Raw genomic sequence first — 57671 nt, 5'->3', positions numbered from 1 at the left:
GCGAGGCCTTCGCCGAGCCCGGCGGCGAGGCGCTTAAAGCTTGGATCGACAATTGCCCGAACGCGCTCTACGCGGCTCTGTGCTTCCAGGGCGGCGCCGCCTTCCGCAAGCATCTGCACGACGAGATCGGCGACCAGGGCCCGATCACCAAGCTGATCGACAGGCGCAGCGACGAGGAGCTGCTGGCGCTGATGTCGAACCTCGGCGGCCACGACATGGCGAGCATGCTGGAGGCGTTCGAGTCGATCGATCACGATCGCCCGGTCTGCTTCATCGCCTACACCATCAAGGGCGTCGGCCTGCCGTTCCAGGGCCACAAGGACAACCACGCCGGCCTGATGACGGTCACGCAGATGGAGAAATATCGCGAGAGCCAGAACATTCGTGCGGGCCATGAATGGGACAAGTACGAGGGCCTCGCGCAGGACGCCGCCGAGCTCGACGCCTTCCTCGCGCGCGTGCCGTTCAACCAGGACGGCCGCCGGCTGACCGCGCCCGTGGTCGGGGTGCCCCAGCAACTCGCGTTCAAGCCGTCGCCGCAGATGTCGACCCAGCAGGGCTTTGGCCTCGTGCTGAACGAGATCGCGCGCGACGACAGCGAGCTGGCGAGGCGCATCGTCACGACCTCGCCCGACGTCACGGTCTCGACCAATCTCGGTCCGTGGGTGAACCGGCGCGGCCTGTTCGCGCGCGGCGAGAAGGCGGATTTATTCCGCAGCGAGAAAATTCCCTCCACGTTCAATTGGGACTTCTCGCCCAAGGGGCAGCATCTCGAGCTCGGCATCGCCGAGATGAACCTGTTCATCATGCTCTCGGCGCTCGGTCTGTCGCACCAGATCAACGGCGAGCGGCTTTTGCCGGTCGGCACGCTCTACGATCCCTTCATCGAGCGCGGCCTCGATGCATTGAACTACGCCTGCTACCAGGATGCGCGCTTCATGGTGGCCGCGACGCCCTCGGGCATCACGCTGGCGCCTGAAGGCGGTGCGCACCAGTCGATCGCGACGCCGTTGATCGGCATGGCGCAGGACGGGCTCGCCTCGTTCGAGCCGGCTTTCGTCGACGAGCTCGCCGTGATCATGGCGTGGGGCTTCAATCACATGCAGCGCGATCCGGGCGAGGGCGGCTCGGTCTATTTGCGGCTCTCGACGCGCAGCATCGAGCAGGCGCAGCGGATCATGACGCCGGAGCTTGCGCAGGGCATCACCGACGGCGCCTATTGGCTGCGCAAGCCGGGGCCCAATGCCGAACTCGTGATCGCCTATACCGGCGCGGTCGCGCCCGAAGCGATCGAGGCGACCGGCTTCATCGGCGAGAGCCGCCGTGACATCGGTCTGCTCGCGATCACCTCGGCGGATCGCCTGCATGCGGGTTGGACCGCTGCGCGGAAATTGCGGCGCGATCGGCGGGGTGTGCAGCATCTCAGCCACATCGAAAAGCTGCTCGCGCCGCTGCCGCGCGACTGCGGCATCGTGACCGTGATCGACGGCCATCCCTCCGCGCTCGGCTGGCTCGGCAGCGTCCGCGGTCATCGCGTCGAGGCACTCGGCGTCGAGCAGTTCGGCCAGACCGGCACCATCGCGGACCTCTACCGCCATTACGGCATCGATGCGAACGCCATCATCGATGCGGCCGAAAGCCTCACCACCGGCGCACCGGTGCTGCACCGGAAGATGGCGGTGTAGTTGAGGTAACTGCCCTGTCATTCCGGGGCGACGCGTAGCGTCGAGCCCGGAATCCATACTCCCGATCGTGGTTATGGATTCCGGGCCCGCGCCAAGTAGCGCGTCCCGGAATGACACCTGAGGGAGCCTTGCCTCGTTCCCGCCATCGGCTCATATATCCTCCGTCCGCAGCAACGCTGGCCCCGCATATGGCGGGTTCAATTGCCGGCGCTTTCGTGCAAGGATGCCTGCCGAAACGCCCCCTCCAAGCCCCCAAGAAGAGGTTAACGATGGTCAATCGCATGCAATTCTACATCGACGGCGCCTGGGTCGATCCCGCCGTCAAGAAGTCCACCGCCGTGGTCAATCCCGCGACGGAAGAGGCGATGTACGAGGTTGCGCTGGGCTCCAAGGCTGACGTCGACAAGGCCGTCACTGCTGCCAAGCGCGCCTTTGCAACCTTCTCCCAGACCAGCCGCGAGGAGCGCGTCGCGCTGCTCACGAAAGTCATCGAGATCTACAAGGGCCGCCTCAAGGAGATCGGCGCCGCCGTCTCCGACGAGATGGGCGCGCCGCTGCCGATGGCGGAGAAGCTCCAGGCCGGCGCCGGCCTCGGCCACCTCATGACCACGCTCGACGTGCTCAAGAACTATCATTTCGAGGAACCGGTCGGCACCGCCATGGTGCTGCGCGAGCCGGTCGGCGTGGTCGGCATGATCACGCCCTGGAACTGGCCGCTGAACCAGATCGCCTGCAAGGTTGCGCCTGCGCTCGCCGCCGGCTGYACTATGATCCTGAAGCCGTCGGAGTTCACCCCAACCTCGGCGTTGATCTTCGCGGAAATCCTCCATGAAGCCGGCGTGCCGAAGGGCGTGTTCAACCTCGTCAACGGCCTCGGCCCCGAGGTCGGCGCCGCTATGAGCGAGCATCCTGACATCGACATGATCTCGTTCACCGGCTCGACCCGCGCCGGCATCGATGTGGCCAAGCGCGCCGCGCCGACCGTGAAGCGCGTCAGCCAGGAGCTCGGCGGCAAGTCGCCGAACGTCATCCTCGAAGGCGCCGACCTGACCAAGGCGGTGACCGGCGGCGTGATGCACATGTTCAACAACTCCGGCCAGTCCTGCAACGCACCCTCGCGCATGATCGTGCCGCTGTCGAAGATGAAGGAAGTCGCCGCGATCGCGAAGGCTGTCGCCGATAAGACCAAGGCCGGTGATCCCCGCGCTGAAGGCACTACCATTGGTCCGGTCGTCAACCGCGGCCAGTGGGACAAGATCCAGGGTCTGATCAAGAAGGGCATCGACGAGGGCGCAACGCTCGTTGCCGGCGGCCCGGGCCTGCCCGAAGGCGTCAACAAGGGCTTCTACGTCCGTCCAACCATCTTCGCCGACGTCACCCCCGACATGACGATCGCCCGTGAAGAGATCTTCGGACCGGTGCTCACCATCATCGGCGCCAAGGACGAAGCCGAGGCCGTGCACATCGCCAACGACACGCCCTATGGTCTCGCGGGTTACGTCTCGGGCGCTTCGGTTGAGGACGCCAAGCGCGTGGGTCGCCAGATCCGCGCCGGCAACGTCAATCTCCAGGGCGTGCCCAACGACCGCACCGCGCCGTTCGGCGGCTACAAGCAGTCGGGCAACGGCCGCGAGTGGGGCAAGTACGGCCTCGAGGACTTCCTCGAAGTGAAGGCCGTTGCGGGCTTCAACGCGGCGTAAGTTTTTTCGCCTGAACAAGCATGACGCCGGAGCGGGAAACCGCTCCGGCGTTTTTCGTTTTGCTCCGTCGTCATTGCGAGGAGCGCAGCGACGAAGCAATCCAGGCTGTCTCCGCGAAAACAGTCTGGATTGCTTCGCTTCGCTCGCAATGACGGAGGAGGGACCTCGTTGGGTGGGCAAAGGAGCGTAGCGACGTGCCCACCATTCCGCGACGAACAAGAAGCGGTGGGCACGCTTTCGCTTTGCCCACCCTACGAGACCGTCTCTGCGGAACGCCTATCCCCCGACCGCGCCTTGCGTGTTCACATACAGCGCGTAGATCGACTGGCTTGCCGCCATGAACAGGCGGTTGCGCTTGACGCCGCCGAAGCAGAGATTGGCGCAGCGCTCGGGCAGCGCGATGCGGCCGATCATGACGCCGTCGGGCGCGAATACGACGACGCCGTCGAGCTCGGGATCGCCCATACCCCAGCCGCACCAGAGATTGCCGTCGATGTCGCAGCGCATGCCGTCGGGCGTGCCCGGGCCGGCATCGATGTGGACGCGCTTGTTGGAGATCGTGGTGCCGTCGGGCGAGACGTCATAGGCGAGGATTTTTCGGTTCGGCACGCCGCGCGATTCCACGACATACAGAATCTTCTCGTCGGGCGAGAAGCACAGCCCGTTCGGACCGAGCACRCCTTCGGCGACGATGGTCGCCTTGCCCGTTGCAGGATCGAGCCGATAGACGTTCGGCTCGATCTCGGGCTCCGCCTTGTAGCCCTCGTAATTGCCAAGCAGGCCGAAGGTCGGATCGGTGAACCAGATCGAGCCGTCGGACTTCACCACCACGTCGTTCGGCGAGTTCAGCCGCTTGCCGCCGAACGAATCCATCAGCACGGTGATGCTGCCGTCATATTCGGTGCGCACCACGCGGCGGCCGCCATGCTCGCAGGTGACGAGCCGGCCCTGACGATCCCTGGTGTTGCCGTTGGCGAAATTCGAGGGCTTTCGGAAGACCGAAACGGTTCCGGTCTCCTCCTCCCATTTGATGATGCGCTGGTTCGGGATGTCGCTGCACAGGAGATAGCGTCCGTCGCCGAACCACACCGGACCCTCGGCCCAGCGCAGGCCGGTCGCCAGCCGCTCCACTGCCGACAGCTTTAGCCAGTATTTTTCGAAGCGGGGGTCCAGTGCTTTTATCGCCGGATCGGGGTAATAGGTCGCCGGCCGCCAGCCTTGAGTGTGGGGCGATGCATCGTTCATGTGCAGGTCTCTTTGTTGCGTTCCCTCTGTCCAAGTCTGCTAGCATCAGTTATCTACGGCCGCAAATCGGTCACCACAGGCGAGGGAAGACATGCCGCGTATTTTGATGACGGGAGCTTCGGGCGGAATCGGCACGAGCCTGCGAAAGCTGCTGCCGCCGATCTATCCGGATCTCCTGCTCTCCGACATCAAGCCGCCCGCCGATCTCGGCGCGAACGAACAATTCAAAGCGGCGGATCTCGCCGATCTCGCGCAGTGCGAGGCGATCTGCGATGGCGTCGACGGCATCATCCATTTCGGCGGCTATTCGGTCGAAGGCACCTGGGACCAAATCCTCCAGGCCAACATCATCGGCGGCTACAATTTGTTCGAGGCCGCGTACCGCAAGGGCGTCAAGCGCGTGGTGTTCGCCTCGTCCAACCACGCGGTCGGCTTCTACCCCCGCCATCACAAGATCGGGACCGACGTCACCCCGCGCCCCGACGGGCGTTATGGCGTCAGCAAGGTGTTCGGCGAGGCCGTCGGTGCGCTCTACGCCGACAAGCACGGCCTGAAGGTGACCTGCCTGCGCATCGGCAATTTCGGCGACATGCCGCTCGACCAGCGCCGGCTCTCGATCTGGCTGAAACCCGACGACCTCGTGCAGCTCTGCCGCATCGGGCTCGAACATCCCGACATCCATTTCGAGGTCTTCTACGGCGCCTCCCTCAACGAGCGCGCCTGGTGGGACAACCACCGCGCCTACGAATTCGGCTATCGCCCGACGGGGCGCGCCGAGGATTTCCGCGAGCACGCGATGGCCGAGCAGACCAAGCTGAAGCCGGATCCGGTCGGCGACCACTACCAGGGCGGCGCGTTCTGCAGCAACGAGTTCGACGGCGACACGAGCCGGATCATTGATTGGAATAAGCGCTGAAATGCCATACCCCCTCTCCACAGTTATGAGGTGAGGGGGCCTCTCCGCGGCACTCGTGCCGGCATGCAGCCTAGTCCATGCCTTCATCGGGAATGTTCAAGACGGTGCCACACGCTTTGCAATGCACCGCGTCGACATCGTGGCGCTGCAGGGCGCAAACCGGACAGGGGAAGCGTACCTTGGAGGGCGCGAGCAGTGCCTTGGCGAGATTCAGGAAAAGGGTCACGCCAAAGATCATGATGACGACGGTGATCAGGCGGCCGACGGTCCCTGGCAAGGTGATGTCGCCGAAGCCGGTCGTGGTCAGTGCGGTGACCGTGAAGTAGAGCGCGTCGGCATAGTTGGCGATCTGATGATTGTGAGACTTCTGCGTCTCGTAGACGATCCCGGTCATCACGAAAATGAACACGCCGAGGTTCACGACGGCAAAGACGACTTCCTCGTTTCGCCGGAAGAAGGGGCTGTCGACCCGGAGCCGCGCCACCATCTGGTAGTCGCGCAGCAGCCGCAATGTTCGAAATGCGCGCAGGAAGCCGCCGGCCTCTCCGGCGAGCGGCGCAAGGAACGAGATGATGACGACGATGTCAGTCCAGGTCGAAAGTCGCGCCAGGTCATGCAGCGGTTGACGGCTGATGATCATCCGTGCGGCGAAATCCGCAAGGATCAGCACGCCGAACACGACATCGAGCGACTCGATGGCCCTGTTGCGAGGCAGGAACGAGGTCGCGATGATGAACAGAACCGTGACGATGTCCAGCGCGAGCAGGGCGTATCGGAATTTTATGCAGCCGAACGTGTCGCCTTCGTAAAGTTGCCGGATCCTGCCCTTCAGGGCCTCGAATGGGACGGCGACGGCGTCGAGCGGCCCATGTCCCTTCGTACTGTTGCGATAAAATGCCATGGTCAGCGACCGCCGCGCATCTCGGTAGCCTATGCTTCCGAAGGATCGAGCATTTCGCCGATCTTGTTGACGGCGACATTGATCGACATGCCCAGGTAATCGCCGGGTTCGCCGAACCACGAGCCAGTCAGCGGCACGGCCTGGCCCGGATGCCGCGCAATGGCCACCGGAATGAGGTCGAAGCCAGCGCTCAAACTGTTGGTTGGATCGTAATCCAGCCAGCCGGCGCCGGGCAGGAATACCTGCACCCATGCGTGGGTCGCGCCGGAGCCGGTCATGCCCACGGCGCCGCCATCGAGCGCCGCATCATAGAGATAACCGCTGACGAAGCGCGCGGCAAAGCCGAGCCGGCGCAACGTCTCGATCATCAGCCAGGCGAAGTCCCGGCAGGTGCCCGATTTCGTGCGCAGCGTTTCGCCGGGTGACTGTGTGCCTTCGGCATCTCTGCCGCAATAGCTGAAGTCGCTGCGAAACTTGCCGAGCATTCGGCGCAGCACGTCGGCGGTCCGATCCTGATCGCCGGCAACGAAGCTCTTGGTCCACGCCGCATGGCTGCCGTCTGCATCGTCGGCATGCGGGCGCAGGTAACCGGCAAGGTCGGTCCATTCGTCCGGGGTGTACTGCACGGGGACCTCCTCGGCCCGGAGGTCCAGCGGAAATGTCTCCAGACCCTTGATGCCAAAATAGACGCCACGAACCCTGAACGTGAATGTCAGCTCGCTGCCGGGTTCGCTGAAGTCCATCACCGTGACGGCATTGGAGCGGGAGTCGGTTACCCAATGCACCTTTGATGGCAGGCTGGTAGCAGCGGACCAGCGAAGCAGCCGGGTCGAGGCGCCGCGCCGCGGCAGGAACATCGCCCGGTGCGTGCCGAACCTCACCGGCTTTGCATAGCGGTAGGTCGTGGTGTGCGTGATCTCGCCTATGATCGCCATGCATCGATCCGCTTCGCATTGCGGGGCTCGTTGAGCACCTTCCGCACAAGAAAGAGCAGGGACCAGCTTTCGGCTCGGCCGCTGCTGCCCATTGATCTAGATCAACGTCGTTCCCGGGATCGTCTGGCCCATCAAGCGATCACGCATTCCTTCAGACGTTGATGTGCAAACCGACCGAATGGAGCGATGGACATGGGTATCCTTTGGACGATCATCATTGGATTTATCGTCGGCGTGGTCGCGAAATTCATCATGCCCGGCGACAAATCCGAGCCCACGGGGTTCATCCTGACGACGGTTTTGGGGATCGTCGGTGCGTTCGTCGCGACGTGGCTCGGTCAGGCCGTGGGATGGTATAAGTTCGGGGAGGGCGCCGGCTTCATCGGCAGCGTGGTCGGCGCCATCATTCTCCTCTTCCCGTACGGGCTTGTTATGGGTCGTCAGGGCCGCGCCTGATCGACCCGAATGATCTTGCTGCGCATGAAAATCAAATTGTCAGTCGTCGCGATGCTCGCGACGATCGTACCGGGAGTCATGTCAGGATCGGCGCGAGCCGCAGCCCTCAGCGATGCCGAGGCGACGTTCCTTGACCAGCTCGTCACCGCATCGGTGGTGCTGGAGCAGCGATGCGACGGTTACGAGGTCGACGGCGCCGGCGGCGTTCAACTCGGCRCCCGGCTTCTCGGCAGCCCTGAGGCGGCGATGGCCATGATCGACGCCTATGCTGCAGCCATCAAGGCCCGCGACGGCGAGACCTACGATCCCGGTAAATTCCGCCCCGAGGTGCGTGAGGCGGCCGGCAAAACGTTCAGGCGCGTCCGGACGGACTTGATCAAGAACCCGACAAGGGGCTGCGCTGACTACGGCGATGCCAGCGTGGACCGCGGTTTGCTGAGGCGGTACTGAACGCGAACAAGCTCTGATTGAGAAGGACCTGTCACTCGCGTCATGCTATCGTCTGTTCCGGGACGTGCATTGCCGTCCCAGGCAACAAGAACAGGGAGGATGGCTATGAAGACGTTAGCGATGTCAGCGTTGATCCTTGCTACCTTGTCGATCGCGCCGGTGAGCGCCGCACCGATCGGTCCCGCGGCTCACCTGAACCCAAACCAAGGTCCGGGATGCTCGCTCTCCGGCGGCGCGGTTGCGAATTGCAAGAACGTCCTCAACTTCAAGTCCTACTACGAGTGCCGCAGTAACCGCATGGAGCGAGGCTGGACGGGCGTTGAGAGCGGCTACTACTGCCGGGCTCTCGACCTCAAATAAGAGCGCGGGTCAGTTCAGAATTTTGGGAGGCCGCCTGCGTTGGCGGCCTCTTCTATCGCGATGAGTGTCAGGCACGCATCCCGATCGCCGGACGAAATGGCGGGCCGTCCCAGGGCTGCGGTGCGGCGGCATAGCGGTCGAAGCGCATTGTGTGGCTGGCGAGCCCCTGGCTCAACACGCGCAGGCTGTTCGCATAGCCGAACATCGCTATGAGCGGTACCGTCGCATCGATCGCGACCGTGTCATCGTCGACGACCCTGGAGTGGGCGGTCCCACGCCGTGATGTCAGGTCGTCAACGATCGATTGTGCGAACGGCGTCGGTGTCACCACTTCGACCTTCATGATCGGCTCAAGCAAGACCGATTCTGCCGTTTGCAGCGCCCTGCGGAACGCGGCATTAGCCGCGATCTCGAAGGCGAGCGGTGAAGAATCGACGTCGTGATACTTGCCGTCGATCAGCTGGACCCTGACGTTCACCACCGGAAAGCCCGCAATCACGCCGCAGGCCAGTACGCTTTCGAGCCCTTTCTCGATCCCGGGCATATATTTGTTCGGTAGCGCATCCACACCAGTCTTGCGTTCAAGCTGGTATCCCGTGCCAGGCTCATTCGGCTCGATGGCAAGCTTGACGGCGGCAAACTCCCCCTTGGGCCCGTAGATCTTTTTGTGAGTGTATTCCGCCTCCGCACGTTTGGTCGGATGCTCGAGAAATGCCACCTGCAGGGCACCAATATTGACGGCTATTCCAGAGGTCCGGTTGAGGGCGTCGATCGCGCTCTCGATGCGGGTTTCGCTCGTTCCCTTCAGGATGATCTGAGCAGAGTCTTGATCGACCGACACGGCGAGCGCTCCGTCCTTGGCGGTGAGCTTCAAGAGCGCAGCAACGAGCTTCTCATGATCGGCCCTGGACTTCGCTTCGATGGCGACGTCAACAAGCAGGGGTGGCGTGCTCACATCATGCGGCATTGTAAGACCTGTAGCGTTGCCTTGGTCTAGCGTCAGCTCTCCTCACCCGCAATCCTCGTCAGATAATCCGACTTGCTGAACTGCATGTGATCCACACACAGCTGCGCCAACGCCCAGCTGTCGCGGCCCTTCAACAGCTCGATCATCAGCTCGTGTTGGCGCCGCGATTGCGCAAGTCCCTCGCGGTCGGCGAGGTTCTTGGCGCGCATCGGCAGCGTCAGGCTCATGTAGTCCTGGAGCGACCGCACCAGATAGGGATTGCCGCAGGCCGAGAACAGCGCGAGGTGAAAGGCGTCGTTGGCCTCGTGGATGCCGCGCAGATCCTGCACATCGGCCTTCGCGCAATATTGCCGTTGCAGTGCGGTCAGCTCGTCGATCAGGCCTTGCGGTGCGGGCAGGGGGATCATCAGCGCGGCCTGCCGGGTCAGCATCTCGCGGACCTCGTAGATCTGCCGGACTTCCTCGGCCGAGTAGAACCGCACGGTGGCGCCGACGTTCTTCTCGCGGCGGACGATGCCGCGGCGCTCGGCATCGACCAAGGCCTGCCGCACGAAGTGCCGGGAGGTGCCGTAGCGCGACATCAGCGCGTCTTCGGTGAGGCGCGCGCCCGGCGGCAGGCGGCCGAAGATGATGTCCTCTTCCAGCCGCGCGACGACATCGTCCGGATCGTCGCGCCGGACCGGCATGGCGTCTGCGGTGCGGATGTCGGACATGCCCTCAGCCTCCGGCTCATGCCGGTCCGCCTTGTGGAGCAGGGAGAACCCGGATTGTCAATAATTTGTGTCGGAAGGCGGTGTCTGGGGCAGAAAGCGCGACGATCTGGCCCAATCTTATTGACAATCAGGGGGCAGGCTGTAGCACAATGGCAAGCGAGAAGGAGCGGTATGATGACGAGTGGTTTGCGCAAGGGTCTGACGAGCTATGGCGATGCCGGCTTCTCGCTGTTCCTGCGCAAGGCGTTCATCAAGGCCATGGGCTATTCCGACGACGCGCTGGAGCGCCCGATCGTCGGCATCACCAACACCTATAGCGACTACAATCCCTGCCACGGCAACGTCCCCCAGATCATCGAGGCCGCCAAGCGCGGCGTGATGCTGTCGGGCGCGATGCCGTTCGTGTTTCCGACCATTTCGATCGCCGAGAGCTTTGCGCATCCGACCTCGATGTATCTGCGCAATCTGATGGCGATGGACACCGAGGAGATGATCCGGGCCCAGCCGATGGATTCGGTGATCGTGATCGGCGGCTGCGACAAGACCCTTCCTGCGCAGGTTATGGCCGCGATCAGTGCTGATTTGCCGACCGTCGTCATTCCCGTCGGTCCCATGGTGGTCGGCCATCACAAGGGCGAGGTGCTCGGTGCCTGCACCGATTGCCGCCGTCTCTGGGGCAAGTATCGCGCCGGCGAAATGGATGATGCCGAGATCGAGGAGGTCAATGGCCGCCTCGCGCCGTCGGTCGGCACCTGCATGGTGATGGGCACGGCCTCGACCATGGCCTGCATGATCGAAGCCATGGGTCTGTCGCTGCCGATGAGCGCGACGATTCCCGCGCCGCATGCCGAACGCTTTCGCCTTGCCGAAGCGAGCGGCAGGGTTGCCGCCGAGATGGCCAAGACCAAGGGGCCGAAGCCGAGCGAATTGCTGACGCCGGCGTCTTTCAAGAATGCGCAGGTCGTGCTCCAGGCGATCGGCGGCTCGACCAACGGCCTGATCCATTTGACGGCGATGGCGCACCGCTCGCCCCACCGCCTCGATCTCGAGGTGTTCGACCGGATTGGCCGCGAAGTGCCGGTGCTGGTCGACCTCAAGCCGTCGGGCGAACACTACATGGAGCATTTCCACCACGCCGGTGGCGTGCCGAAATTGCTGGCGCAGCTCGGCGATCTCGTCGATCTCGACGCGAAGACCATCAGCGGCCAGACGCTGCGCGATGTCGTCGCGAATGCGGAGGACGTGCCTGGCCAGGATGCGATCCGTCCGCGCGACAATCCAATCAAGAAGGAAGGGGGCCTTGCCGTCCTGCACGGCAATCTCGCCCCGCGCGGTGCCGTCATCAAGCAGTCGGCCGCGAGCCCCAAGCTGTTGCAGCACACCGGGCGCGCGGTGGTGTTCGAATCCGTCGAGGACATGACCTTGCGGGTCGACCATCCCGATCTCGACGTGAACTCCGACGACGTGCTGGTGCTGCGCAATGCCGGCCCCAAGGGCGCGCCGGGCATGCCGGAGGCGGGTTATCTGCCGATCCCGAAGAAGCTCGCGCGCGGCGGCACCAAGGATATGGTGCGCATTTCGGATGCGCGCATGAGCGGCACCGCGTTCGGCACCATCGTGCTTCACATCACGCCGGAATCCGCCGTCGGCGGACCGCTCGCGCTGGTGAAGAACGGCGACATGATCCGGCTGGATGTTGCCAAGCGCAGCATCGAGCTGCTGGTCGATGCCGCCGAGCTGGAGCGTCGGCGCACCGCATTGAAGCCGGCGGCAGCACCCGATGAGGCGCGGCGCGGCTACGCCTGGCTGTTCAACGAGACCATCATGCAGGCCGACGAGGGCTGCGACTTCGATTTCATGCAGAGGACTGGGAAGCAGACTGAGAAGGGGTGACGAACCACCCGAACGAGCGCTCAGACCGCACAAGCGGCGGGCGATAAAACAGGGGGAAACGATGATTGCACGATCCATGCGTGGGTTGGTGGCCATGGCCGCCGTACTTTTCGTCACCGGGGCCGGGGCACAGGAGGTGAAGCATTATCGCTTTGCCTACGATCAGCCGCGCAACACCGGCTATTCCATCGCGGGCGACCTCTTTGCCGACAAGCTCAAGGAATTGAGCAAGGGCACCATGATCATCGACCAGTATCCGGGCGCGCAGCTCGGGCAGGAGCCGCAGGTGCTCCAGCTCGTGAAGGCCGGCGACATCGAATTCGCCATCATCTCCTCGGCCAACACCGCGACGATTTCGCCGCAGGCCGGCGTGATGTCGCTGCACTTCCTGTTCCGCGACGAGAACCACGTGGTCAAGGGGCTGGCCGATCCCCGCGTGTTCGAAGCGCTCAAGACCATGATCGACGAGACCACGCAGGGCCTGCACGTGATTGCGACCGGTTCGCAAGGTGTGCGCCACATGTACTCCAAGAAGGAGATCCACAATGTCGGCGACATCAAGGGGCTGAAGATCCGCGTCCAGGCGACCGCGACCGAGGACATGATGTTCCCGGCCTACGGCGCCCAGACCGTGCACATGCCGTTCGGCAGCGTCTACACCAGCTTGCAAACCGGCGTCGTCGACGTCGCCGAGAACAGCATCAATGTCTACCTCGTCAACAAGCACTACGAGGTCGCCCCGGTCCTCAACATCACCGAGCACGAGGCCAACAACGCGCTGGTGTTCGTCTCCGACAAGCTCTGGCAGAGCCTATCGGCGGAGCAGAAGGGGTGGGTGCAGGCGGCGGCCAACGAGGTCAGCACGAAAGAGCCGCAGAAGGCGTTCGACCTCGAGCGCACCGCGGCCGACAAGCTGAAGAAGATGGGCGTGAAGATCGTCGACAACGTCGACAAGAAGAGCTTCACGGTGATCGCCGACCCCTATCTCGACAAGCTCGCCAAGGAGCTCGGCCCGCATGCCGAGAAGATCAAGAATTTGATCCGGTCGGTGAACTAGTTACAGCAAAGTCGTCATGCCCGGGCAGAAGCGCGAAGCGCGCCTTCGCGCCAAATGTCCCGGGCATCCACGTTCTTCCTTCGAGCCCGCACCAAGTGCGTGGATGACCGGGACAAGCCCGGCCATGACGGAAAGCTGCAGCCGGGAGCAACAATGTCCATCGCCGACAAACTGCTGGTGCAACGGCAACGCCACCTGAAATGGCGCTGGCTCGACTGGCTCGAGCTTGCGCTGATGGTCCTCTGCGGCGTGCTCTGCTTCGGCTTCTCGCTGTCGGTCACCGCCGACATCGTCACACGCACCATCGGCCACCCCTGGCTGTGGCTCCAGGAAGTCACCTCGACGCTGTTCATCTATGCGATCTTCGTCGGGACCGCGGTCGCGACCCGGCGCAACGATCACCTCTATCTCACCGCGATCTCCGAAGCGATGCACGGCACGGCGCGGCTGATCGTCGAAGTGATCATTCGTCTCGTCGTGCTCGGCGTCGCCTTCTGCCTGATCTGGTACGGCTATCAGAACTATCTTCGCGGCTTCGGCAGCTTTCGCTTGCCGTCGGGCACTCCGATCGCCTCGCTCTATGCGATCATCCCGCTGTCCGGCGTGCTGATCGGCCTGTTCACCATCGAGCAGCTCGTCAACGGCTTGCGCAACGGCTTTGACCATCACGAGCCGCCCGAAGAGGACGGAGCGCCCGTCATCACGGACGTGCAGATGAGGGCGCAGCCGTGAGCGCACCCGTTGTCCTGGCGTTGATGTCGATCTGCTTCCTGTCGTTCGGCTATCTCGGCGTGCCCGTGCCGTTCTCGCTGATGGCCGGCGTGTTCATTGGTGCGCTCCTCTCCGATGTCTCGCTGGCCGCGATCATCCAGAAGATATTTGACGGCGTGGACTCCGAGGCGTTGCTGGCAATCCCGTTCTTCCTGCTGGTCGGCGAGCTCATGAGCTCGGCCAACGTGGTGGTACGAATAGCCAACCTGTCAGTATCGCTGGTCGGACACATCAGGGGCGGGCTGTCGCAGGTCGTCGTTGTCTTCAGCATGTTCTTCTCGGAAATGTCGGGCTCGACCACTGCCGACGTCGCCGTGATGAGCCGTGCGCTGGGCGGCCCGATGAAACGCGAGGGCTACGAGCCCGCCTTCATTGCGGCGATCATCGCGTCCGCTTCGACCATCGCTGCACTGGTGCCGCCGAGCATTACGGCGGTGGTCTATGGCGCGGTCGGCAACGTCTCGATCGCCGGCCTGTTCATGGCGGGGGTGGTGCCCGGGCTGATGATCGGCTTCGGGTTGATGATCTATTGCTACTTCTTCGGCCCTTCCGGCCTGCGCAAGCCGCGCGCGCCGCTGCGGCAGGTGGTGTTCGCCGCGGGTGACGCCGCCCTGCCGCTGATGATCCCTGTCATTTTGCTCGGCGGCATCCTCACCGGCTGGTTCACGCCGACGGAAGCCGGCGTCGTTGCGGTGGTCTGGATTGTCGTCGTCGTGATCCCCGCGCTGAACCGCGGGCATATCAAAAAGATCCCATATGATTTCTGCCTTGCAGGCTTGATCTTCTCGCTGCCGCTGATCACGATCGGCGCTGCCAATGCCTTCGGCTGGATGCTCGCTTACTTACGCGGTGCGAGTTACATCGCCGACATGATCACCTCGATTGCCGGCAACGATCCGCATCTGATCATGCTGCTGATGGTGGCTACATCTGTCCTAAGTGACGAGCTACTCGACGCGCCATTGCCCGCCTTCACGGAGGTAGCGAAACGGCGTGCCGTGGCTGTTCTTGAAATAGCTGCCGCACAGTGACTTCGCAATTCCCTGCATCACCGCGTCGTGGCAGACGAACAGGAAATCGTCGTCAGGATGACGGTCGAGCCATGCGGAGACGCAAGCCAGCGACCGTTCCGTCATGGCGTCCCAGTTTTCGCCGTCGGCGGGGAGGATCGAGACGAGGCCCGTCGCCGAGTTGACGCCGTGCTTGATCATGAGGTCGCGGACGGGGAGGCCCTCAAAGCTTCCGAAATCGAACTCGATGATGCCGTCATCGATCGAGAGCGGCACCGAGATGGCGTCTGCGATGATCTCGGCCGTTCGTGCCGCGCGCACCAGCGGGCTCGCGACGATTCGGCTGATGCCGATCCCGCGCAACATGTCCGCGGCCTCGTGCGCCTGCGCAAGGCCGTCCGCGTTCAGCGGGTTGTCGGTTCGTCCCTGAAACAGCCCCTGCCTATTCCAGTCGGTCGCGCCGTGGCGCAGGCCGCAGAACGAGCGCGCCGGTGCCGGCACGCTCACTTGCCCTTGCTCGTGAATTTCTTCACGGCGGCGCGGAAATCCTCCGTATTCATCGCCATGATGATCTTGTGCTCCTCGGCATCGAGCTGCTGCTTCACCGGCGTGGTCGCGGCCTGGTAGACCAGCGACTTGGTGCCGGCGATCGCCGCCGGCGGATTCTGCGCCAGGCGCTCGGCGAGTTTTCGCGTGGCCGCCTTCAACTCCGCGGCGGGGACGACCTTCGCAACCAGGCCCCATTCATAGGCCTGCTGCGCGGTAAAATTGTCCTCCGACAGGAAGATCTGGAGCGCACGTCTCGATCCGACCGTACCGACGATCCCGACCGTCGAGCCGCCGTCCGGCGATACCCCGATCTTGGCATAGGCCGGCGTGAACTTGGCATCCTCCGCGGCGATGCAGAGATCGGTGACGAAGGCGAGGCCCATGCCGGCGCCGGCCGCCGAGCCGTGCACGCTGGACAGCGAGATCTTTGGCATGCGCCGGATGATCTCGATGAAGGCGTGATAATGCTTCAGCAGCTCGCCAACGACCGGCGTGACCGTGCCGGTTTCGGCCGCAGCGCCGATCGTCTGCAGATCGCCGCCGGCCGAGAAGGCGCGGCCTTCTCCTTCGAGCACGACGACCCTGATGTCGTCGGCGCCTTCGAGATAGGCCGCGAGCTGTTCGAGCTTCTGCGCGATTGCAAGGTTGACCGAGTTGAACGCGGCGGGGCGGTTGAGCGTGATGGTTGCGATCGGGCCGTCGATCCGCAGCAGGGCGGGATCGTCGGGTTTGGAGACGGGAGCTGGCATCTGGAATATCCCCGGCATGAGGTCGTTGCTGCAACTAAATCGCAGAAGGTCGGGGGTGACAATCCCCGCATGCCGCTCTTGCGCAGGACGGAATGATGGGCTCAAATGGGCCGCCTTCGTTTAGGAACGGACACGAGCGCCGGCTCCTCCTGGGCAAGCCAAGCCAATATCAGCGAGAGAGGAGACGACATGGGTGACGCTCGTGTCTCCGGAAATGGGCTGTTCCAATGACGGGTGGTCCGGTGATCATTGTCGGAGCCGGCCATGGCGGCTACCAGGTCGCGGCATCCCTGCGCCAGGCGGGCTTTTCCGACCGCGTCTGCCTGATCAACGACGAGGCGCATCTGCCCTATCAGCGGCCGCCGCTGTCCAAGGCCTATATCAAGGGCTCGGCCGGGCCGGAGAGCCTGATGTTCCGGCCGGAGAAATTCTACCAGGATCAGAAGATCGAGCTGATCGCAGGCCGCGCAGTGTCGATCGATCGCGCCGGCCACAAGGTGCATCTCGCATCCGGCGAGACGCTGCCTTACGGCCACCTCGTGCTGGCCACGGGCGCGCGCAACCGGCTGCTTGATTTGCCGAATGCGAATTTGCCCGACGTGAAATACTTACGCATCCTCGACGACAGCGAGGCGCTGCGGAAGATCATGCCGTCGAAGAAGCGCGCGGTGATCATCGGCGCCGGCTTCATCGGCCTGGAATTCGCGGCCACCGCGCGGATCAAGGGGCTCGAGGTCGACGTGCTCGAACTCGCCCCGCGCGTGATGGCGCGCGCGGTGACGGCGGAGGTCTCGGAGTATTTTCAGGCGCGGCATCGCGAGGCCGGCATCCGCATTCACCTCGGTGTGCAGGCAACCTCGATCGAGGCTGAGGGCGGCAAGGTCACCGGCGTTTCCTTGAGCGATGGAAGGCATCTGCCGGCCGACCTCGTCGTGGTCGGTGTCGGCGTGCTGCCGAACATCGAGCTTGCGGCGGAGGCGGGGCTTGCCGTCGCCGCCGGCATCATCGTCGACGAATATCTCTCGACGTCCGATCCTGGCATCTCCGCGATCGGCGACTGCGCGCTGTTCGCCAGTCCGCGCTTCGGCGGATCGCAGCGGCTGGAATCGGTGCAGAACGCCACCGATCACGCCCGCTGCCTCGCGGCGCGGCTGACCGGCGACCGCAAGGCCTACGACAGTCATCCCTGGTTCTGGAGCGACCAGGGCGACGACAAGCTCCAGATGGCGGGGCTGACCACCGGCTACGACCGCGTCGTGCTGCGTGGCGATCCCGAGAAGAAAGCGTTCTCGGCGTTCTGCTACAAGGGCGACAGACTGCTCGGCATCGAGTCGGTCAACCGTGCCGGCGACCACATGTTCGGCCGACGCCTGTTCGGACTGGAGCGCTCGATCACGCCGGAGCAGGCCGCGGACGAAGGCTTCGACCTGAAGAGCGCGCTGGCCTGATCAGCTGGCCTTGACGACCGCGGCGACTTCCGCGGCCGTCGGCATCGACGGCCCGGCGCCCATCCGCTGCACGCTGATCGAGGCGGCCGCGTTGGCGAAGGCGAGCGCGGCACGCAAGGACACGCCCTTCGCCAGCTGCGCCGCGAGCGCGCCGACGAAGCAATCGCCGGCGCCGGTGGTGTCGACCGCTTTCACCACGCGGCCGGGCACCGCGAATTCCTCGCGGCCGGCGAGCGCGAGCACGCCCCGCTTGCCGAGCGTCACGCAGATGATCTGGTCCTCGCGTGCCTGAAGTTGTCGCGCGACGTCGATGATTGTTGCGGCCTCGTCGCCGTCGGAGAGCTCCACGCCCGCGAGGAAGCCGAGCTCGGTCTCGTTCAGCACGAGGATGTCGACGAGCGCCAGCAGCTCGGCGGACATCTTTTGCGCCGGTGCCGGGTTGAGCAGCGTCGTGGCGCCGGCGCTACGGGCGCGCTGGAAGAAGGCGGCAATCGTCGGCAGCGGAATCTCGAACTGGCTGACGGCCACATCGCCCTTCGCCAGCGGAACGTTCGCGACATCGTCGGCGCTGACCAGCGCATTACTGCCGGGGATGACGACGATGGTGTTGTCGGAGGCCGCCACCGTGATGATCGCGGTGCCGCTATGCGTGTCGGCGTCCCGAACAGAGCCGAGCTCGATGCCCTGCGCACCGAGGAACATCCGCAACTCAGCGCCAAATGAATCCTTGCCAAGCCGGCCGATCAGCGTGGTCTTCACGCCGAGTCGCGACGCCGCGACGGCCTGGTTTGCACCTTTGCCGCCAGGAAAATACAGCACCTGCCGGCCGGCGACGGTCTCGCCGACTTTGGGGTGGCGATCGGCGGTCGCCACCACATCCATGTTGATGCTGCCGGCGATAAAGACGCGCCCCATGATATGCCCTTACAAAACCCTAGACCCTGACTTCGAACTCGTGCCTGACTTTGGCGATGTCCACAAGGGTCGGCAGCCCGGCCTCGTTGCCGAGGCGCTGGATCTTGAAGGTCGAGGCGGCGCGGGCAAAATCAAAATGCTCGCGCCAGCTTTTGCCGGGATGGGCGAGGTAGGAATAGACATAGGCGCCGTGGAAGACGTCGCCGGCGCCGTTGGTGTCGATCACGCGCTCGCGCGGGATCGGCATCGCCGGCATGACCTCGACCGCACCCGTTTCATTGTACCAGAGCAGACCCTTCTCACCCATGGTGACGCCGCCGATCTTGCAGCCGCGGCTCTTGAGGTAGTCGAGCATCTTCTCGGGCGTCAGGTCCATCTGCTCGCATAGGCGTTCGGCGACGATGGCGACGTCGATGAATGCGAGCAGCTCATGCGTGTTGGTGCGCAGGCCGCCGCCGTCGAGCGAGGTCAGGATGCCGGCCTCGCGGCAGACTTTTGCATAGTGGATCGCGGCATCGGGCTGATGGCCGTCGATGTGCAGGGCGCGGCAGCCGCCGAGATTGAGCATGGGGAACGGATGGATGTGCTCGTCGTCGCGGCAGCGGACGATGGCGCGCTTGCCGTCCTTGGGCATGATGAAGGACAGCGAGGACTGGTTCACCTTCCGCCCGTGCAGCGAGATCGCGTATTTCGCGCACATGTCCTGGAACATCCGCCCCAGCCAGTCATTGGCCGCCGTGGCGATGAGATCGGGCACGATGCCGAGCTTGGCGCAGCAGAACGCCGCCGTGACCGCGTTGCCGCCGAAGGAGACCGCGTAGTCGGTTGCCACGTGCTTTTCGTCGCCGGTCGGCATGTGGTCGGTGATGAAGACGACGTCGATATAGGTCTGACCGATAAAGAGAGCCTGCATTGGTTGTCCGTGATGCGCTGGGTGGTCCCGGCCGGCGGGCTTACTCTAACACCGGTTCCGCTCTGGGGACGCTGAAATTATTCGCAAATCTGCCGCCCGAGCGCTTGAGGTCGGCATGGGGCCGGAATACGACCATCACCGGTCCATGCCAAGCCCGGACAAACGCCGTCCTTCGGAATATGGTTCCAGGTCGATCAAAGGGGGGAATGATGATCACCGGCCTCGATCACATCGTTGCCCTGGTGAGCGATATCGGTGCGGCCAAGGCGGCGTATCAGACGCTGCTCGGGCGCGCGCCGGCCTGGCAGAATTCCGGCGAGGGCGCCGATCGCGTGCTGTTCACGCTTGCGAACGTGACGATCGAGCTGATGGCGCCGAGCGGCTTTAACGTTGCGGCGGACCGGATCCGCGCGCTGCTCGACGACCGCGAGGGCGTGCTCGCCAGCCTGTGCTTTCGTGTCGCAGACATGGGCAAGATGCACCGGCGGCTGGAGCGGGTGGCCTTGAGGCCTGATCCGGTCGCCGAGGTCGAAAGCAGCGACGTCGCGAGCGGCGCAGTCCTGCACTGGAAACGCACGCGTGCCGCGACCGAATTGACGCGCGGCGTGCGCATGTTCTTCCTCGAGCTCGCCGAGGAGCGGCCGCTGTCGACTGCGACCGACATCGCGCCGATCGATGGGCTCGACCACGTCGTGGTCACCACCGAGGATTCCGACCGCGCCGCTGCGCTCTATGGCGCGCGGCTCGGCCTTGATCTCGCACTGGACCGCTCGCACCAGGATTGGGGCCAGCTGATGTTCTTCCGCTGCGGCGACCTCATCGTCGAAGTGGTGCGCCGCCCCGTGGCGGGCGGGGATTCCGTGCATGACCGTCTCTGGGGCCTGAGCTGGCGGGTCGCCGACATCGACGCCACGCGCGCCCGCCTGCTCGCCGCCGGCCTCGACGTCACCGAGGTGCGCAACGGCCGCAAGCCGGGCACGCGGATCATGACGGTGCGGAATGGGACCTGCGGGATCCAGACGGTGCTGCTGGAGCGCTCGCCGAAGCCGGCGGATTGAGGGGGCGGCCTCCCGTTCGTCATTGCGAGGAGCTCTTGCGACGAAGCAATCCAGGCTGTCTTCGCGGTGGCAGTCTGGATTGCTTCGCTGCGCTCGCAATGACGAAACTATGCGGCGGGCCTCGCGCATGATAAATGCGATCTGGACGATCACCCAGCGGGCACCCGGTTTGGCGAAAGCAACGGCAAAGCGAACTCTGAAATGGCAGCGCGACCCCGAGGGGATGCGGCTGCGCATTCTCGAGGCTGCCAAGCAGGAATTCTCCACCCACGGGCTCGCGGGCGCGCGTGTCGACCGCATCGCGGCGAAGGCCGGCGCCAACAAGCGCATGCTCTACTATCACGTCGGCAACAAGGACGAGCTCTATCTCGCGGTGCTCGAAGGCGCCTATGACAAGATCCGCAGCGAGGAGCGGGGGCTGGATCTCGAGCATCTCGATCCGCCCGAAGCGATCCGGCGCCTGATCGAGTTCACCTGGAACTACTTCCTGCGCAACCCGGAATTCCTGTCGCTGCTCCAGACCGAGAACCTCGCGCGCGCAAAGCACCTCAAGCGCTCGACCAAGGTCAAGTCGATGCACTCGCCCTTCGTCGAGATGATCCGCACCGTGGTGCTGCGCGGCGTCGACAGCGGCGACTTCCAGGTCGCGGTCGATCCGGTGCAGCTCTACATCTCGATCGCGGGGCTCTGCTTCTTCTATCTCTCCAATTCGGCCACGTTGAGCGTGATCTTCGGCCGCGACCTGCTGGACAAGAAAGCCAAGGACGAACGGCTTTCGCACATGGTCGGCCTCGTGCTGGCCGCGCTGACGGGCCGATCGACCGCGCTGTTCGAGATCGCCAAGGCGCCGAAGTCGCGCAGCGCGGTCGCGCAGACGGTTTAGCGGCCTAGTCCGCGCGTTGGCGGACCAATCGTCCGTCGTTTCCTCAATCTCCGCCGTCATTGCCCGCGAAGGCGGGCAATCCAGTATTCCAGAGACGGTTGAGATTGAACCGAGAAGCCGCGGCGTACTGGATTCCCCGCCTTCGCGGGGAATGACACCGAGGGTGAGGCGGTCTCGTGCCCCGGACGTAGCGCAGCAGCACGTCCGGGACACGAGAGGAGGCCAGGAACCGGCACAAAACGTCACAGGGAAAGCTCTGGACAGTATTTATCCAACGAGTTAATTTCTCCCCCGAACGAAGAAGAATGCCGGGAGTGAGACGTGGCTGAGTTGAAGCCGCAAGGTGCGGTATCCAAGATGCTGAATGCGGCCTGGGTCCGGCCGTTTTTGTTCCTGGTTTTCATCGTCGTCGCCTGGGACCTCGCAATCCGGCTGTTCAAAATTCCCGCCTATCAGATCCCGGCGCCGGCCGACGTCGTCGCGGTGCTGCGCACCGAATGGCCGGAACTGCTGCGCCAGTCCTGGCCGACCACCTATGCCACCGTCTGCGGCTTCCTGCTGTCGGCGCTGTTCGGCATTCCCGTCGCGATGCTGATCGCGGGCTCGAAGACGGTGGAGAGCTATGTCTATCCGCTGCTGGTGTTCTCGCAATCCGTGCCGAAGATCGCGATCGCGCCGCTGTTCGTGGTCTGGTTTGGCTTCGGCATCATTCCCAAAGTGATTTCAGCCTTCCTGCTCGGTTTCTTCCCGGTGGTGGTCTCCGCCGTGCAGGGCTTCAAATCGGTCGATCCTGATATGGTCGATCTCGCCCGCGCCATGCAGGGCAGCCGGTTCCGGGTTTTCCTCGCGGTGAACCTGCCGCATGCGCTGCCGGCGATCTTCTCAGGCCTCAAAGTGTCGGTGACGCTTGCCGTGGTCGGCGCCGTCGTCGGCGAGTTCGTCGGCTCCAATTCCGGCATCGGCTACGTGATGCAGCGCTCGATCGGCACGTTCGATCTGCCGACGATGTTCGCGGCGCTGGTGATCCTGGCGCTGCTCGGCGTGATCCTGTTCTGGATCGTGGACCGGATCGAGAAGCTGGTCATTCCCTGGCATGTCAGCCAGCGTGAAGACGTGATTTTCGCCTCGTAACAAAAACTAAGGCAACGAACGGCCATCAACGGCCGACGCAACAAGGGCAAGGGAGAGAAACGATGAAGCGGTGGATAGGAGCTGTCTCGGCTGCGCTGATGGTGTTTGCGGCGATGCCCGCGCAGGCCGCCGACAAGGTCGTGCTGATGCTGAACTGGTACGTCTATGGCGAGCACGCGCCGTTCTATTACGGCAAAGCCAAGGGCATTTACGCGGCCGAMGGCATCGACCTCGAAATCCAGGAAGGCCGCGGCTCGGCTGCGACCACGCAGGCCGTGGCCGCCAAGACCGCCGATTTCGGCTATGTCGACGTCCCCACCATGATGCGCGCCGCGATCAAGGGCGCACCTGTCGTCGCGACCGGCGTGCTGCTCCAGACCAGCCCGATGTCCGCCATGGGCTTTGCCGACAAGAACATCAAGAAGCCGGAGGACATCAAGGGCAAGACGGTGGCGATCACGCCGGCCGATTCCATGACCCAGATCTGGCCGCTGTTCCTGAAGAAGACCGGCCTGAAGGAAAGCGACTTCCAGACCGTTGCCGGCGACGGCCAGACCAAGCTCAACGCCGTCATCAACGGCCAGGCCGATCTGTTGCTCGGCTACGTCATGGACCAGTCGATGAAGATCAAGGACGCCACCGGCAAGGACGTCTATCCGATCAAGTTCGCTGACTACGGCATCAACATGGTCTCCTCGGGCATCATCGCCAACGCCGACTATGTGAAGGCCAATGCCGATCTCGTCCGCCGTTTCATGTCGGCGACGACCAAGGCGGTCGAAGCCGCCGAGAAGGAGCCGAAAGCGGCTGCGCAATCGATCCTCGATGCCAACCCCAAGGGCGGCAAGATCGACACCCTGACGCAGGGCTTTGAGCTGACCATTCCGCTCTACCGGACCGCGGAGACCAAGAGCAAGCGGCCGTTCCAGGTCACCGACCAGAACATGACGGACTCCGTCAATCTGATGGTCGAATATGGCGGACTGGATGCCAAGGCCAAGGAGAACCCGAAGGCCTTCTACACCAACGATTATCTGCCGAAGAGCGGATCGTGAAGCAAGCCGCAGTCGTGAGCGAAATCGTGCAGCACGCCGCGCATCTGARACTGGTGAGCGACCGGGCTGCCGGCGATGCGTCGGGCATCAAACTGTCCGGCGTGTCGAAAACCTACCGGACGCGCGACGGCGACGTGCCGTCGCTGCGTCCGCTCGACTTCCACATCAATGACGGCGAGTTCTTCGTCGTGGTCGGCCCAAGCGGCTGCGGCAAGTCCACGCTACTCAAGCTGATCTCGGGGTTGCTGCCGCCGACATCAGGCGAGGTCCTGGTCGAGGGTGAGAAGGTGACGAAGCCGCACGGCAATGTCGGCATCGTCTTCCAGAACGCGCTGCTGCTGCCCTGGCGCAACATCCTCGCGAACGTGATGCTGCCGATCGACATGAAGCGGCTGCCGCGACAACACTATCTCGATCGCGCCAAGGCGCTGTTGAAGCTGGTCGGCCTCGAAGGTTTCGAGAAGAAGCTGCCCTGGCAGCTCTCGGGCGGCATGCAGCAGCGCGCCTCGATCTGTCGCGCGTTGGTGCACGATCCCAAGATCATGCTGATGGACGAGCCGTTCGGCGCACTCGACGCGTTGACGCGCGAGCGCATGAATGTCGAGCTGATGCGGATCCAGCGCGAGACTAGGAAGACGGTGCTCCTGATCACGCATTCGATTCCCGAGGCCGTGTTCCTCGCCGACCGCGTGCTGGTCATGACCGAGCGGCCCGGCGCGATCGCGGCGATCTACGACGTGCCGCTGCCGCGCCCGCGCTCGCTCGATGTAATGGCCGATCCTGTCTTCACCGAGCTCGTGCAACGCATCCGCAGGCATTTTTTCTCGCAAGGTTCGCTGGATTAAAGTCATGGCGCCGCGCCTGAAGCTGCGAGACATCGCGTTCTTTGAACGTCCCGTGCATTTTGCGCGGCCGTTCCGCTTTGGCGCGATCACCATCAATGCAACGCCGCAGCTGTTCGTGCGGGTCGAGATCGAGGTCGAGGGCAGCGGGAATGCGGTCGGCGCCAGTGCCGAGCTGCTGGTGCCAAAATGGTTCGACAAGCGGCCGGAGCTGTCGCCGGCGCAGACGGTCGACGGCCTGCGGCGTTCGCTGGAAATTGCGCGGGGCCTTTATCTTGCGCGGACTGGATTCTTGACGGCGTTCGATCTGCATGCCTCGTGCATCGGTGCCCAGGTCGCGACTTGTGCAAAGAAGAATATTCCAGCGCTTGCGGCGGCTTATGGCCCGGCGGAGATCGACAAGGCGATCCTCGACGCACTGCTCCGCGCAGGCGAGACCAACTTTTTCGACGGGATGGCCGGCAACATTGCCGGCATCGATGCACGGCTTTCGCCGGACCTCAAGGAAGCGGACCTCACGGCGTTTCTCGCCGGCCGGAAGCCGCTGCCGCGCGTTGCCATCAGGCACACCGTGGGCCTCGACGATACCGTCGAAGGTGAGGGCGGTGTTGCCGATGCACGCGAGAACGCCGGTGCGTATTACTTCAAGCTGAAACTGTCGGGCGATCCCGCTGCCGATGCAGGACGGCTGGCGCGGATCGGCAAGGAACTCGACACGCTCGGGCGCGACTACAAGGTGACGCTCGACGCGAACGAGCAGTACGCCGATCTTGCCGCACTACAGGCACTGATGGATCGGCTTGATCGTGATTCCGCGCTGCGCCCGATCGCCTCGCGCTTGCTCTATGTCGAACAGCCGATGCCGCGAGACATCACCCGGCAATGCCCGCTCGGCTCGCTCGCCGCGCACGGCTTCATCATCGACGAGGCCGACGATTCCTACGATGCCTTCCCGGCGGCGCGTGCGCGCGGCTATTGCGGCATTTCCTCGAAGTCCTGCAAGGGCCTCTACAAATCCATCGTCAACGCGACGCGCGCGTCGAAATGGAGCGCGGGCGGCGCGCGGTTCTTCGTGACGGGCGAGGACCTGACCTGCCAGGCCGGCCTTGCCGTGCAGCAGGATCTCGCGCTCGGCGCCTTCATCGGCGTCACCCATGCGGAGCGCAACGGCCATCACTATGTCGACGGATTTGGCGAGACGCCGACCGCTGAAGCGCAGGCTTTCGCGCTCGCCCATCCCGATCTCTACGCCGATGCCGGGCAGGGCATCCGCCTCTCCATTCAAAACGGCGATCTCCTGACGGGATCGCTCCATGCAACGGGCTTTGCGACGTCGGTCCATCCGGACTGGTCGGCGCTCCGCCCGCTCGAACAGCCAAAATCACCTTGGGAGTAATTGGCATGACCACCCAACGCCTCGGCCTCATCATGAACGGCGTTACCGGCCGCATGGGTCTCAACCAGCATCTGATCCGCTCGATCGTCGCGATTCGCGAGCAGGGCGGCGTCCGGCTGAAGAACGGCGACCGCGTGATGCCCGATCCGATCCTGGTCGGCCGCAGCGCCGACAAGGTCGAAGCCCTCGCCAAGCGCTACAACATCACGCGCTGGACCACCGATCTCGATGCTGCGCTCGCGGACAAGAACGACACCATGTTCTTCGACGCCGCGACCACGCAGGCGCGGCCCGGTCTGCTGACCCAGGCCATCAACGCCGGCAAGCACGTCTATTGCGAGAAGCCGATCGCGACGAATTTCGAGGAGGCGCTCGAGGTCGTCAAGCTCGCCAACGCAAAGGGCGTCAAGCATGGCACGGTGCAGGACAAGCTGTTCCTGCCGGGCCTGAAGAAGATCGCCTTCCTGCGCGACTCCGGCTTCTTCGGCCGCATCCTCTCGGTGCGCGGCGAATTCGGCTATTGGGTGTTCGAAGGCGGCTGGCAGGAGGCGCAGCGGCCGTCCTGGAACTACCGCGACGAGGACGGCGGCGGCATCATCCTCGACATGGTCTGCCACTGGCGCTACGTGCTCGACAACCTGTTCGGCAACGTCCAGAGCGTGGTCTGCATCGGCAACACCGACATCCCCGAGCGTTTTGACGAGCAGGGCAAGAAGTACAAGGCGACCGCGGATGATTCCGCCTACGCGACCTTCCAGCTCGAGGGCGGCGTCATCGCGCACATCAACATGTCCTGGGTGACGCGCGTCTATCGCGACGACCTCGTCACCTTCCAGGTCGACGGCACACACGGCTCGGCGGTCGCGGGCCTGTCGGATTGCATGATCCAGGCGCGGCAGGCAACGCCCCGGCCGGTGTGGAATCCCGACGAGAAGCGGCTGCACGACTTCTACGGCGACTGGCAGAAGCTGCCTGACAACGTCACCTACGACAACGGCTTCAAGGAGCAGTGGGAGATGTTCATCCGCCACGTCTACGAGGACGCGCCCTACAAGTTCACGCTGCTCGAAGGCGTCAAGGGCGTGCAACTCGCCGAATGCGCGCTGAAGAGCTGGAAGGAGCGGCGCTGGATCGACGTCGCCCCGATCGAGGCCTGAGGTCAGTTGGATAAGCCGCGATGTTTACCAAGCCGTCATTGCGAGCGAAGCGAAGCAATCCAGAGTCCCTCCGCGGCGACGGTCTGGATTGCTTCGTCGCTTCGCTCCTCGCAATGACGGGGAGAGGTCTGAAATCATGAACAAACCCGTCCAACCAATGTCGTCATTGTCGCTCAAGCTCCCGAAAGCGGATCGTTCGATCGAGACCTACCGGCTCGCGGCGTCGCGAACGTTCCCCGCGAAGCTCGAAGGACCTTTGAACCGCATCGCGTTCTCGGCCGTGCACACGGTTGTCGATCCCTTTGCGGACAACGATCCCTGGCTCTCGGCTGCCATCGACTGGGACAAGACCATCGCCTTCCGCGAGCATGTCTGGGACCTCGGCCTCGGCGTCGCCGAAGCCATGGACACCGCGCAGCGTGGGATGGGGCTGGACTGGCCGACCTCGCTGGAGCTGATCACACGTTCGGTCGGTGCCGCCAAGCGGCGCAATGCGCTGGTGTTCTCCGGCGCAGGTACGGATCATCTTGCGGTCGAGGATGCCAAGAGCCTCGACGACGTCATTCGCGCCTATGAGGAGCAGCTCTCGGCCGTCGAGAAGGTCGGCGGCCGCATCATCCTGATGGCGTCGCGTGCTCTCGCAAAACTCGGCCGCAGCGCCGACGATTACGCCAAGGTCTACAACCGCGTGCTGTCGCAGGTCCGCGAGCCCGTGATCATCCACTGGCTCGGCGATATGTTCGATCCCGCTCTGACCGGATATTGGGGCACCAAGGACCTGGACAAGGCGATGGACGTTGCGGTGGCCATCATCAACAACAACGCGGCCAAGGTTGACGGCGTCAAGGTTTCGCTACTCGACAAGCAGCGCGAGATCGACATGCGCAGGCGCCTGGACAAGCGCATCAAGATGTACACCGGCGACGATTTCAACTACGCGGAGCTAATCGCCGGCGACGACCAGGGCTTTTCGCACGCACTGCTCGGCATCTTCGATGCCATCGCGCCGGCTGCCTCTTATGCGTTGTCACGCCTCGCGGCAGGCGACGAGGCCGGCTTCCACGACGTGCTGGGGCCGACCGTGCCGCTGTCGCGTCATATCTTCAAGGCGCCGACGCGCTTCTACAAGACCGGCGTGGTGTTCATGGCCTATCTCAACGGCCACCAGGATCATTTCACCATGGTCGGGGGACAGGAGAGCGCGCGCTCGATGCTGCATCTGGCCGAGCTGTTCCGCCTCGCCGATCAGGCCGGGCTGCTGGCCAACCCCGAACTGGCGACCCGTCGCATGAAAACAGTGCTGGCCTCTCACGGGCTGGACTCCTGATGCGCGATTTTTCGTCCGACCATCGCTGGCTGTCGCTCAACACGGCGACGGTCCGCAAGCAGGGTGACCTCGTCGAGATCATCGACGCCTGTGCGAAGCATGGCATCCGCGCCATCGACCCCTGGCGCGATCAGGTCGCTGCCGTCGGTCTCGACCGCGCCGCACGCGCGGTGCGCGACGCCGGCCTCGAGCTGTCGGGCTATTGCCGCGGCGGCATGTTCACCTCGGACGCATCGCGTCGCGGCGAAGTGCGCGACGACAACCGCCGCTGCGTCGACGAAGCCAAGGCGCTGGGCGCGCCCTGCATCGTTCTCGTCGTCGGCGGTCTGCCGCAATATTCGCGGCCGGGCAGCGAGGCGTCCAAGGACATCGTCGCAGCGCGCGGTCAGGTCGAGGAGGCTCTCGCCGAGATGCTCGACTATGCCAGACAGGCAAAGCTGCCGCTGGCGATCGAGCCCTTGCATCCGGCCTACGCTGCCGACCGCGCCTGCGTGAACACGACGAAACAGGCGCTCGACATCTGCGATCGGCTCGACCCGGGCCGCAGCGGCATGCTTGGCGTCGCGCTCGACGTCTATCACATCTGGTGGGATCCGGAGCTGATGGCCCAGATCGCGCGTGCCGGCAAGGATCGCCTGCTGGCCTTCCATGTCTGCGACTGGCTGGTGCCGACCAGGGACATCCTCAACGACCGCGGCATGATGGGCGACGGCGTGATCGACATCAAATCGGCGCGCGCCGCTGTCGAAGCGCAAGGCTATGCCGGTTATTCGGAGATCGAGATCTTCTCCAACGACTGGTGGAGCAAGCCGATGGACGAGGTGCTGCGCACGTGCATTACGCGGCACAGGACGGTGGTCTAGCTCCCACGCGCGCTGTCCTCACGGGCTTGCGACTTGTTGCCGCGTGTTGAAGCGCGCCTTCCCCTTCACGGCACCGAAGCGGCGGGCTCGCTCAGCGAGCCGGTTGGAGTACCACCAACGAGAGGTGGACAGCCGTCAGCTTTCAGGCAGAATGATATCATCCCGATGCCGCAGCCTCGCCACGGTCTGCGCCAGATCGGATGCGGTAATCAGTGGCATCAACGATCGGCAGGCACGGCGGATGTACCCACGCCTGATGATCTTGAATGGCCCCGGCGCGCAATCGTCGGGGCCATTGTTGTGATCGGCGGGGCAAGGCTAGCGACTTTTGCCGGAGGCCCCGGCGTGTTCCAGCCCCAGGCCCGTTCTATTGCGGCAATAAGGAAAGACCGCCCGAAGGCGGTCTTGCAGTCCAATGTGCCGGGCCAAAATAGTTTCGGGATCAAACCTTGTCCGGCCCGGTCTAATCGCCAGCTAACCACTATCCCGGGAAGGCCGCTGACAATTAAGATTTCAGTCCTGAAATGGAATGCACCAGCGACTTGGGAACCCGTCGTCCGACGCGAGTCTTGTTGCGTGCCTGCGTACAGCGCTGGCCGAAGGGGCTACGGCGCTGAGAACTTCGACTAGCTCTCAGGCTGGAGCTGCTCACGTCGGTGAAAAGTCAGACGATTGCGCTATCATCGATTGACCGTCAAACACCGGACTATCACTCGTCAATTCAATCTGCGAAATTGTGACAACATAAGTGCGCTTGTAAACAAGCTGGCGCGAAGGGAGGTTCGCAGTGGAGGCAGTGGAGAGAGTGCAGCGCTTGCGTGCGATGAGTTCGCTGTGCCGCCAACAGGCCGCGTACAACAGCATGAACAAATGGAAGCTGCTCGCAGAAGCAGAATACTGGGACCACCTGGCCGATCTTGAGTTGTCTGCTCACTCCCAGCAATGCAGCGCCATCAGCTCGGATGAGAAAGAGCGGCCTCAAGCGATCCCAACCGCGACTGACGCTGGACCGAAGACGATTTCCGTCGCGTGAGGTCAAGGCGAGGCGGTTGTTTGCATTCCGTGCCACCGCATTTCTCACAGAGAGAAGCGGCCCGGACACGTATGTTCTGGCCGAACTGTGGAGCAGGGCGATGATGGCACCCCGCGTCGCTCGGCCGCTGCGCACATTGCAACGAGGGAATGCGACGCTGCTGCCGTCACGGGCCTGCGAGCTGTTGCAGCGTGTTGAAGCGCGCCTTCTGCTCGCTGCTCAGCGTGGCATAGAACTCGTCCAGGGCGGGCTCGACCAGCTTGGCGGCCTGAAGCATGGCCTCGAGCCGGTGCTGCATCGCCTCTAGTCGTCCGACCGGCGTCAGCGGTACATCGTTCGGACAGGCCGCCTGTAGGCCCTCAACGCCCTTCGCCGTCGCCTCGCCGAGGCGGTCGAGCGCTTCCTTCTGCTTGCCCGCGGGGTGGAGGACAGCCTCGATCCTCTGGATCGGCAACTGGGTCAGGCCGGACTTCGGATCGCCGCAGCCTTCGGCACTGGCTTCCTGGGCATTGGCTTCCTGCTGCCGAGGCGAGCGGTCGCCGATTTTGGGGCCGAGCGCGTTGAAGCGGGCCTGCTGCTCGTCACTGAGCGAGTTGTAAAAAGTCTCCAGTGCCGGTCGCACGATCTTGACAGCATCCAGTGTCGCGCTGACGCGGTTCATCATCGCCCGCAAGCGGCCAGGCGGCGTCAGTGCATATGTCTCTGCGCAGGAGTCCTTGAAAACACCGGCGGCGTTGGCCGCCGCGGTCTTCAACGCGTCGAGCAGCGCGCGTTGCTCCGCCGTCGGCCGCACTGCCCGCGTGATATCGTCAAGCGGCCAAGCGGTGACGCCCTTGTCCGGTGTGCCGCACAATTGCTGCAGCGTTTGCGGGCTCACGCTGGCGCGCTGGCGCGCGCGGGTGCCGCCGCCGGCTTGCGGATAGTCATTCGGGTTGGTGCTGGCATAGGCGGAATAGGGGCTGTCATCGCCCCAGAACATGGTGTCRACGAAGTCGTCATACGCGTACGCCCAATAGCCGGGCTCGTAGGCATAGGACCAGAACGTGTAGTCAAAAATGTCGGAATAGGCGTAAGGCCAGAACACGGGCCCAAGCCATGCCACGAACACCGCGGGATGGCGGTGTCGCCAGGCCTGCCGGGGAGCCCAGCCGCTGTGGCGGGCGACGAGGGCCGCCTGGGTTTGTCCGGCCGCCCGCTCGCGGAAGTGCGCGGCAAACCGCCCGCGCGCGGCGGCCGCCGCTGCAACTGATGCAGCGGGGGCCTGCAGCCCCAGCCTCTGCTGGCGCGCCAGATCGATTTGCTGCGCCCGTTGCTCGTGCTGCAGCAGACGGTTCTGCGCCTGCAGCGCGCGTTCTTGTGCGCGTTGCGCGCGTGCGCCGTCCGGCTTTTGCGACTGCAACGTCTGCACACGCTGCTGGAGGCGATCGATGCGGGTCTGGCGCTCCGCGGTCTGGCGCGACAGCATCTCGCGCTGTCCCTGCTCGACGTGCTGCTCACGCTGTTGTACGCGCTGCTCGCGCTCCAGCAGCCTATTCTGCGACTGCAGCAATCGCTGCTGCTCGCGTTGCGCTCCCGCGCCTTCCGGCTTTTGCGACTGCAATGTCYGCACACGCTGTTGCAAGCGGTCGATGCGGCCCTGGCGTTCCGAGGCTTGGCGCGACAGCGTCTCGCGCGGCCGTTCCGGCCGCTCGCTCACGGCCGGCGGCGCGCTGGGGTGTGAGGGGGCGGCAATATGCGGCGTCGGCGGCGGTGCCATCGCCGGACGTTGCGGAGCTGCCGGCGCGCGATGGAATTCAGGTCGCGGTGCCGCCACGTGCGGGGCAGCTCGCTGCGGTGGTGCCGCGAAGTGCGGGGCCGGGCGCGGTGGCGGTGAGGCCATGCGAGGCGCCGGACTCGGCGCCATGGCCGGTCGCTGCGGCATGGCCGGAGGATGAAATGCCGGCGCAGCGGGACGCGCCATCGCAGGTGGCGCCGCCGGTCGGGCCATCGCAGGCGGCGCTGCCGGTCGGGCAGCCGCTCCCGGCGGCCCACCCCGACCATGATGGTCCTGGGCGGACGCACCGACGCTCGCCGTGAGCATCGACACACCGACCAAAAACGCCGAAAGGCACACGGCACGCGGAAGCATGATCGCAACTCCACGCTCGTCCCAGTCGCCCGGAACCGTTCAACGCGCAGGTGGCGAAATCGTTCGTTGTTGACTGCCCGCGGCCTTGCGGTCTTCCGACGCAGGCAGAGCTCAGGCGAAATCCTGCGTCAGGGTGGCAGCGATTCTCTCCAAGGCCCAATCAACCTGGTCACTGGTAATCACCAGCGGCGGGGCGAAGCGGATCGTGTGCTCGTGGGTATCCTTGGCGAGGATGCCTTCGGTCTGCAGAGCCTCACAGTAGCGGCGCGCACGGCCGGCTTCAGGGTTGAGCTCGACCGCCAGCATCAGCCCGCGTCCGCGCACGTCGCGCACCGTGTTGGCGCGGATGCTTCTGAGGCCTTTCAGGAAGCGCTCACCTTGCACCGCAGCGTTCTCGATCATCCCTTCCTCGACGAGAACGCGGAGCGCCGCCCGCGCCACCGCGCAGGCGAGCGGATTGCCACCGAATGTTGAGCCATGCTGACCTGGTTTCAGCGTGCCGAGGACCTCGTTGTTGGAAAGCACGGCCGAGACGGGATAGAAACCGCCGGACAAAGCTTTGCCGAGCAGCGTCACATCCGCCTCGATGCCCTCGTGCTGTTCCGCAAGCAGCTTGCCGGTGCGGCCGAGTCCAGTCTGGATCTCGTCGAGGATCAGCATCACGTCGTGCGCCGTGCAGAGCTCGCGCACCCCCGTGAAATAGCCTGCCGGTGGAATGATGACTCCGGCTTCGCCCTGGATGGGTTCGACCAGGAAGGCGACGGTGTTCGGCGTGATTGCGTCTTCCAGCGCGGCGAGATCGCCGAAGGGAATGATTTTGAAGCCCGGCGCAAAGGGGCCGAAATGTTCGCGCGTGGCCGCGTCGGTCGAGAAGCCGACGATGCCGAGGGTGCGTCCATGGAAATTGTTGGCGCAGACGATGATCTCGGCTTGCCCGTCGGGCACCCCCTTCACCTCATAGCCCCATTTGCGCACGGACTTGATCGCGCTCTCAACGGCTTCGGCTCCGCTGTTCATCGGCAGCACCTTGTGAGAGCCGGTGAGTTCCGCGATCTCCTCGTAGAAGGGAGCGAGCTGGTCGTTGTGGAATGCACGCGAGGTCAGGGTCAATCGGCCGGCCTGCTCGACCATGGCGGCCAGGATTTTCGGGTGGCAATGGCCCTGGTTGACCGCCGAATAGGCGGAGAGGCAATCCAGATATCGGTTGCCCTGGGTGTCCCAAACGAAAACGCCTTCGCCGCGCGACAGGACAACGCCAAGCGGCTCGTAATTGCGGGCGCCGAAGCGCGCCTCCCTCGAGATGAAATCAGCGACTGGCGGACTACTCATTCGTCACTCCAGCTCACGTGTCTTACGCATTCTAACAGATAATGCGTCGCTCGTTCGAAACGATGCCCGCGGGCCTCAACCTATAGAGCAGGGCACGCTCAGGAAGCCGCGGAACCGCACCCGTCCGCCCCGCACCGGATGGCCGCTCACGGCATAGTTCGGGAAGCGCGCCAGGAAGCGCGAGATCGCAATCGCGCCTTCGAGTCGCGCCAGCGCCATGCCGGCGCATTGATGCGCGCCGGTGGCGAAGGCGAGATGCCGGTTCGGCGTGCGCGCGATGTCAAAGCGTTCGGGCTCCGGAAACTGGGCGGGATCGCGGTTGGCCGCCCCGATGCACAGCGTCACCGACGTGCCGGCGTCGAGCATGACGCCGCCGAGCTCGATCTTCTCTGTCGTCATGCGGTTGCCGAGCTGGTTCGAGCTCTCGTAGCGCAGCATCTCCTCGACGGCAGTCTTGATCATGTCGGAGTTTTCGATCAGCCGCTGCTTCTGGTCCGGATTCCGGTGCAGCGCGACGAGGCCGTTGCCGATCAGATTGGTGGTGGTCTCGTGCCCGGCGTTGAGCAGGAAGATGCAGTTGTGCAGCAGCTCCTTCTCCGTCAGCCGCTCGCCGTTTTCCTCGCCGTTGCCTTCTCCCTGGATCAGGCGCGTCAGCACGTCACGCTCGGGATTGCCGGGCTTTTGGCGCCTGCGCGCGACCAGGGTTTCGAGATAGGCGAGGAAGTCCTTTACCGCCTTGTTGCCGCGCGCAGCCACTTCGGGCGACACCACCGGCTCGAGTGCACCGAGGATCGCCAGCGACCAGTCGCGCAGCGGCTCGCGTTCGTCGTGGGGAACGTCGAGCAGATTGCCGATCACTTCGATGGGGATCGACGCGGCGAAGTCGTCGATCAGCTCGCAAGCCCCCTTGGCGGCGATGGCATCGAGCAGGCCGTCGACCAGCTTGACGATATCGGGCTCCATCCCCGCGATCGCGCGCGGCGACAGCGCGCCCATGATCAGGCGGCGCACGCGGGTGTGGGCGGGCGGGTCGTTGAAGACGAGGCTCGTGGTGTGGTGCTCGTAAAGCGGGGTGTCGCCGTATTTCGGCGCGAACTCGCGCTTCTTGTCCGAACTGAACGACTTTGTGTTCTTGTAGGTGGTGACGAGATCGTCATAGCGGGTCAGGAACACAGTGCCGTTGGGGAGGCGCTTGACCGGCTCGTTTTCCCGCAGTGCACGATAAGTCGGGTAGGGATCGTCGTAGAATTCGGGTGTCAGCTTCTCCAGATCGAAATTGGCCGCCAGTTCTTTCGCACTTGCGTTCATCGCCGCCATACTCGCCGGTTGAGACCGATATGCTGTTTTCGCTCTTTCGAGCGGCTCGGCTCACCGTCTACAGTCGTGTCGTGATTTGCAAGCCGACCGGACAGGAAAATGCACGCCCGCGCTGACGCTGCCGACACGGCCCCGAATTGGCCCGACGATATTTTCGCGACATTGCAACGCTTCGACGTCCGGCAGGCGCCTTACGTGCCCGACGCCGGCCATTCGAAGTTGATTCAGCGCGTGCTGGCCTCAACCACGATGCGCGGCATTCCGCTGACGACGGAGGAGGAGGGCGTCGCGCTCCTGGCCGGGGCCTGGACCGGCGGACAGCGCGGCGTGCTTCTGATGCAGTCGAGCGGGGTCGGCAATTGCATCAACATGCTGTCGCTGATCCCGATCCTGCGCTTTCCGTTCCTGACGCTCGTGACCATGCGCGGCGAGTGGGGCGAGTTCAATCCATGGCAGGTGCCGATGGGATCGACCACGCATTGCGTGTTCGAGCTCTCTGGCGTCCAGGTGCTGCGCGCGTCCAATGCGGCCGAGGTGCCGGCCGTGCTGGAGGCGGCCGCAGCGCAGGCCTACAACGCGCTCACGCCCACCGCCGTCCTGCTGTCGCAGCGCCTGATCGGCGCCAAGGTTTTCACCAAATGAGCAAGGCCAATCTCCTCGACCGCCGCCAGGTGGTGTCTACCCTGCTTGCGAACCGCAAGAACGTCGTCGCAATCGGCGGCCTCGGGGCCTCCACCAACGACATGTGTGCCGCTGGCGACCACGCGCGCAACTTCTACCTCTGGGGCGGCATGGGCGGCGCGGCGATGATCGGGCTTGGTCTGGCGCTGGCGCAACCAAAACTGCCGGTGCTGGTCATCACCGGCGACGGCGAGATGCTGATGGGGATGGGGAGCCTTGCCACCATCGGCCTGCAGAAGCCGTCCAACCTCTCGATCGTGGTGCTCGACAACGAGGCCTATGGCGAGACCGGTGGCCAGACCAGCCACACCTCCGCAGCTGCCGACCTCGTCGGCGTCGCCAGGGCCTGCGGCATCGGGGACGCCCGCGCGATCTCGACCATGGCCGAGGTCGAGGCCTTCGCCAAAGCCGTCCACAACGTCTCGGCGGGGCCGCGATTTGCCAATGTGAAGATCGATAGCGCCAGCCTGGACCGGATTCTCCCAGTCCGGGACGGGACTTACATCGTCAACCGGATCCGTGGCGATCTCGGCTTCCAGCCGATCTAGCCCTGCTTGGCTCCGTCCTGAGCAACGTTCCGGGCCCTCCGGGCGGGGAAGTGTGACCATTTTCCAACAAGTTTGCACCCACGTAGGTTGCGTCGCAGCATTCTGCTTGACTTTTGCGTGGGTGAGTGCTTACTCACTAACATGAGCTCACTGCGAATGACGAGCGACCTGAGGCGTCAATTGATCCTCGGTGCCGCAAAACGCTGCTTTGCCCGACACGGCTATACCGGCACCACGACCAAGAGCGTGGCGGCCGCCGCTGCCATTTCCGAGGCGCTGCTGTTCAAGCATTTTCCGTCCAAGGCGGCGCTCTACGCCGAGATCCTCAGCGACGAGTGCGAAGCCGATCCGGCACTGACGGACCTGCTCGAGCGGGAGCCCTCGACGGCCACGCTGGTCGAGTTGATCCGCGGCATGGTCCAGCATTTCCTCCACATCGCCGACGGGCCCGATCAGGAGGAGGCGCAGCGCCTGCGACTGATGGCCACCAGCCATCTGGATGACGGCGAATTCGCCCGTCTGCTATATGCCAAGATCGAGAAGCTGATCGGGGCGGTCTTCCTCGCCTCGCTCGAGCGCGCGGTTGCCAGCGGTGACGCGCGGCCGTTCAGCGGCGATCCGCTCAACCTGTTCTGGTTCGCGCATCATTCGGTGATGATGGCTGCGCTGACCAGGCTGCCGGCCACGCCCTGCCTCGTCTACGGCAAGGCGAACGATCTGGAGCGGCAGCTCTGTGAGTTTCTCCTGAGGGGTATCGGACTTAACGACGCCGCAATTGCTTCGCATTTGGGCCGCGATCAGGCCGCGGATGCGGGCAAGACGGCGATTGCAGAAAGCGCATGACATGAACATCGTAACCGAACACAAGATTTCGGGCGAACCGATCGACACCAAGGCTCCCAAGCGTCCGGTCAGGCCGGTGCTGTGGTTCATCATCGTCGGCACGCTCCTGGGCGTGCTCGTTGGCGGCCTCGTCTGGTTCAATTACTTCCGCGGCCAGATGATCAAGCAGTTCTTCGCCAACAACAAGCCGCCGCCGACCGCGGTCAGCGCGGCCGAGGCGAAGTCCGAGGTGGTGCCGAACCTGCTCACCGCAGTCGGTGGCCTTGCCGCCGTGCACCAGGTCGACGTCAGCGCCGACGTCAACGGCCGCGTCACCGAGATCAAGTTCGAGCCGGGTACGCATGTCGATTCCGGCACGCCACTGGTGCAGTTCTTCGACATGCCGGAGCAGGGCGACCTCGCCAACTACAAGGCGCAGGCAACCGTCGCACAGCTCTCGCTCGACCGCGCCAAGCAGCTGGCATCGCGCCAGTTCGGCCCGCAGGCGACCGTCGATAACGCGCAGGCCGCCTACGATCAGGCGCTGGCCGGCATCGCCAAGACCGAGGCGGTGATCTCGCAGAAGCTGGTGCGTGCGCCGTTCTCCGGCGATCTCGGCGTCCGCAAGGTCGAAGTCGGCCAGTACCTGACGGCCGGCACGGCGATCGTCTCGCTGACCGATCTGTCGGAGCTGTGGGCCAACTTCACGGTGACCGAAAAGGACTCGGGCAACCTCAAGGTCGGCCAGCCGGTCCGGCTCAAGGTCGACGCCTACCCCGGCCGCACCTTCGATGCCAAGATCACCACGATCGAGCCGCAGGTCGCGGCCGACACCCGCAACATCCGCGTGCAGGCGACGGTCGCCAATCCGGAGAAGATCCTGAAGCCGGGCATGTTCGTGACCACGACGGTGGTGCTGCCGGCGAAGCCGGCCGTGATCACCGTGCCGGAAACGGCGGTCGATTACACGCTGTACGGCGACTCCGTGTTCGTGATCACCGAGAAGAAGGAAGAGGACGGCAAGACCAGCCTCTCCGCAGTGCGCACGTTCGTGCAGACCGGCAGCCGGGTCGACGGTCGCGTCGAAATCATCAAGGGCGTGAAGGTGGGCGACAAGGTCGTCGCTGTCGGCCAGCTCAAGCTGCAATCGGGCGCCCCAGTTGCGATCTCGACCGATCCGGCGCCGCAGATCCCGGCGCAGCCGCCGCGCTACTGATCCAATACATCCAGGTGATCCGGCCTCGCCGGGTCACTTTTCTTGAGACAAAGAAATCGAGATCGCCGCGATGCGCTTTACCGATATTTTCATCAAGCGACCGGTCCTGTCGGTCGTCGTCAGTCTGCTGATCCTGCTGATCGGCCTGCGCGCGGCGATGGTGCTGCCGATCCGGCAATATCCGAAGCTGTCGAACACGGTCATCAACATCACGACCGTCTATCCCGGCGCGTCCGCAGACCTGATCCAGGGCTTCATCACGACGCCGATCGAGCAGGCGGTCGCCTCGGCCGAAGGCGTCGACTACATGACCTCGTCCTCGGTGCTCGGCACCTCGACGATCCAGGTCTACATCAAGCTGAACTTCGATCCGAACCAGGCGCTCACCGAGGTGCTCGCCAAGACCAACTCGGTCAAGTACCTGATTCCAAAGGAATCCAACGACCCGATCGTCACCAAGACCACCGGCCAGACCACGGCCGTGATGTATCTCGGCTTCTCCTCCGAAGAGCTGTCGGGCTCGGCGATATCAGACTATCTGACGCGTGTGGTGCAGCCGGTGCTGTCGACGGTCGACGGCGTGGCCTCGGCCGACATTCTGGGCGGCCAGACCTTTGCGATGCGGCTGTGGCTCGATCCCATGAAGATGGCCGGCCGCAACGTGTCGCCGGCCGATGTCGCCGCCGCGATCGCCGCCAACAACTTCCAGTCCGCAGCGGGGCAGACCAAGGGCTATCTGATCGTTTCCAACATCTCGACGAACACCAGCCTGACTGACGTCAACCAGTTCAGGAAGATGATCGTCAAGGCCAAGGACGGCGGCTTTGTGCGGATGGAGGACATCGCCACAGTCGAACTCGCCGCCCAAAGCACGGATGCCAGCGTCGCCTTCAATGGCGAGCATGCGATCTTCATTGGCGTGAACGCGACGCCGCAGGGCAACCCGCTGACGCTGGTCAAGGGCGTGCGCGCACTGTTCCCCGAACTCGAGCGCAATCTTCCGCCGTCGATGAAGATGAAGGTCGCCTACGACTCGACCAAGTTCATCCAGTCTTCGATCGACGAGGTGGAGAAGACGCTGGGTGAAGCCGTGATCATCGTGATCGTGGTCATCTTCCTGTTCCTGGCCTCGCTCCGTTCGGTCATCATTCCCGTCGTCACCATTCCGCTGTCGATGATCGGCGTCTGCACCTTGATGCTGGCGTTGGGTTTCAGCTTCAACCTTCTGACCCTGCTCGCGATGGTGCTCGCGATCGGCCTCGTGGTCGACGACGCCATTGTCGTGGTGGAGAACATCCATCGCCATCTGGAGGAGGGGAAGACGCCGGTTCAGTCGGCGCTGGAAGGCGCGCGCGAAATCGTTGGGCCGGTCATCTCCATGACCATCACGCTCGCGGCGGTGTACGCGCCGATCGGCTTCCTCGGCGGCCTGACCGGTTCGCTGTTYCGCGAATTCGCCTTTACGCTCGCGGGCTCGGTGATCGTGTCAGGTGTGATCGCGCTGACGCTGTCGCCGATGATGTGCTCTATTCTGCTCAAGAATACCGAAGAGGGCCGCTTCGCCAAGCTGGTCAACAAGGTGTTCGGCGCTTTGACGCGCTGGTATGGGCGCAGGCTCGACCGCTCGCTCGATTACAAGGCGATCACCGGTCTGTTCGCGGTGACGATCCTCGGGCTGGTCGGCTTCCTCTACATGCACACCTCGAAAGAGCTGGCGCCTGAGGAGGACCAGGGCATCGTGTTCGCGGTGACCAAGGCGCCGAAATACGCCAACATCGACTATGTCGATTTCTACGGCGAGAAGCTCGACGAGAAATTCCAGAAGTTCCCCGAAACCGATCTGCGCTTCGTGCTGAACGGCATCAACGGCCCGCAGGGCGGCATCGCCGGCATGCTGCTGAAGTCGTGGGACGAGCGCAAGCGCTCGTCGATCCAGTTGAAGCCGCTGGTGCAGGCCGAGCTTTCCAAGATCGAGGGCGTGCAGGCTTTCGCGTTCAACCTGCCGCCGTTGCCGGGTGGCCCCGGCGGTCTGCCGGTTCAGATGGTGATCAATTCCACCGCGGGCTTCCAGACGGTCTATGAGCAGATGGAGAAGCTGAAGGACGCCGCGCGCAAGAGCGGCATGTTCATCGTCTCCGACAGCGACCTCGCCTACAACCAGCCGAACGTGGAGGTCACGATCGACCGCACCAAGGCGCAGGATCTCGGCGTTAACATGCAGAACCTCGGCTCTACGCTCGCGGTGCTGCTCGGTGGCAACTACATCAACCGCTTCAATCTGGAGGGCCGGTCCTACCAGGTGATCCCACAGGTGCCGCGCAGCAGCCGGCTCTCGCCGGAATCGCTCGGCGGCTATTATGTGACGACCAACACGGGCCAGCAGCTCCCGCTGTCGACCGTGGTCTCGGTCAGGACCAAGACTGATCCGAATTCGCTGACGCATTACAATCAGCTCAATTCGGCGACGTTCTCGGCTGTGCCGATGCCCGGCGTGACGGTCGGATCGGCGGTCGACTTCCTCGAAGGCGAGGCCAAGAAGCTGCCGGCCGGCTTCAGCCACGATTATCTCGCGGACTCCAGGCAATACGTGCAGGAGGGCAACCAGCTTGCGATCACCTTCGGTTTTGCGCTGATCATCATCTTCCTGGTGCTGGCGGCSCAGTTCGAGAGCCTGCGTGACCCGTTCGTGATCATGATCTCGGTGCCGATGGCGATCGTGGGTGCGCTGATCCCGCTGTTCTTTGGCATGGCGACCATGAACATCTACACCCAGGTCGGTCTGCTGACCCTGGTCGGCCTGATCACCAAGCACGGCATCCTGATGGTGGAGTTCGCCAACGAGCTCCAGGTCAACGAGCGGCTCGACCGCCGCTCGGCCATCGAGATGTCGGCCCGCATTCGTCTGCGGCCGATCCTGATGACCACGGCCGCGATGGTGACCGGCCTGATCCCGCTCCTGACTGCGTCCGGCGCGGGCGCGGCCAGCCGCTTTTCGATCGGCCTCGTGGTGGTCGCCGGCATGTCGATCGGTACGCTGTTCACGCTGTTCGTGCTGCCCGCAGTCTACGTCGTGCTGGCAACCGACCACCGCGCGGCGGCCGAGTCCGAGCGGAACAAGGAGGTCAACGATCTCGACCTCAATTCCAAGGCGCTGCGACCGACCTGAGCCGCAGGTCAGCGAACCAGAGGGCGGCAGCGGCATCCGTTGCCGCCCTTTTCATTTGCCCCGCAGCCTGCGGACGCCGTCAGGCTTAGGGGGAGCCCTTTCCGCGTTGGCGAGAGACAAGTTCCGGCCTTCTTGCTAGATTCGCCGGGATGAGCATCTCCCTCCACCCCGACACCCCGCAAGCCAGGACGGCGCCGAGCGCGGCCGCGGCTGGCGTCGTGCCCGGCGAGGCGGCGGGGCGCGGGATCAGGACCCGGCTTTTCACCAAATATGTCGCGCTCTTCGTGGCCGTCGTCGCCATTGCGCTGCTGGCCAACGGGCTGTTCGAGGTCTTCTTCTATTATCGCGAGCACAAGGCCGCGCTGATCCGGGTCCAGCATGAGCAGGCGGAGGCGGCGGCGGCCAAGATCGGCCAGTTCGTCAAGGAGATCGAGAGCCAGCTAGGCTGGACCACGCAGCTGCCCTGGTCGGCGGGCTCGATCGAGCAGCGCCGGTTCGACGCACAACGGCTGCTGCGCCAGGTGCCGGCGGTCACAGAGCTCGCCCAGGTGGATGCGACCGGCAAGGAGCGCTTGCGGGTCTCGCGGCTGGCCATGGACGCGATCGACAGCGGGATCGACCTGTCGGCCGACCCGAAGTTCACCGAGGCGGTCGCGCACAAGGTCTATTACGGCCCGGTCTATTTCCGCAGGGAGTCCGAGCCCTACATGACGCTCGCGCTGGCCGGCGCGCGCAAGGATGCCGGCGTCAGCATCGCGGAGGTCAATCTCAAGCTGATCTGGGACGTCGTGTCCCAGATCAAGGTCGGCGAACACGGGCACGCCTATGTGGTCGGCCCGGAGGGACGCCTGATCGCGCATCCCGACATCAGCCTGGTGCTGCGCAACACCGACATGTCGGGCCTCGCGCAGGTGCGCGCCGCGCAGGCTGGAGGCGGCACCCTGTCCGACGCGCTCCCCGAAGCGCGCAATATCCAGGGGCAGAAGGTGCTGACCACATCGGCCCCGATCGAGCCGCTGCATTGGACCATGCTCGTCGAGCTGCCGGTCGAGGAGGCCTATGCGGCGCTCTATGCTTCGCTGCAGCGGCTGGCGATCGTGTTGCTCGCAGCGTCGATCTTCGCGGTGCTCGCCGGGATTTTTCTCGCACGCCGCATGGTCGGACCGATCCAGGCCCTGCGCAGCGGCGCCGAGCGGATCGGCGGCGGCGATTTCTCGCAGCGCATCTCGATCAAGACCGGCGACGAGCTCGAAGGACTCGCCGACCAGTTCAACGACATGGGCGCGCGATTGCAGGAATCCTATGCGGATTTGGAAAACAAGGTCGAGCGGCGGACGGCTGAATTGTCCGAAACGCTCGAGCAACAGACGGCGACTTCTGAGGTGCTGGAGGTCATCAGTTCCTCTCCGGGCGAACTCGCTCCCGTGTTCTACAAAATGCTCGAAAATGCGACGCGGGTCTGTGGCGCAAGTTTCGGCGTCATGAATCTCTGGGACGGTGAAAGCTTCACGATTGCGGCGGATTACAATGTGCCGGCTGCGTTCGCTGCTTCGCGAAAAGATGTGGAAATCCGACCTCGTCCGAACAGCGCGCTCGCCGAGGTCGTCAGGACACGTGAGGTCGTCCACGTTCACGATGTGCGAAACACACCTGCCTATCTTGCTGGTGGGCCTGCCGTTCGCGCGATCTCAGACGTCGCCGGCGCCCGTACGATCGTCATCGTGCCGATGCTGAAGGAGAACGAGCTGATTGGCACGATCGCGGTCTATCGCAAGGAGGTCCGTCCGTTCGCCGACAAGCAGATCGCACTGGTTGAGAATTTCACCAAACAGGCTGTGATTGCGATCGAGAACGCTCGACTGCTCAAGCAGCTTCGTGAGCGTACCACGGAGCTGTCGCAGTCGCTCGACAATCTGCGTACCGCGCAGGATCGCCTGATCCAGACCGAGAAGCTCGCCTCCCTCGGCCAGCTCACGGCGGGGATCGCCCACGAGATCAAGAACCCGCTCAATTTCGTCAACAATTTCTCCTCGGTCTCGACCGAGCTGATCGATGAACTCAACCAGGCCCTGCAATCGGCTTCGCTCGACGGCAAGACGAAGGAGGAGGTCGACGAGCTGACCGGCATGCTCAAGAGCAATCTCGAGAAGGTGGTGCAGCACGGCAAGCGCGCCGATTCCATCGTCAGGAACATGCTGCTGCATTCGCGCGCGGGTTCCGGCGAGCATCGTCCCAGCGATATCAATGCCATCGTCGAGGAAAGCCTCAATCTCGCCTATCACGGCGCGCGCGCGGAACGGCCCGCCTTCAACGTCACGCTCGAGCGCGAGTTCGATCCCGGGGCCGGGATGGTCGATGTCTATCCGCAGGAGATCGCGCGCGTCTTGCTCAATTTGATCTCGAACGGCTTCTATGCTGCGGCCAAGCGCAAGGAGAGCGCGACGGACGGCTTCGAGCCCACCTTGAACGCGGCCACCAAAAACCTCGGCGACAAGGTCGAGATCCGGATCCGCGACAACGGCACAGGGATTCCGCCCGAGGTGAAGGCGAAACTGTTCAATCCGTTCTTCACCACCAAGCCGGCCGGCGAGGGCACCGGGCTTGGCCTGTCCATGAGTCATGACATCGTCGTGAAACAGCACGGCGGCACGATCGACGTGAACACCACACCCGGTGTATTCACCGAATTCATCATCACGTTGCCGCGCCAGATGGCGGCGGACGATACTCCCGGAGGCAAGAATTGAACGTTTACATCCTGGTCGTCGATGACGAGCCCGACGTCGAGGCGCTGTTCCGGCAGCAGTTCCGGCGTGACCTGCGCGCCGGACGCTTCCAGATGGAATTCGCGCCGTCCGCGTCCGATGCGCTCAGGCTCGCCTCCGAGGTGCGCGACCCCTCGTTGATCCTGATCCTGTCCGACATCAACATGCCCGGCATGAGCGGGCTCGACATGCTGCCCAAGGTGCGCGCCGAGCATCCGGACGTTCCCGTCATCATGATCACGGCCTATGGTGACGCCGAGACGCGCCGGAAGGCGATCGAGCGTGGCGCCATCGGGCTCCTCACCAAGCCGATCGATTTTGCGCTGCTGCGGCAGGAGATCGACACGAGGCTCGAGCAAGCCGCATGACTTCGACCATCCTCTTCGTCGATGACGAGCCAGACCTCGAGGCGCTGATCCTGCAAAAGTTTCGCAGGCAGATCCGCGACGGGCTCGTCGACATCATGTTTGCACGCGACGGCGTCGAGGCGCTGGAATCCCTCGAGCAGAACCCGCATGTCGACATGGTGGTCTCCGACATCAACATGCCGCGGATGGATGGGCTGTCGCTGCTGGCGAAGCTCCAGGAGGCCGAGGACAAGAAGTCGACCATCATCGTCTCGGCCTATGGCGACATGAGCAACATCCGCACCGCCATGAACCGCGGCGCGTTCGACTTCCTCACCAAACCGATCGACTTCGYCGACCTGGAAGCCACGATCGAGAAGACCATTCGCCATATCGAGATGCTGCGCGAGGTACGGCGCCGTCAGATGGAGGCGGAGCGGGCCCATGCCGCGCTATCGCGCCATTTCTCGCCCGAGCTCGCCAAGCGTCTGGTGGCTGGCGGCGAGGGTGAGGGGATCGAGGTGCAGTGGCGCGATGTCGCCACCATCTTCACCGATATCACCGGGTTCACCTCCCTGGTCGAGAGCGCGCCGCCCGAGACGCTGGGCGCGCTCCTCAACGAATATGTTGGCGGGATGACCGAAACCATCTTCGCGCATGAGGGGACGGTCGCAAAAATCATCGGCGATGCGATCCAGGTGCTCTTCAATGCGCCCGGCGATCAGCCGGACTATGCGACGCGTGCGGTCGCCTGCGCCCATGACCTCGATGCCTGGGCGCAGGATTTCTGCGCGCGCCAGAGGGCCGTGGGCGTGAACTTCGGCACCACCCGCATCGGCATTCACGCCGGGCCGGCTCTGGTCGGCAATTTCGGAGGCAACCGCTTCTTCGACTACACCGCGTATGGAGACACCATCAACATCGCGGCGCGACTGGAGGCCGCCAACAAGCATCTGGGAACACGCATCTGCGCCAGTGCCAGCGTCGCCAAGGCGGCCGAGCATTTTCAAGGCCGTCCCGTGGGTGATCTGATGCTGCGCGGACGCAGCGAACCGCTGCGCGCGTTCGAACCGTTGCTGCAGGAAAAATTCGAAGCGCCAAGGACGGCGCAATATTCCGAGGCTTTTGCCAAGATGGAAGCCGGCGACGTCGCGGCGATGCCGGCCTTTGCCGCGCTGGTCGGGATCCACGCCGACGATTCCCTGGCCGGCTTTCACCTGAAGCGCCTGCTCAACGGCGCCAAGGGTGTCCGCATGAAACTGGAATAGGAGTTCGACATGATTGGTGATTTCTCCGCCGGCAACTATCGTTTCATTCCGTCCGTGTTCCAGTATTCGGCGGGTGCCGCCGCTGACGACGGCTACGAGATCGAGCGGGTTCGGTTCGACCGCCTGGTGCCGCTGGCCGAGGGATTTGCGCTCGCGGCGAAGTATATCCAGGAAGCAGGCCGGCCGCTGACGGCGTTCTGTGCCTGCGAGTTGCGCTCACCGGCGGCCTTCAGCGAGGACGGCTTTCGCGCATTCAACCTGCACTATGTGAAGACGCTGTCCGAATGGGGCATCTTCGACGGCACCACCAATCCGGTGGCGCGCAGCAATGTCTGTCCGGAGATCGATCCGCCGTCCGAGCCGTCGTTCTATGCCTTCTCCTTCACGCGTCCGACGACATCGAAGGCGCCAAGTTTCGTGATCGCCGGTGGCGCCGAGACGCGCGAGGGCGGCGGGACCTATGTCGAGCGCACCGTGCGCTACCGCGACCTCAGTCCGGAGGGGCTGCGCGAAAAGGTGCGCTTCACCACCACGTCGCAGATGGAAAACCGGATGACGGCCTTCGGCTTCGGCTGGAAGGACACCACCGGCGTGCAGGCCTATTCCGTGCACGATTTCCACCACGCGCTGGTCGACGAACTGGTCCGCCGCGGCGCGTTGCGCTCCGGCCTGACCTGGCATTTTGCCCGTCCGCCAGTGGTCGATCTCGAATACGAGATGGATTGTCGCCGCGTGATGCGCGAGACCGTGATCTAGCGCTGACGCGGGTCGAGCGCGTCGCGCAGGCCGTCGCCGAGCAGGTTCAGCGACAGCACCACGAGGAAGATCGCAAGGCCCGGCCAGATCGCCATCCACGGCGCCTGGGTCAGGAAGCGCTGCGCCGCGTTGAGCATGCTGCCCCAGGACGGTGCGGGCGGCTGCTGGCCGAGGCCGAGGAACGACAGCGCGGCTTCGGCGATGATGGCGGCGGCGATCGACAGCGTCGCCTGCACCAATAGCGCGGGAAGGATGTTCGGCAGGATGTGCGAGAAGGCAATGCGCCACGGCGGATTGCCGAGCGCGCGCGCCGCCTCGACATAGTCTTCGGCCTTGACGCTCAAGACCTGCCCGCGCGTCAGACGGATGAAGATCGGCGTGGCCGAGATGCCGATTGCGATCATGGCATTGCCGAGGCTGGGACCGAGGAAGGCGGCCAGCGCAATCGCCAGGATCAGGAACGGGCAGGCCAACATTGCATCGGTGATCCGGCTGATCAGCGCGTCAACAAATCCGCCGCGATAGCCGGCGAGGAGGCCAAGAGGGACACCGATCCCGAGCGCGATCGCGACCGAGATCAGACCCGCCATCAGCGAGGCCCGCGCGCCGTAGATGACGCGGCTCAGGATGTCGCGGCCGAGATCGTCGGTGCCGAACCAGTGAGCGGCGGTGGGCGGCTTGCGCACCAGGCTCCAGCTCGTCGCAATGGGATCATAGGGCACGACCAGCGGCGCAAGGGCCGCAAGCAGGATGAAGGCCGTGATCAGGACAAGCCCGAAGACCGCAGCCTTGCGCTTGAACAGGCGCCGCCGCGCACGGCGCGCCGGGCTGTCCAGCTCGTAGGCCTGGGAGGCGGGACTGGCTGGCAGTGCGGCGTCGGTCATCGTCTAACCTCGCAGCCGCGGATTGACGAGGACATAGGCGACGTCGGCAACGAGATTCAGTGTGATGTAGACTGTGGCCGTCACCAGCACCACGCCCTGCACCACCGCATAGTCACGGTTGAAGACGGCATCCACGATCAGCTTGCCGAAGCCGGGAATGGAGAAGATCTGCTCGGTCAGCACCGCGCCCGACAACAGCGTGCCGAGCTCGAGCGCACCGAGGGTGATGATCGGCGTGAGCGCGTTGCGCATCGCATGCTTGAGGATCACCGAGCGCTCGGAGAGACCTTTCGCGCGCGCGGTGCGGACATAGTCGCTCTCCAGAACCTGGAGCATGGCGCTGCGCGTGTGCCGCATCAGGACCGCCGAAATTGCGTTGCCGAGCACGAAGGCCGGCATGATGGTGGCTGCCAGGCTCGCGCGCCAGTCCTCGGTCAGCGGCACGTAGCCTGAGGCCGGCAGCCAGCCCAGGTGAATCGAGAACAGGAAGATCATGAGGATTCCGAGCCAGAAATTCGGCGTCGAGATACCCCACAGCGCGAACAGGTTGGCACCATAGTCCCAAACCGTGCCCTTCTTCACCGCGGAGATGATGCCGGCGGGAATGCCGATGAGGAACGCGATCAGGATCGCCATCGAGCCGAGCTGGAGCGTCACCGGCAGCTTCTGTGCGATCAGCTCGCGCACCGGCATCTTGTTGCGCAACGACTCGCCGAAATTGCCTGAGAGAACGCCCTTGAGCCAATAGACGTACTGCACGGGGATYGGCTGATCCAGCTTGTACTGCTGGCGGATCTGTTCGATCACGGCGGGATCGCGCTCCTCGCCGGCCATCACCAGCGCGGGATCGCCCGGCAGCAATTGCTGGAGCGAGAAGATCAGCACCGACACGAAGAACAGTGTCGGCACGATCTGCGCGATTCGGTGGGCGAGGAAGTTCAGCATGGCTCCACGCGCGTCCCAACCGCTGCCGTGATCACTTGAACTTCAATCCGACCACACGCACCAGCCCATCGGGCATCTGCCTGTAGCCGTCGAGCTTCTTCGTGTGCGCGATCAGCAGTGTGCGGTGGTAGATGTAGATGATCGGAAAATCGTCAAGCAGGATCTTGGTCAGCTTTTCGTAGATCGCCTTGCGCTCCTCGACGTCGGACGTCATGCGTCCATCTTCCATCAGCTTGTCGGCCTCGGGGTTCGAATACACGCCGTCGTTTTGCGGCGCCTTGCTGCGCATGAAGATGTAGGAATTGCCGTCGGGATCGATGCGGCCGCTCCAGTTGATCTGGAAGATCTGGAACTCGCCGGCTTGAGCCTGCTTGAAGGTCGTCGCGAATTCGACCGCGCGGATCTTGATGTCAAAACCCGCTTCCGCGGCCATGGACTGGACGACCTGGGCGACGGCTTCGTTCTCCGCGCCCTTGGGGATCATGTAATCCACCGTCACCGGCGTGGTGACGCCGGCTTCCTTCAGCAGCGCCTTGGCCTTCGCGATGTCGCGACCGCGAACCGGGAACGCTTTCTGGTAATAGGGATGCTTCGGGCTGACCCACTGATTTCCAGGCGTGAACTCGCCGTTGAAGACGACCTGGTTGAGCGCTTCGCGGTCGATCGAGAGATCGAGTGCCTGGCGGACCTTCGCCGACTGGCTCAGCGGCCCCTTGGTTTTGTCGTTTCCGATATTGACGGTCAGGCCGAGATAGCCGAGCTCCGGCGCGGTCGACAGCACGAGGCGGGAATCGGCGCGCACGTCCTTGATGTCGGTGGCGAGCACGCGCTCGATCAGATCGAGCCCGCCGGACTTGAGGTTGGCAAGGCGCACCGTCGCGTCGACAATCGGCAGGAACACGACGCGGTCGATATGGATGTTGTCCTTGTTCCAGTAGTCGGCAAACTTCTCGAACACCATGCGGTCCTGCTGGACGCGCTCGACGAATTTGTAGGGACCGGCGCAGACCGGATGCAGGCCGAACTTGTCGCCGGCTTCCTTCGCCGCCTTCGGCGAGACCATCATGCCGGAGCGGTCGGTGAGCTGGGCGATCAGCGGCGAGTAGGGCGTCTTCAGCACCAGCTTGATGGTCAGCGGATCGACCACCTCGACATGGTCGACGCTGGCAAGCTCGGACTTCCGGAACGAGGTCGGCAGCGTCATGTGACGCTCGATCGAGAATTTTGCGGCTTCGGCGTCCAGCGGCTCGCCGTCGTGGAATTTGACGTTGGGCCGGAGCTTGATCGTCATCTCCTTGCCGTCGGCCGAGGTCTCGTAGGACAGCGCGAGCTGCGGCACGATGTTGAGCTTCTCGTCGATGTCGAACAGCTTGTCGCAGAAGGCGGAGAAGACGATGCGGCCGACATAGGTGCGGCCGATGCTGGGATCGAGGATGTCGGGGTCTTCGGCGATGCCGATGCGAAGCGTGGTCTGAGCCTGGGCTGCGCCCGCGAGCGACGTCAGCACAGCCGACGCCAGGATTGTCAAACGCATGAAACTCATCGCTCTCAACCTCTGTTTTGCGGCTATGCCGGGTCCGTTCCCAATGAACTAACCCCGCTGCCGCGGACTGCTTCCGGGCCGCCGCTGAAGGCGGCGACCAATTTTTCAAGGACCGGCGAAAAGCCGCCGTCGGACGGGACGATCGCCGCGGAGGACGGCAGTTCCGACGTTCGGTGACAGGCCGTTGCATGTCCGATGCCATCCGGCACCAGCTGCGGCATTTCACTGCGGCAGCGGTCGACGACGTAGGGGCAGCGGGTGTGGAAGCGGCATCCCGGCGGCGGGTTGAGCGCGCTCGGGATCTCTCCCTGCAGCACAATCCGGCTGCGCTTTGCCCGCGGTTTAGGCATGGGGATCGCGGACAGCAGCGCACGGCTGTAGGGATGGCGGGGTGCCGCGAACAGGGCGTCCGCCTCGGCAGTCTCGACGATCTGGCCGAGATTCATCACGGCGACATGGTCGGCGATGTGCTTGACCACAGCCAGATCGTGCGAGACGAAGATGTAGGCCAGCCCAAGCCGGTCCTGCAGCTCGCGCAGGAGGTTGAGGATCTGCGAGCGGATCGAGACGTCCAGCGCCGAGACCGGCTCATCGCAGATGATCAGTTTTGGTTCGACCGCGAGCGCGCGGGCGATGGCGATGCGCTGGCGCTGGCCGCCGGAGAATTCGTGCGGATAACGCCGCTCGAGCCGCGGCTCGAGGCCGACCAGTCGCAGGATTTCCGCGACGCGCTCGCGCCGTTGCGCCGGCGGTACCAGATCGTGCAGCGCCAGCGGCTCGGCGAGAATCTGGCCGACCGTCATGCGCGGATTGAGCGAGGCGTAGGGGTCCTGGAAGATGATCTGTGCTTCGCGGCGGAAGGCGCGGAGCGCCCCGGCGTCCAGCGAGAGCAGGTCACGGCCGGCGAAACGCACCGTGCCTGCATCCGGCTCGATCAGCCGCAGCACCAGGCGACTGACGGTGGATTTGCCGCAACCGGATTCGCCGACCAGGGCCAGCGTCTTGCCGGCGTCGAGAGAGAAGCTGACGCCATCGACCGCTTTGACATGCCCCAGTGCCCGGCCGAACAGCGAGCGCCCGGCGACAAAATGCTTGACCAGGCCTTCGACCTCGAGAAGCGCCATCACGACACCAGAAGTTCGAGCGGCGCGCGGATGCAGCGCGAGAGGTGGCCGGGGCTGACTTCGACCAGCGGTGGCGGCGCCTTGGTGCAGGCGTCCAGCACGAAGGGGCAGCGCGCGGCGAAACGGCAGCCAGCGGGTGGCTGCGCCATGTTCGGCACCATGCCCTCGATCGTGGCCAGTTGCTCGGCGCGATGATCGAGCCGCGGGATTGAGCCCAGCAGGCCGACGGTGTAGGGATGCTGCGGCATGGCGAACAGCTCGTCGACCGGCGCGCGCTCGACGATCTCGCCGGCATACATCACCGCGACCTCGTCGCAGACTTCGGCGACGACACCGAGATCGTGGGTGATCAGGATGATAGCGGCGCCGCTCGCCGCCTTCAGTTCGCGCATCAGCTCCAAAATCTGCGCCTGCAGGGTGACGTCGAGCGCGGTGGTCGGCTCGTCTGCGATCAGCAGCCGCGGGTCGCAGGCCAGCGCCATCGCGATCATCACGCGCTGGCGCATGCCGCCGGAGAGCTTGTGCGGATATTCGTCGATCCGCCGCTCGGGCGAGGGGATGTGAACGCGCCGCAGCAGCTCGATGGCCCGCTCGCGCGCGCTGCGCCGGGAGCCGCCGCGATGGCGCAGAATGGTCTCGATGATCTGGTCGCCGATGGTGAAGCTCGGGTTGAGCGACGTCATCGGCTCCTGAAAAATCATCGCCAGCCGGTTGCCGCGGAGGTCGCGCAGCGTCTGGTCAGGAGTCTTCAGCAGGTCGAAGCCGTCGAAGCGGATTACGCCGGAGATCTCCGCGCTTTGCTTCGGCAAAAGCCCCATGATCGCCAGCGACGTCACGCTCTTGCCGCAACCGGATTCGCCGACGAGGCCGAGCGTCGCGCCATTGGCGACGCTGAGATCGACGCTGTCGACGGCGTGGGTCACGCGGCCGTCGTCGCCGTGGAAGCGGATGCGCAGATCCTTGATCTCGATGAGAGGACTTGCGCTCATGATTGCCTTGCTCGGCTCGCAGCAATGCTGGCGTCGATGACGCTGCGATCGGTGTTGCCTGCCGGGTTCTGCCGCGTCGGCATGGAAGAGCGGAAATGCACCCAGAGTTCCTGACTGACGCGCTCCAGCCGTTCGAGTTCGCCCAGCGGATCGAGATGATCGTCGGCGCGAATGTCCAGCGCCGGCCATTCCTCCTCGCCGTGGATCAGGAGCGCAGCGGATTGCTTGCCGCGCTTGTCGCCGCCGGCGGCCTCGCCCGCGCGCATGGCGGCGAGCAGGCGGCGCGGGAAGGGCAGGCTGTCATTGGCGATATAGGTCTTCGCGGTCTCGTCGAGCACGTCGGCGCCGGCAAGCATGTTGCCGGCGATCGAGAAGCCGCTGCCGGCGATGTGCCCGCACCAGTCGACGCAGTCGCGCCCGGTATGCGCGGCGATCGCGCCGCTGGCGTCCATGATGTGGATCTGGCGGCTCTCGCGGCCGTCGTCGGTCGCGAGCTGGGTGGCGAGAACGTTATGCGCATTCAGGCCCTCGCGCAGCAGCTTGACGCCGTCGATGCCGTAATAGGGATTGACGAAGGCCTGGGTCGCGATGGCGCCGAGACCGGCCGCGATGTAGGGCACGCGCGCTCCGACGGCGAAGAAGCGGGTAGCTACAGCGATGCCGAACTGGCCGGTGGCAGGGTCTCGCGCGATGATCGACCAGGTCATGTGCTGCCTTCAGCGCCCTGCGGCGTAGCCCTGCATGCCACGCGGGTTGGCGGCGGCGCGGCGGCGCACCCCGACGCGCGAGGCCGCGGTGAGGCGACCTTCCGACCAGTCGGGGCCGACCTCGACAATGTGTCCGCGCTCGCGAAGGTTCTCGATCGTCGCCTTCGGCACGCGGTTCTCGACCACGAGCACGCCGGGGCGCGCGGTGCGCGGCCAGAACGAGATCGGGAAGTGCTCGGAGTGCCAGGCCGGCGCGTCGATCGCTTCCTGCAGATTGAGGTTGCAATGGACGTGCCGCAGGAAAAACTGCGTGATCCACTGATCCTGCTGGTCGCCGCCGGGCGAGCCCCAGGCCAGATACGGCTCGCCGTCGCGTAGCGCCATGGTCGGCGACAGCGTCGTGCGCGGCCGCTTGCCCGGCGCAAGCGCGGCGGGATGGTCTTCCTCCAGCCAGAACATCTGCGCGCGGCTGCCGAGGCAGAAGCCGAGCTCCGGAATGATCGGCGAGGATTGCAGCCAGCCGCCCGATGGCGTCGAGGACACCATGTTGCCGGCCTTGTCGATGATGTCGAAATGCACGGTGTCGCCGCGCACCTCGCCGAAGCGCCCGACTGTCGGCTCGCCCGCGCCAAGCGCGCCGACCGCCTCACGCTGCCCCTCGGCGCGGCGCAGCTTGACCACGCCGCCAAAACCTTCGACCGAACCGGGGAGGAAGTCGAGCGATGCCTTCTCTGAGATCAGTTTGCGACGTTCGTCGTTATAGGCATCCGACAGCAGCGTCGCGATCGGGATCTCGCTGAATTTGGGATCGCCGTAGAATTTTTCGCGGTCGGCAAACGCGAGCTTGGCGCATTCGATCTGGAGGTGGATGAATTCCGGCCCGGTCGGATCTAGCCCGTCGAGCGCAAAGCCCTTGAGCAGCGCGAGCTGCTGGAGCGTCACCGGACCCTGGCTCCAGACGCCTGCCTTGCAGACGGTGTAGCGGCCATAGTCGTAGGTCAGCGGTGCCTCGATCGTCGGCTGCCAGCGCGCCATGTCGTCGGCCGAGAGCACGCCGCGATGCGGCGAGCCGCTGACATCCATCACTTCCTGGGTGCGGCAGAACTTGTCGATGGCTTCCGCAACGAAACCTTGCGACCAGGCCTTTCGCGCGCGCTCGATCTCGGCGTCGCGGTCACCGCCGCCGCTCTCGGCTTCGCTGAGAATGCGGGCGTAGGTCGCAGCCAGCGTCTTGTTGGTGAAGAGCGTGCCGGGCCTCGGCACTTCGCCATTGGGCAGATAGACCGCCGCCGAGGTCGGCCAATGCTTGCGGAACAGTTGCTCGACGGTCTGGATCGTGGCGCAGGCGCGCTCGACCAGCGGATAGCCGTCGCGCGCGTAGGAGATGGCCGGCTCCAGCACGTCGCGCACGCGCATCGTGCCGTAGTCGCGCAGCAGCATCATCCAGGATTCGAACGTGCCGGGGACGCAGGCCGCGAGCAGGCCGGTGCCCGGCACCATGTCGAGGCCTTCGCTCTTGTAATGCGCGATGGTGGCGCGCGCCGGCGCCGGGCCCTGGCCGCAGATCACCTCGGTGCGTGCGCGTTTGACGTCATGCACGATGATGGGCACGTCTCCGCCGGGGCCGTTCAAATGCGGTTCGACGATCTGGAGCGTGAACGCTGTGGCGACGCCGGCGTCGAAGGCATTGCCGCCCTTTTCCAGGATGGCCATGCCGACCGCGGTCGCGATCCAGTGTGTGGTGGCGACGACCCCGAATGTGCCCTCGATCTCGGGGCGCGTCGTGAAGGGATCGGGATTGACGTTGCTGGCCATGGGATTTCGCTACCTTATTTGTCGCGCGCGCAATTGATCACAGGCAATGCCGTGCCGCCAATGCGCAGGCCGCATGGCACGCGCGCGTCACGCCGGGACCGGCGCGGTGTTCACCGCATGGCAGGCGACGCCGGCGATCAGTTCCGGGGCTTCCTTGCGGCAGAGATCGAACGCCAGCGGGCAGCGCGGATTGAAGGCGCAGCCGGGCGGCGGATTGATCGGATTCGGGATCTCGCCCTTCACTGGAATACGCTGGCGGCCCGACATTGCGAGATCGGGCACGGCGCCCAGCAGCATCTTGGTGTAGGGCATGCGCGGTCGGGCGAACAGCTCGCGTCCCTCCGCGATCTCGACGATGCGGCCGAGATACATCACGCCGACGCGGCTCGCCATGTGGCGGACCACGGCGAGGTTGTGGCTGATGAACATGTAGGTCAGGCCGAACTTGTCCTGGAGGTCGCGCATCAGGTTCAGGATCTGCGCCTGCACGGAGACGTCGAGCGCCGAGGTCGGCTCGTCGCAAACGATGAACTCCGCATCGGAGGCGAGCGCTCGCGCGATCGCGATGCGCTGGCGCTGGCCGCCGGAGAATTCGTGTGGAAATTTCAACCGGTCGTCGGGATGCAGCCCGACAAGGCTGAGCAGTTCGCCGACGCGCGCCTGGATGTCGCGCTCGCCCTGGATCAGGTCGAAGGCGCGGATCGGCTCGGAGATGATGGCATCGACCCGGAAGCGCGGGTTCAGGCTCGCATAGGGGTCTTGAAAGATCATCTGGATGCGGCGGCGCAGTTTTCGCCGCGCCTGCGCCTGCCGTGGATCGGTCATCGAGATGCCGTCGATCAGCACGTTGCCGGAACTCGGCGGCAACAGGCCGACGACCATCCGCGCCACCGTGGTCTTGCCCGAGCCGGACTCGCCGACCAGAGCAAAGGTCTCGCCCTTCCTGATGTCGAAGCTAACGTGATCGACAGCCTTGAGATATTCGAGATGCCCGCCTTCGAGCACGCGGTTGAGCCAGGGTTTTGAGACGTCGAAGACGCGGCGCAGATTTGTGGCCTGGACGAAGGGCGTGCTCATGCCGCGCTCTCCGCAGGCACGGTGTCGTAGAGATGGCAGGCAACGGACTGTGTGCCGCGCGATAGTGGCTCCGGCCGTTCAACCCGGCAACGATCGAAGGCGAAGGCGCAGCGCGGATTGAACGAGCAGCCGCGCGGGATCGCCGACAGGCGCGGCATGGAGCCGGGGATCTGCACCAGGCGCTTGTCGTCCCCGGCAAGCGTCGGGATCGCGCCCATCAGGCCCTTGGCGTAAGGGTGCAGCGGATTCCTGACGACGTCCTGTACCGGGCCGATCTCGGCGACGCGGCCGGCATACATCACCGCGACGCGGTCGGAGGTCTCCGCGATCACGCCCATGTCGTGCGTCACCAGCATCACGGCGGTGCCGTGGTCGCGGCCGAGCCGCTTGATCAGCGAGATGATCTGCGCCTGCACGGAGACGTCGAGCGCGGTGGTTGGCTCGTCCGCGATGATCAACTCGGGCTCGGCGCAGATCGCCAGCGCAATCACAACGCGCTGGCGCATGCCGCCGGAGAATTCGTGGGGATAGCCGTCGATGCGCTTTTCCGGCGCGGGAATACCGACCTCGGCGAGCAGGTCGATGGCGCGGCGGCGGGCGGCCGTCTCGGACAGGTTCAGGTGGGTTTTGATCGTCTCGATGATCTGGTCGCCGACGCGGTACAGCGGATTGAGCGAGGTGAGGGGATCCTGGAAGATCATGCCGATCCGTTTTCCCCGGATGCGGCGTATCTGCTCGGCGGGCAAATTGTCGATGCGCTGGCCGGCGAGACGAATCTCGCCGCCGGCGATGCGACCGGGCGGATCGATCAGGCCGATCACCGCCAGGCCGGTGACGGACTTGCCGGCGCCGGATTCGCCGACCACGCCGAGCACCTCGCCCTTGGCGATGTCGAACGAGACGCCGTCGATCGCGCGCAGCGTGCCGCGGCGAGAGGCGAACTCGACCTGAAGATTGCGCACGGAGAGAACGGGTTCGGTCATGGGCGAGGCGTTTTCATCGAAGCTTTGCTCATCGAAGTTTCGGGTTGAGCGCGTCGCGCAGCCAGTCGCCGAGCAGGTTGATCGACAGGATCAGCGCGGCGAGCGCAAGCCCGGGGAAGGCGACGATCCACCATTCGCCCGCGAACAGATAGTTGTTGCCGATGCGGATCAGCGTCCCGAGCGACGGCATGGTGTCGGGCAGGCCGACACCGAGGAAGGACAGGGTCGCCTCGGTGATGATGGCAAGCGCGAGGTTGATGGTGGCGATGACCAGGATCGGTCCCATCGTGTTGGGCAGTACGTGTCGCAGCATGATCTTTGGCGCGGGCAGGCCGATCAGCTGCGCTGCGGCCACGTAATCCTTGTTCTTCTCGACCATCACGGAACCGCGCACCGTCCGGGCATATCCGACCCAGAAACTAAGCCCGATCGAGATCACCAGCACCACCAGCATGCTGTTGGCATCCAGCCGGTTGCCGAGGATCGATTTCGCGATGCCGTTGATCAGCAGCGCGATCAGAATGGCGGGGAAGGTCAGCTGCACGTCGGCGATCCGCATGATCACGCCGTCGACCGCGCCCCCGAAATAGCCGGCGGTCAGGCCGAGTGCGATTCCGAGCGCGCCGGCGAAGACCACGCCGGCGACGCCGACGGCGAGCGAGATGCGCAAGCCATAGAGGATGGCGGAGAACACGTCGCGGCCCTGCTCGTCGGTGCCGAGCAGGAACGGGCTCTGGCCGTCGGCGGTCCAGAGCGGTGAGATCCGCGAGTTCATCAATTGCAGCTGCGCCGGATCGAACGGGTTCTGCACCGCGAGTGCCGATGCAAAGATCGCGAGCAGGAAGAACAGCACGGTAATGGCCGCCGCCACCATGGTCAGCTT

The 57671-nt window shown here is 64.4% G+C and carries 51 protein-coding genes and 1 pseudogene (1 of these 52 running past the window's edge); 30 read left to right on the top strand and 22 right to left on the bottom strand.

The features are described from left to right. Positions 1–1685 carry the 3' portion of a transketolase gene (locus AB4Z51_RS33920; protein WP_135216300.1) on the top strand. It extends 679 nt beyond the left edge of the window, so 1685 of the gene's 2364 nt are visible here — the last part of the coding sequence; its start codon lies off the left edge, out of view; the stop codon is at positions 1683–1685. Positions 1686–1954: 269 nt separating this feature from the next. Beyond that, complete coding sequence (locus tag AB4Z51_RS33915) at positions 1955–3385, top strand: aldehyde dehydrogenase family protein (protein ID WP_085404420.1); 1431 nt, start codon at positions 1955–1957, stop codon at positions 3383–3385. Positions 3386–3661: 276 nt separating this feature from the next. Here AB4Z51_RS33915 and AB4Z51_RS33910 read toward each other — a convergent pair whose 3' ends face one another. Further along, positions 3662–4630, bottom strand: coding sequence for an SMP-30/gluconolactonase/LRE family protein (locus AB4Z51_RS33910; protein WP_085404419.1), 969 nt, complete (start codon positions 4628–4630; stop codon positions 3662–3664). A 91-nt stretch (positions 4631–4721) separates the two neighbouring features. Between AB4Z51_RS33910 and AB4Z51_RS33905 the strand changes: the two genes are divergently transcribed. Continuing rightward, complete coding sequence (locus tag AB4Z51_RS33905) at positions 4722–5546, top strand: NAD-dependent epimerase/dehydratase family protein (RefSeq protein ID WP_085404418.1); 825 nt, start codon at positions 4722–4724, stop codon at positions 5544–5546. Between the two features lie 70 nt (positions 5547–5616). Here the strand turns inward: AB4Z51_RS33905 and AB4Z51_RS33900 are convergent, their stop codons facing one another. Then, entirely contained in the window at positions 5617–6447 is an 831-nt protein-coding gene (locus AB4Z51_RS33900; RefSeq protein WP_193560925.1) for a potassium channel family protein, read from the bottom strand. A gap of 29 nt (positions 6448–6476) precedes the next feature. Continuing rightward, the gene (locus AB4Z51_RS33895) at positions 6477–7382 is read right to left on the bottom strand and encodes a transglutaminase family protein (protein ID WP_085404417.1); all 906 of its coding nucleotides are present in this window, start codon (positions 7380–7382) and stop codon (positions 6477–6479) included. Positions 7383–7574: 192 nt separating this feature from the next. On the opposite strand from AB4Z51_RS33895, the gene AB4Z51_RS33890 reads away from it, so the two are divergent. From AB4Z51_RS33890 to AB4Z51_RS33880, 3 genes are all read left to right on the top strand, one after another. After that, on the top strand, positions 7575–7838 hold the full coding sequence (locus AB4Z51_RS33890; protein WP_441498848.1) for a GlsB/YeaQ/YmgE family stress response membrane protein: 264 nt from the start codon (positions 7575–7577) through the stop codon (positions 7836–7838). A gap of 24 nt (positions 7839–7862) precedes the next feature. After that, complete coding sequence (locus tag AB4Z51_RS33885) at positions 7863–8288, top strand: hypothetical protein (protein WP_441498847.1); 426 nt, start codon at positions 7863–7865, stop codon at positions 8286–8288. Positions 8289–8393: 105 nt separating this feature from the next. Continuing rightward, positions 8394–8648 carry a hypothetical protein gene (locus tag AB4Z51_RS33880; protein WP_135216299.1) on the top strand — a complete coding sequence of 85 codons (255 nt, stop codon included), beginning with the start codon at positions 8394–8396 and terminating at the stop codon, positions 8646–8648. Positions 8649–8715: 67 nt separating this feature from the next. Here AB4Z51_RS33880 and AB4Z51_RS33875 read toward each other — a convergent pair whose 3' ends face one another. Then, positions 8716–9615, bottom strand: a complete 900-nt coding sequence (locus AB4Z51_RS33875; RefSeq protein WP_085404415.1) for a hypothetical protein — start codon at positions 9613–9615, stop codon at positions 8716–8718. 32 nt (positions 9616–9647) lie between these two features. Further along, on the bottom strand, positions 9648–10328 hold the full coding sequence (locus AB4Z51_RS33870) for a GntR family transcriptional regulator (RefSeq protein WP_135216298.1): 681 nt from the start codon (positions 10326–10328) through the stop codon (positions 9648–9650). Between the two features lie 174 nt (positions 10329–10502). Between AB4Z51_RS33870 and AB4Z51_RS33865 the strand changes: the two genes are divergently transcribed. The 4 genes and pseudogenes from AB4Z51_RS33865 to AB4Z51_RS33850 all read left to right on the top strand — a co-directional run. Then, complete coding sequence (locus AB4Z51_RS33865) at positions 10503–12221, top strand: IlvD/Edd family dehydratase (protein WP_085404550.1); 1719 nt, start codon at positions 10503–10505, stop codon at positions 12219–12221. A gap of 61 nt (positions 12222–12282) precedes the next feature. Next, on the top strand, positions 12283–13278 hold the full coding sequence (locus tag AB4Z51_RS33860) for a TRAP transporter substrate-binding protein (protein ID WP_063984777.1): 996 nt from the start codon (positions 12283–12285) through the stop codon (positions 13276–13278). Between the two features lie 153 nt (positions 13279–13431). Continuing rightward, a complete protein-coding gene (locus AB4Z51_RS33855) occupies positions 13432–14010 on the top strand; it encodes a TRAP transporter small permease (RefSeq protein ID WP_085404413.1) in 579 nt (192 codons plus the stop codon). Beyond that, positions 14007–15017 (top strand): annotated as a pseudogene (locus AB4Z51_RS33850) (TRAP transporter large permease subunit); the annotation flags it as partial. The gene AB4Z51_RS33855 and the pseudogene AB4Z51_RS33850, both read left to right, overlap by 4 nt. Here AB4Z51_RS33850 and AB4Z51_RS33845 read toward each other — a convergent pair. Further along, on the bottom strand, positions 14997–15566 hold the full coding sequence (locus AB4Z51_RS33845) for a histidine phosphatase family protein (protein WP_085404411.1): 570 nt from the start codon (positions 15564–15566) through the stop codon (positions 14997–14999). The pseudogene AB4Z51_RS33850 and the gene AB4Z51_RS33845 sit on opposite strands and share 21 nt — an antisense overlap. Next, positions 15563–16357, bottom strand: coding sequence for an enoyl-CoA hydratase/isomerase family protein (locus AB4Z51_RS33840; RefSeq protein WP_085404549.1), 795 nt, complete (start codon positions 16355–16357; stop codon positions 15563–15565). Before AB4Z51_RS33840 ends, AB4Z51_RS33845 begins: the two co-directional genes overlap by 4 nt. A 227-nt stretch (positions 16358–16584) precedes the next feature. Here AB4Z51_RS33840 and AB4Z51_RS33835 point away from each other — a divergent pair, with 227 nt between their 5' ends. Then, positions 16585–17805 (top strand): NAD(P)/FAD-dependent oxidoreductase, encoded by a 1221-nt coding sequence (locus AB4Z51_RS33835; protein WP_085404410.1) that lies wholly within the window; start codon positions 16585–16587, stop codon positions 17803–17805. On the opposite strand, the gene AB4Z51_RS33830 is transcribed toward AB4Z51_RS33835, so the two are convergent. Further along, positions 17806–18720 (bottom strand): ribokinase, encoded by a 915-nt coding sequence (locus AB4Z51_RS33830; protein WP_135216297.1) that lies wholly within the window; start codon positions 18718–18720, stop codon positions 17806–17808. A 19-nt stretch (positions 18721–18739) separates the two neighbouring features. Next, positions 18740–19633: a sugar kinase gene (locus AB4Z51_RS33825; RefSeq protein WP_014496984.1), complete on the bottom strand. Its 894-nt coding sequence runs from the start codon at positions 19631–19633 to the stop codon at positions 18740–18742. 209 nt (positions 19634–19842) lie between these two features. On the opposite strand from AB4Z51_RS33825, the gene AB4Z51_RS33820 reads away from it, so the two are divergent. The 10 genes from AB4Z51_RS33820 (at position 19843) to AB4Z51_RS33775 (ending at position 30378) form a co-directional block, all read left to right on the top strand. Further along, a complete protein-coding gene (locus tag AB4Z51_RS33820; protein ID WP_135216305.1) occupies positions 19843–20691 on the top strand; it encodes a VOC family protein in 849 nt (282 codons plus the stop codon). Positions 20692–20818: 127 nt separating this feature from the next. Continuing rightward, the gene (locus tag AB4Z51_RS33815; protein ID WP_193560924.1) at positions 20819–21574 is read left to right on the top strand and encodes a TetR/AcrR family transcriptional regulator; all 756 of its coding nucleotides are present in this window, start codon (positions 20819–20821) and stop codon (positions 21572–21574) included. A 321-nt stretch (positions 21575–21895) separates the two neighbouring features. After that, entirely contained in the window at positions 21896–22705 is an 810-nt protein-coding gene (locus AB4Z51_RS33810; protein ID WP_071915912.1) for an ABC transporter permease, read from the top strand. A gap of 62 nt (positions 22706–22767) precedes the next feature. Next, the gene (locus tag AB4Z51_RS33805; RefSeq protein WP_441498844.1) at positions 22768–23760 is read left to right on the top strand and encodes an ABC transporter substrate-binding protein; all 993 of its coding nucleotides are present in this window, start codon (positions 22768–22770) and stop codon (positions 23758–23760) included. Beyond that, positions 23757–24605: an ABC transporter ATP-binding protein gene (locus AB4Z51_RS33800; protein ID WP_441498843.1), complete on the top strand. Its 849-nt coding sequence runs from the start codon at positions 23757–23759 to the stop codon at positions 24603–24605. The genes AB4Z51_RS33805 and AB4Z51_RS33800 overlap by 4 nt, the downstream gene beginning before the upstream one ends. A 4-nt stretch (positions 24606–24609) precedes the next feature. Then, positions 24610–25998 (top strand): hypothetical protein, encoded by a 1389-nt coding sequence (locus AB4Z51_RS33795; RefSeq protein WP_085404406.1) that lies wholly within the window; start codon positions 24610–24612, stop codon positions 25996–25998. A 5-nt stretch (positions 25999–26003) separates the two neighbouring features. Next, on the top strand, positions 26004–27155 hold the full coding sequence (locus tag AB4Z51_RS33790) for a Gfo/Idh/MocA family protein (RefSeq protein ID WP_085404405.1): 1152 nt from the start codon (positions 26004–26006) through the stop codon (positions 27153–27155). 136 nt (positions 27156–27291) lie between these two features. Further along, positions 27292–28482 carry a dihydrodipicolinate synthase family protein gene (locus AB4Z51_RS33785; protein WP_085404404.1) on the top strand — a complete coding sequence of 397 codons (1191 nt, stop codon included), beginning with the start codon at positions 27292–27294 and terminating at the stop codon, positions 28480–28482. Next, on the top strand, positions 28482–29345 hold the full coding sequence (locus tag AB4Z51_RS33780) for a sugar phosphate isomerase/epimerase family protein (protein ID WP_085404403.1): 864 nt from the start codon (positions 28482–28484) through the stop codon (positions 29343–29345). The genes AB4Z51_RS33785 and AB4Z51_RS33780 overlap by 1 nt, the downstream gene beginning before the upstream one ends. A gap of 787 nt (positions 29346–30132) precedes the next feature. Further along, positions 30133–30378 carry a hypothetical protein gene (locus tag AB4Z51_RS33775; RefSeq protein ID WP_343287559.1) on the top strand — a complete coding sequence of 82 codons (246 nt, stop codon included), beginning with the start codon at positions 30133–30135 and terminating at the stop codon, positions 30376–30378. Positions 30379–30544: 166 nt separating this feature from the next. On the opposite strand, the gene AB4Z51_RS33770 is transcribed toward AB4Z51_RS33775, so the two are convergent. The 3 genes from AB4Z51_RS33770 to AB4Z51_RS33760 form a co-directional block, all read right to left on the bottom strand. After that, positions 30545–32074: a Spy/CpxP family protein refolding chaperone gene (locus AB4Z51_RS33770; RefSeq protein ID WP_441498842.1), complete on the bottom strand. Its 1530-nt coding sequence runs from the start codon at positions 32072–32074 to the stop codon at positions 30545–30547. A 543-nt stretch (positions 32075–32617) separates the two neighbouring features. After that, complete coding sequence (gene rocD / locus AB4Z51_RS33765) at positions 32618–33835, bottom strand: ornithine--oxo-acid transaminase (RefSeq protein ID WP_085404402.1); 1218 nt, start codon at positions 33833–33835, stop codon at positions 32618–32620. 75 nt (positions 33836–33910) lie between these two features. Further along, entirely contained in the window at positions 33911–35143 is a 1233-nt protein-coding gene (locus AB4Z51_RS33760; RefSeq protein WP_014496967.1) for a cytochrome P450, read from the bottom strand. A gap of 108 nt (positions 35144–35251) precedes the next feature. On the opposite strand from AB4Z51_RS33760, the gene AB4Z51_RS33755 reads away from it, so the two are divergent. The 9 genes from AB4Z51_RS33755 (at position 35252) to cnbZ (ending at position 46721) form a co-directional block, all read left to right on the top strand. Next, positions 35252–35794 carry a phosphonopyruvate decarboxylase gene (locus AB4Z51_RS33755; RefSeq protein ID WP_085404401.1) on the top strand — a complete coding sequence of 181 codons (543 nt, stop codon included), beginning with the start codon at positions 35252–35254 and terminating at the stop codon, positions 35792–35794. Then, on the top strand, positions 35791–36381 hold the full coding sequence (locus AB4Z51_RS33750; RefSeq protein WP_085404400.1) for a thiamine pyrophosphate-dependent enzyme: 591 nt from the start codon (positions 35791–35793) through the stop codon (positions 36379–36381). Before AB4Z51_RS33755 ends, AB4Z51_RS33750 begins: the two co-directional genes overlap by 4 nt. A gap of 141 nt (positions 36382–36522) precedes the next feature. Continuing rightward, positions 36523–37224, top strand: coding sequence for a TetR/AcrR family transcriptional regulator (locus AB4Z51_RS33745; RefSeq protein WP_085404399.1), 702 nt, complete (start codon positions 36523–36525; stop codon positions 37222–37224). A 1-nt stretch (position 37225) separates the two neighbouring features. After that, positions 37226–38419, top strand: a complete 1194-nt coding sequence (locus tag AB4Z51_RS33740; protein WP_085404398.1) for an efflux RND transporter periplasmic adaptor subunit — start codon at positions 37226–37228, stop codon at positions 38417–38419. 70 nt (positions 38420–38489) lie between these two features. Beyond that, positions 38490–41585 (top strand): MexW/MexI family multidrug efflux RND transporter permease subunit, encoded by a 3096-nt coding sequence (locus tag AB4Z51_RS33735; protein ID WP_135216296.1) that lies wholly within the window; start codon positions 38490–38492, stop codon positions 41583–41585. Between the two features lie 149 nt (positions 41586–41734). Then, complete coding sequence (locus tag AB4Z51_RS33730) at positions 41735–44332, top strand: sensor histidine kinase (protein ID WP_085404397.1); 2598 nt, start codon at positions 41735–41737, stop codon at positions 44330–44332. Beyond that, entirely contained in the window at positions 44329–44718 is a 390-nt protein-coding gene (locus tag AB4Z51_RS33725) for a response regulator (RefSeq protein WP_014496960.1), read from the top strand. The genes AB4Z51_RS33730 and AB4Z51_RS33725 overlap by 4 nt, the downstream gene beginning before the upstream one ends. Further along, complete coding sequence (locus AB4Z51_RS33720; protein WP_441498841.1) at positions 44715–45965, top strand: adenylate/guanylate cyclase domain-containing protein; 1251 nt, start codon at positions 44715–44717, stop codon at positions 45963–45965. Before AB4Z51_RS33725 ends, AB4Z51_RS33720 begins: the two co-directional genes overlap by 4 nt. 9 nt (positions 45966–45974) lie before the next feature. After that, a complete protein-coding gene (gene cnbZ / locus AB4Z51_RS33715; RefSeq protein WP_085404395.1) occupies positions 45975–46721 on the top strand; it encodes a 2-amino-5-chloromuconate deaminase CnbZ in 747 nt (248 codons plus the stop codon). On the opposite strand, the gene AB4Z51_RS33710 is transcribed toward cnbZ, so the two are convergent. From AB4Z51_RS33710 to AB4Z51_RS33665, 10 genes are all read right to left on the bottom strand, one after another. Next, a complete protein-coding gene (locus AB4Z51_RS33710; protein WP_441498840.1) occupies positions 46718–47605 on the bottom strand; it encodes an ABC transporter permease in 888 nt (295 codons plus the stop codon). The two genes, cnbZ and AB4Z51_RS33710, sit on opposite strands and share 4 nt — an antisense overlap. Before the next feature lie 3 nt (positions 47606–47608). Further along, the gene (locus AB4Z51_RS33705; RefSeq protein ID WP_071915894.1) at positions 47609–48550 is read right to left on the bottom strand and encodes an ABC transporter permease; all 942 of its coding nucleotides are present in this window, start codon (positions 48548–48550) and stop codon (positions 47609–47611) included. Between the two features lie 31 nt (positions 48551–48581). Then, positions 48582–50093, bottom strand: a complete 1512-nt coding sequence (locus AB4Z51_RS33700; protein WP_085404393.1) for an ABC transporter substrate-binding protein — start codon at positions 50091–50093, stop codon at positions 48582–48584. A gap of 23 nt (positions 50094–50116) precedes the next feature. Beyond that, complete coding sequence (locus tag AB4Z51_RS33695) at positions 50117–51217, bottom strand: ABC transporter ATP-binding protein (protein ID WP_085404392.1); 1101 nt, start codon at positions 51215–51217, stop codon at positions 50117–50119. After that, positions 51217–52206 (bottom strand): ABC transporter ATP-binding protein, encoded by a 990-nt coding sequence (locus tag AB4Z51_RS33690; RefSeq protein WP_135215964.1) that lies wholly within the window; start codon positions 52204–52206, stop codon positions 51217–51219. Before AB4Z51_RS33690 ends, AB4Z51_RS33695 begins: the two co-directional genes overlap by 1 nt. Continuing rightward, positions 52203–52913: a DUF1028 domain-containing protein gene (locus AB4Z51_RS33685; protein WP_085404390.1), complete on the bottom strand. Its 711-nt coding sequence runs from the start codon at positions 52911–52913 to the stop codon at positions 52203–52205. The genes AB4Z51_RS33690 and AB4Z51_RS33685 overlap by 4 nt, the downstream gene beginning before the upstream one ends. A 9-nt stretch (positions 52914–52922) precedes the next feature. Continuing rightward, a complete protein-coding gene (locus tag AB4Z51_RS33680; RefSeq protein WP_085404389.1) occupies positions 52923–54728 on the bottom strand; it encodes a gamma-glutamyltransferase family protein in 1806 nt (601 codons plus the stop codon). Between the two features lie 87 nt (positions 54729–54815). Then, entirely contained in the window at positions 54816–55805 is a 990-nt protein-coding gene (locus tag AB4Z51_RS33675; RefSeq protein ID WP_085404388.1) for an ABC transporter ATP-binding protein, read from the bottom strand. Further along, the gene (locus tag AB4Z51_RS33670) at positions 55802–56788 is read right to left on the bottom strand and encodes an ABC transporter ATP-binding protein (RefSeq protein ID WP_085404387.1); all 987 of its coding nucleotides are present in this window, start codon (positions 56786–56788) and stop codon (positions 55802–55804) included. Before AB4Z51_RS33670 ends, AB4Z51_RS33675 begins: the two co-directional genes overlap by 4 nt. 28 nt (positions 56789–56816) lie before the next feature. Further along, positions 56817–57671: ABC transporter permease (locus AB4Z51_RS33665; protein WP_441498839.1), on the bottom strand; the 855-nt coding region annotated here is incomplete at its 5' end.

This window comes from Bradyrhizobium sp. 2TAF36, assembly GCF_052114925.1.
In the GTDB taxonomy this organism is placed as follows: Bacteria; Pseudomonadota; Alphaproteobacteria; order Rhizobiales; family Xanthobacteraceae; genus Bradyrhizobium; species Bradyrhizobium barranii.
This window is presented reverse-complemented; position numbering and strand designations above follow the sequence as displayed.

Coding starts and splice junctions, on each gene's coding strand:
- AB4Z51_RS33820 (WP_135216305.1), top strand. CDS start 19,843: ATGATCACCGGCCTCGATCACATCGTTGCCCTGGTGAGCGATATCGGT.
- AB4Z51_RS33830 (WP_135216297.1), bottom strand. CDS start 18,720: ATGGGGCGCGTCTTTATCGCCGGCAGCATCAACATGGATGTGGTGGCG.
- AB4Z51_RS33750 (WP_085404400.1), top strand. CDS start 35,791: ATGAGCAAGGCCAATCTCCTCGACCGCCGCCAGGTGGTGTCTACCCTG.
- AB4Z51_RS33730 (WP_085404397.1), top strand. CDS start 41,735: ATGAGCATCTCCCTCCACCCCGACACCCCGCAAGCCAGGACGGCGCCG.
- AB4Z51_RS33780 (WP_085404403.1), top strand. CDS start 28,482: ATGCGCGATTTTTCGTCCGACCATCGCTGGCTGTCGCTCAACACGGCG.
- AB4Z51_RS33790 (WP_085404405.1), top strand. CDS start 26,004: ATGACCACCCAACGCCTCGGCCTCATCATGAACGGCGTTACCGGCCGC.
- AB4Z51_RS33695 (WP_085404392.1), bottom strand. CDS start 51,217: ATGGCGCTTCTCGAGGTCGAAGGCCTGGTCAAGCATTTTGTCGCCGGG.
- rocD (WP_085404402.1), bottom strand. CDS start 33,835: ATGAGTAGTCCGCCAGTCGCTGATTTCATCTCGAGGGAGGCGCGCTTC.
- AB4Z51_RS33690 (WP_135215964.1), bottom strand. CDS start 52,206: ATGAGCGCAAGTCCTCTCATCGAGATCAAGGATCTGCGCATCCGCTTC.
- AB4Z51_RS33815 (WP_193560924.1), top strand. CDS start 20,819: ATGATAAATGCGATCTGGACGATCACCCAGCGGGCACCCGGTTTGGCG.
- AB4Z51_RS33745 (WP_085404399.1), top strand. CDS start 36,523: ATGAGCTCACTGCGAATGACGAGCGACCTGAGGCGTCAATTGATCCTC.
- AB4Z51_RS33680 (WP_085404389.1), bottom strand. CDS start 54,728: ATGGCCAGCAACGTCAATCCCGATCCCTTCACGACGCGCCCCGAGATC.
- AB4Z51_RS33905 (WP_085404418.1), top strand. CDS start 4,722: ATGCCGCGTATTTTGATGACGGGAGCTTCGGGCGGAATCGGCACGAGC.
- AB4Z51_RS33825 (WP_014496984.1), bottom strand. CDS start 19,633: ATGCAGGCTCTCTTTATCGGTCAGACCTATATCGACGTCGTCTTCATC.
- AB4Z51_RS33685 (WP_085404390.1), bottom strand. CDS start 52,913: ATGACCTGGTCGATCATCGCGCGAGACCCTGCCACCGGCCAGTTCGGC.
- AB4Z51_RS33890 (WP_441498848.1), top strand. CDS start 7,575: ATGGGTATCCTTTGGACGATCATCATTGGATTTATCGTCGGCGTGGTC.
- AB4Z51_RS33710 (WP_441498840.1), bottom strand. CDS start 47,605: ATGACCGACGCCGCACTGCCAGCCAGTCCCGCCTCCCAGGCCTACGAG.
- AB4Z51_RS33900 (WP_193560925.1), bottom strand. CDS start 6,447: ATGGCATTTTATCGCAACAGTACGAAGGGACATGGGCCGCTCGACGCC.
- AB4Z51_RS33755 (WP_085404401.1), top strand. CDS start 35,252: ATGCACGCCCGCGCTGACGCTGCCGACACGGCCCCGAATTGGCCCGAC.
- AB4Z51_RS33740 (WP_085404398.1), top strand. CDS start 37,226: ATGAACATCGTAACCGAACACAAGATTTCGGGCGAACCGATCGACACC.
- AB4Z51_RS33895 (WP_085404417.1), bottom strand. CDS start 7,382: ATGGCGATCATAGGCGAGATCACGCACACCACGACCTACCGCTATGCA.
- AB4Z51_RS33875 (WP_085404415.1), bottom strand. CDS start 9,615: ATGCCGCATGATGTGAGCACGCCACCCCTGCTTGTTGACGTCGCCATC.
- AB4Z51_RS33670 (WP_085404387.1), bottom strand. CDS start 56,788: ATGACCGAACCCGTTCTCTCCGTGCGCAATCTTCAGGTCGAGTTCGCC.
- AB4Z51_RS33840 (WP_085404549.1), bottom strand. CDS start 16,357: ATGCCAGCTCCCGTCTCCAAACCCGACGATCCCGCCCTGCTGCGGATC.
- AB4Z51_RS33880 (WP_135216299.1), top strand. CDS start 8,394: ATGAAGACGTTAGCGATGTCAGCGTTGATCCTTGCTACCTTGTCGATC.
- AB4Z51_RS33795 (WP_085404406.1), top strand. CDS start 24,610: ATGGCGCCGCGCCTGAAGCTGCGAGACATCGCGTTCTTTGAACGTCCC.
- cnbZ (WP_085404395.1), top strand. CDS start 45,975: ATGATTGGTGATTTCTCCGCCGGCAACTATCGTTTCATTCCGTCCGTG.
- AB4Z51_RS33760 (WP_014496967.1), bottom strand. CDS start 35,143: ATGAACGCAAGTGCGAAAGAACTGGCGGCCAATTTCGATCTGGAGAAG.
- AB4Z51_RS33865 (WP_085404550.1), top strand. CDS start 10,503: ATGACGAGTGGTTTGCGCAAGGGTCTGACGAGCTATGGCGATGCCGGC.
- AB4Z51_RS33785 (WP_085404404.1), top strand. CDS start 27,292: ATGAACAAACCCGTCCAACCAATGTCGTCATTGTCGCTCAAGCTCCCG.
- AB4Z51_RS33860 (WP_063984777.1), top strand. CDS start 12,283: ATGATTGCACGATCCATGCGTGGGTTGGTGGCCATGGCCGCCGTACTT.
- AB4Z51_RS33675 (WP_085404388.1), bottom strand. CDS start 55,805: ATGAGCACGCCCTTCGTCCAGGCCACAAATCTGCGCCGCGTCTTCGAC.
- AB4Z51_RS33855 (WP_085404413.1), top strand. CDS start 13,432: ATGTCCATCGCCGACAAACTGCTGGTGCAACGGCAACGCCACCTGAAA.
- AB4Z51_RS33835 (WP_085404410.1), top strand. CDS start 16,585: ATGACGGGTGGTCCGGTGATCATTGTCGGAGCCGGCCATGGCGGCTAC.
- AB4Z51_RS33870 (WP_135216298.1), bottom strand. CDS start 10,328: ATGTCCGACATCCGCACCGCAGACGCCATGCCGGTCCGGCGCGACGAT.
- AB4Z51_RS33700 (WP_085404393.1), bottom strand. CDS start 50,093: ATGAGTTTCATGCGTTTGACAATCCTGGCGTCGGCTGTGCTGACGTCG.